This is a genomic window from Mycolicibacterium sp. XJ870, from assembly GCF_053483975.1.
In genome coordinates this window covers 112,503-170,173 of the sequence record NZ_JBEFTI010000012.1, presented here as the reverse complement: position 1 = coordinate 170,173, position 57,671 = coordinate 112,503, and the positions used below count along the sequence as shown (strand labels likewise).

The 57,671-nt window shown below is 65.0% G+C and carries 52 protein-coding genes, 1 pseudogene and 1 riboswitch (2 of these 54 cut by a window edge); of the genes and pseudogenes, 37 read left to right on the top strand and 16 right to left on the bottom strand.

Annotated elements, in window-relative coordinates; all coding sequences use genetic code 11:
* Positions 1–407, top strand: partial view of an SDR family NAD(P)-dependent oxidoreductase gene (locus ABQF30_RS28990; RefSeq protein ID WP_448470409.1) — the end only. 511 nt of this gene lie to the left of the window's left edge; the window shows 407 of its 918 coding nt (coding positions 512–918); its start codon lies off the left edge, out of view; its stop codon occupies positions 405–407.
* Between the two features lie 66 nt (positions 408–473).
* Positions 474–1,682 carry an MFS transporter gene (locus ABQF30_RS28985; RefSeq protein WP_448470407.1) on the top strand — a complete coding sequence of 403 codons (1,209 nt, stop codon included), beginning with the start codon at positions 474–476 and terminating at the stop codon, positions 1,680–1,682.
* On the opposite strand, the gene ABQF30_RS28980 is transcribed toward ABQF30_RS28985, so the two are convergent.
* Together ABQF30_RS28980 and ABQF30_RS28975 are read right to left on the bottom strand one after the other, a co-directional pair.
* A complete protein-coding gene (locus tag ABQF30_RS28980; RefSeq protein ID WP_448470477.1) occupies positions 1,632–1,955 on the bottom strand; it encodes a DMT family transporter in 324 nt (107 codons plus the stop codon). The two genes, ABQF30_RS28985 and ABQF30_RS28980, sit on opposite strands and share 51 nt — an antisense overlap.
* Positions 1,955–2,290: a DMT family transporter gene (locus ABQF30_RS28975; protein WP_448470405.1), complete on the bottom strand. Its 336-nt coding sequence runs from the start codon at positions 2,288–2,290 to the stop codon at positions 1,955–1,957. Before ABQF30_RS28975 ends, ABQF30_RS28980 begins: the two co-directional genes overlap by 1 nt.
* A 135-nt stretch (positions 2,291–2,425) precedes the next feature.
* On the opposite strand from ABQF30_RS28975, the gene ABQF30_RS28970 reads away from it, so the two are divergent.
* From ABQF30_RS28970 to ABQF30_RS28940, 7 genes are all read left to right on the top strand, one after another.
* The gene (locus ABQF30_RS28970; protein WP_448470403.1) at positions 2,426–3,070 is read left to right on the top strand and encodes a VWA domain-containing protein; all 645 of its coding nucleotides are present in this window, start codon (positions 2,426–2,428) and stop codon (positions 3,068–3,070) included.
* Positions 3,067–4,632: a carboxylesterase/lipase family protein gene (locus ABQF30_RS28965; RefSeq protein ID WP_448470401.1), complete on the top strand. Its 1,566-nt coding sequence runs from the start codon at positions 3,067–3,069 to the stop codon at positions 4,630–4,632. Before ABQF30_RS28970 ends, ABQF30_RS28965 begins: the two co-directional genes overlap by 4 nt.
* 76 nt (positions 4,633–4,708) lie before the next feature.
* On the top strand, positions 4,709–5,218 hold the full coding sequence (locus tag ABQF30_RS28960; protein ID WP_448470399.1) for a cation:proton antiporter regulatory subunit: 510 nt from the start codon (positions 4,709–4,711) through the stop codon (positions 5,216–5,218).
* A gap of 3 nt (positions 5,219–5,221) precedes the next feature.
* Positions 5,222–6,367: a cation:proton antiporter gene (locus ABQF30_RS28955; protein WP_448470397.1), complete on the top strand. Its 1,146-nt coding sequence runs from the start codon at positions 5,222–5,224 to the stop codon at positions 6,365–6,367.
* A gap of 55 nt (positions 6,368–6,422) precedes the next feature.
* Positions 6,423–7,829: an NAD(P)/FAD-dependent oxidoreductase gene (locus ABQF30_RS28950; protein WP_448470395.1), complete on the top strand. Its 1,407-nt coding sequence runs from the start codon at positions 6,423–6,425 to the stop codon at positions 7,827–7,829.
* A gap of 109 nt (positions 7,830–7,938) precedes the next feature.
* Entirely contained in the window at positions 7,939–8,562 is a 624-nt protein-coding gene (locus tag ABQF30_RS28945; protein ID WP_448470393.1) for a LysM peptidoglycan-binding domain-containing protein, read from the top strand.
* Between the two features lie 193 nt (positions 8,563–8,755).
* Positions 8,756–9,385: an Rv1815 family serine proteinase gene (locus ABQF30_RS28940; RefSeq protein WP_448470391.1), complete on the top strand. Its 630-nt coding sequence runs from the start codon at positions 8,756–8,758 to the stop codon at positions 9,383–9,385.
* Between the two features lie 50 nt (positions 9,386–9,435).
* Here the strand turns inward: ABQF30_RS28940 and ABQF30_RS28935 are convergent, their stop codons facing one another.
* Entirely contained in the window at positions 9,436–9,876 is a 441-nt protein-coding gene (locus tag ABQF30_RS28935; protein ID WP_448470389.1) for a nitroreductase/quinone reductase family protein, read from the bottom strand.
* Positions 9,877–9,987: 111 nt separating this feature from the next.
* On the opposite strand from ABQF30_RS28935, the gene ABQF30_RS28930 reads away from it, so the two are divergent.
* The 5 genes from ABQF30_RS28930 to ABQF30_RS28910 are packed head-to-tail and all read left to right on the top strand — an operon-like array spanning position 9,988 to position 13,703.
* The gene (locus ABQF30_RS28930) at positions 9,988–10,674 is read left to right on the top strand and encodes a TetR/AcrR family transcriptional regulator (RefSeq protein WP_448470387.1); all 687 of its coding nucleotides are present in this window, start codon (positions 9,988–9,990) and stop codon (positions 10,672–10,674) included.
* 39 nt (positions 10,675–10,713) lie between these two features.
* Positions 10,714–11,061 (top strand): ArsR/SmtB family transcription factor, encoded by a 348-nt coding sequence (locus ABQF30_RS28925; protein ID WP_448470385.1) that lies wholly within the window; start codon positions 10,714–10,716, stop codon positions 11,059–11,061.
* Positions 11,054–11,692, top strand: coding sequence for an SRPBCC family protein (locus ABQF30_RS28920; protein ID WP_448470383.1), 639 nt, complete (start codon positions 11,054–11,056; stop codon positions 11,690–11,692). Before ABQF30_RS28925 ends, ABQF30_RS28920 begins: the two co-directional genes overlap by 8 nt.
* A 44-nt stretch (positions 11,693–11,736) precedes the next feature.
* Positions 11,737–12,231, top strand: a complete 495-nt coding sequence (locus ABQF30_RS28915; protein WP_448470381.1) for a VOC family protein — start codon at positions 11,737–11,739, stop codon at positions 12,229–12,231.
* Positions 12,228–13,703: an FAD-binding protein gene (locus ABQF30_RS28910; protein WP_448470379.1), complete on the top strand. Its 1,476-nt coding sequence runs from the start codon at positions 12,228–12,230 to the stop codon at positions 13,701–13,703. Before ABQF30_RS28915 ends, ABQF30_RS28910 begins: the two co-directional genes overlap by 4 nt.
* A gap of 6 nt (positions 13,704–13,709) precedes the next feature.
* Here ABQF30_RS28910 and ABQF30_RS28905 read toward each other — a convergent pair whose 3' ends face one another.
* Positions 13,710–15,623 carry an ABC transporter ATP-binding protein/permease gene (locus ABQF30_RS28905; RefSeq protein ID WP_448470377.1) on the bottom strand — a complete coding sequence of 638 codons (1,914 nt, stop codon included), beginning with the start codon at positions 15,621–15,623 and terminating at the stop codon, positions 13,710–13,712.
* A 27-nt stretch (positions 15,624–15,650) separates the two neighbouring features.
* The gene (locus ABQF30_RS28900) at positions 15,651–17,597 is read right to left on the bottom strand and encodes an ABC transporter ATP-binding protein/permease (protein ID WP_448470375.1); all 1,947 of its coding nucleotides are present in this window, start codon (positions 17,595–17,597) and stop codon (positions 15,651–15,653) included.
* Between the two features lie 96 nt (positions 17,598–17,693).
* Here ABQF30_RS28900 and secA2 point away from each other — a divergent pair, with 96 nt between their 5' ends.
* The 12 genes from secA2 (at position 17,694) to ABQF30_RS28840 (ending at position 30,563) form a co-directional block, all read left to right on the top strand.
* Positions 17,694–20,045 (top strand): accessory Sec system translocase SecA2, encoded by a 2,352-nt coding sequence (secA2, locus tag ABQF30_RS28895; protein WP_448470373.1) that lies wholly within the window; start codon positions 17,694–17,696, stop codon positions 20,043–20,045.
* 9 nt (positions 20,046–20,054) lie between these two features.
* Positions 20,055–20,651: a CDP-alcohol phosphatidyltransferase family protein gene (locus tag ABQF30_RS28890; RefSeq protein ID WP_448470371.1), complete on the top strand. Its 597-nt coding sequence runs from the start codon at positions 20,055–20,057 to the stop codon at positions 20,649–20,651.
* A gap of 25 nt (positions 20,652–20,676) precedes the next feature.
* Positions 20,677–21,573 carry a DUF881 domain-containing protein gene (locus ABQF30_RS28885; RefSeq protein ID WP_448470369.1) on the top strand — a complete coding sequence of 299 codons (897 nt, stop codon included), beginning with the start codon at positions 20,677–20,679 and terminating at the stop codon, positions 21,571–21,573.
* Positions 21,574–21,602: 29 nt separating this feature from the next.
* Positions 21,603–21,935, top strand: a complete 333-nt coding sequence (locus ABQF30_RS28880; RefSeq protein ID WP_036439818.1) for a small basic family protein — start codon at positions 21,603–21,605, stop codon at positions 21,933–21,935.
* Position 21,936: 1 nt separating this feature from the next.
* Positions 21,937–22,758, top strand: coding sequence for a DUF881 domain-containing protein (locus tag ABQF30_RS28875; protein WP_448470366.1), 822 nt, complete (start codon positions 21,937–21,939; stop codon positions 22,756–22,758).
* A 43-nt stretch (positions 22,759–22,801) separates the two neighbouring features.
* Entirely contained in the window at positions 22,802–23,197 is a 396-nt protein-coding gene (gene gcvH, locus ABQF30_RS28870; protein ID WP_448470364.1) for a glycine cleavage system protein GcvH, read from the top strand.
* 186 nt (positions 23,198–23,383) lie between these two features.
* Positions 23,384–23,866: a glycogen accumulation regulator GarA gene (gene garA / locus ABQF30_RS28865; protein ID WP_448470362.1), complete on the top strand. Its 483-nt coding sequence runs from the start codon at positions 23,384–23,386 to the stop codon at positions 23,864–23,866.
* 3 nt (positions 23,867–23,869) lie between these two features.
* Positions 23,870–24,628: a transcriptional regulator FtsR gene (gene ftsR / locus ABQF30_RS28860; protein ID WP_448470360.1), complete on the top strand. Its 759-nt coding sequence runs from the start codon at positions 23,870–23,872 to the stop codon at positions 24,626–24,628.
* A 96-nt stretch (positions 24,629–24,724) separates the two neighbouring features.
* On the top strand, positions 24,725–25,222 hold the full coding sequence (locus ABQF30_RS28855; RefSeq protein WP_448470358.1) for a bifunctional nuclease family protein: 498 nt from the start codon (positions 24,725–24,727) through the stop codon (positions 25,220–25,222).
* A 234-nt stretch (positions 25,223–25,456) separates the two neighbouring features.
* Positions 25,457–26,077, top strand: a complete 621-nt coding sequence (locus ABQF30_RS28850) for a MerR family transcriptional regulator (protein WP_448470356.1) — start codon at positions 25,457–25,459, stop codon at positions 26,075–26,077.
* A 158-nt stretch (positions 26,078–26,235) separates the two neighbouring features.
* Positions 26,236–26,334, top strand: a riboswitch (glycine riboswitch).
* 149 nt (positions 26,335–26,483) lie between these two features.
* The gene (gene gcvP / locus ABQF30_RS28845; RefSeq protein ID WP_448470354.1) at positions 26,484–29,342 is read left to right on the top strand and encodes an aminomethyl-transferring glycine dehydrogenase; all 2,859 of its coding nucleotides are present in this window, start codon (positions 26,484–26,486) and stop codon (positions 29,340–29,342) included.
* 171 nt (positions 29,343–29,513) lie between these two features.
* Complete coding sequence (locus ABQF30_RS28840; protein WP_448470352.1) at positions 29,514–30,563, top strand: alpha/beta fold hydrolase; 1,050 nt, start codon at positions 29,514–29,516, stop codon at positions 30,561–30,563.
* A 47-nt stretch (positions 30,564–30,610) separates the two neighbouring features.
* Here ABQF30_RS28840 and ABQF30_RS28835 read toward each other — a convergent pair whose 3' ends face one another.
* The 3 genes and pseudogenes from ABQF30_RS28835 to ABQF30_RS28825 form a co-directional block, all read right to left on the bottom strand.
* Positions 30,611–32,956: a substrate-binding domain-containing protein gene (locus tag ABQF30_RS28835; RefSeq protein WP_448470350.1), complete on the bottom strand. Its 2,346-nt coding sequence runs from the start codon at positions 32,954–32,956 to the stop codon at positions 30,611–30,613.
* A 46-nt stretch (positions 32,957–33,002) separates the two neighbouring features.
* Positions 33,003–35,201: a malate synthase G gene (locus tag ABQF30_RS28830; RefSeq protein ID WP_448470348.1), complete on the bottom strand. Its 2,199-nt coding sequence runs from the start codon at positions 35,199–35,201 to the stop codon at positions 33,003–33,005.
* Positions 35,202–35,257: 56 nt separating this feature from the next.
* A pseudogene (locus ABQF30_RS28825) lies at positions 35,258–35,590 on the bottom strand (3-methyladenine DNA glycosylase); the annotation flags it as partial.
* Between the two features lie 1,144 nt (positions 35,591–36,734).
* On the opposite strand from ABQF30_RS28825, the gene ABQF30_RS28820 reads away from it, so the two are divergent.
* From ABQF30_RS28820 to ABQF30_RS28785, 8 genes are all read left to right on the top strand, one after another.
* Complete coding sequence (locus ABQF30_RS28820; RefSeq protein WP_448470346.1) at positions 36,735–37,286, top strand: helix-turn-helix domain-containing protein; 552 nt, start codon at positions 36,735–36,737, stop codon at positions 37,284–37,286.
* Positions 37,283–37,471 (top strand): hypothetical protein, encoded by a 189-nt coding sequence (locus ABQF30_RS28815; RefSeq protein WP_448470344.1) that lies wholly within the window; start codon positions 37,283–37,285, stop codon positions 37,469–37,471. Before ABQF30_RS28820 ends, ABQF30_RS28815 begins: the two co-directional genes overlap by 4 nt.
* Positions 37,472–38,179: 708 nt before the next feature.
* Positions 38,180–38,563 (top strand): HNH endonuclease, encoded by a 384-nt coding sequence (locus tag ABQF30_RS28810; protein ID WP_448470342.1) that lies wholly within the window; start codon positions 38,180–38,182, stop codon positions 38,561–38,563.
* 14 nt (positions 38,564–38,577) lie between these two features.
* Positions 38,578–38,793 carry a hypothetical protein gene (locus ABQF30_RS28805; protein ID WP_448470340.1) on the top strand — a complete coding sequence of 72 codons (216 nt, stop codon included), beginning with the start codon at positions 38,578–38,580 and terminating at the stop codon, positions 38,791–38,793.
* A gap of 1,251 nt (positions 38,794–40,044) precedes the next feature.
* Positions 40,045–41,523 (top strand): terminase large subunit domain-containing protein, encoded by a 1,479-nt coding sequence (locus tag ABQF30_RS28800; RefSeq protein WP_448470338.1) that lies wholly within the window; start codon positions 40,045–40,047, stop codon positions 41,521–41,523.
* Positions 41,524–41,542: 19 nt separating this feature from the next.
* On the top strand, positions 41,543–42,961 hold the full coding sequence (locus tag ABQF30_RS28795) for a phage portal protein (protein WP_448470336.1): 1,419 nt from the start codon (positions 41,543–41,545) through the stop codon (positions 42,959–42,961).
* Positions 42,958–43,407, top strand: a complete 450-nt coding sequence (locus tag ABQF30_RS28790) for a hypothetical protein (RefSeq protein WP_448470334.1) — start codon at positions 42,958–42,960, stop codon at positions 43,405–43,407. Before ABQF30_RS28795 ends, ABQF30_RS28790 begins: the two co-directional genes overlap by 4 nt.
* 98 nt (positions 43,408–43,505) lie before the next feature.
* Positions 43,506–44,333 (top strand): phage major capsid protein, encoded by an 828-nt coding sequence (locus ABQF30_RS28785; RefSeq protein WP_448470332.1) that lies wholly within the window; start codon positions 43,506–43,508, stop codon positions 44,331–44,333.
* A gap of 675 nt (positions 44,334–45,008) precedes the next feature.
* Here ABQF30_RS28785 and ABQF30_RS28780 read toward each other — a convergent pair.
* The 5 genes from ABQF30_RS28780 to ABQF30_RS28760 all read right to left on the bottom strand — a co-directional run bounded on the left by ABQF30_RS28780 (position 45,009) and on the right by ABQF30_RS28760 (position 49,811).
* A complete protein-coding gene (locus ABQF30_RS28780) occupies positions 45,009–45,305 on the bottom strand; it encodes a hypothetical protein (protein ID WP_448470330.1) in 297 nt (98 codons plus the stop codon).
* Between the two features lie 87 nt (positions 45,306–45,392).
* Positions 45,393–46,754, bottom strand: coding sequence for a recombinase family protein (locus tag ABQF30_RS28775; RefSeq protein WP_448470328.1), 1,362 nt, complete (start codon positions 46,752–46,754; stop codon positions 45,393–45,395).
* Positions 46,660–47,409 (bottom strand): hypothetical protein, encoded by a 750-nt coding sequence (locus ABQF30_RS28770; RefSeq protein ID WP_448470326.1) that lies wholly within the window; start codon positions 47,407–47,409, stop codon positions 46,660–46,662. The genes ABQF30_RS28775 and ABQF30_RS28770 overlap by 95 nt, the downstream gene beginning before the upstream one ends.
* Positions 47,402–48,454, bottom strand: a complete 1,053-nt coding sequence (locus ABQF30_RS28765; RefSeq protein WP_448470324.1) for a hemolysin family protein — start codon at positions 48,452–48,454, stop codon at positions 47,402–47,404. Before ABQF30_RS28765 ends, ABQF30_RS28770 begins: the two co-directional genes overlap by 8 nt.
* Positions 48,447–49,811 carry a hemolysin family protein gene (locus tag ABQF30_RS28760; protein WP_448470322.1) on the bottom strand — a complete coding sequence of 455 codons (1,365 nt, stop codon included), beginning with the start codon at positions 49,809–49,811 and terminating at the stop codon, positions 48,447–48,449. The genes ABQF30_RS28765 and ABQF30_RS28760 overlap by 8 nt, the downstream gene beginning before the upstream one ends.
* Positions 49,812–50,173: 362 nt before the next feature.
* Here ABQF30_RS28760 and ABQF30_RS28755 point away from each other — a divergent pair, with 362 nt between their 5' ends.
* Genes ABQF30_RS28755 through ABQF30_RS28745 form a run of 3 tightly spaced genes read left to right on the top strand, consistent with a single transcriptional unit; the run spans position 50,174 to position 53,805 of the window.
* A complete protein-coding gene (locus ABQF30_RS28755) occupies positions 50,174–51,214 on the top strand; it encodes an iron ABC transporter substrate-binding protein (protein WP_448470320.1) in 1,041 nt (346 codons plus the stop codon).
* Positions 51,215–51,218: 4 nt separating this feature from the next.
* A complete protein-coding gene (locus ABQF30_RS28750; protein ID WP_448470318.1) occupies positions 51,219–52,754 on the top strand; it encodes an ABC transporter permease in 1,536 nt (511 codons plus the stop codon).
* A complete protein-coding gene (locus ABQF30_RS28745) occupies positions 52,747–53,805 on the top strand; it encodes an ABC transporter ATP-binding protein (RefSeq protein WP_448470316.1) in 1,059 nt (352 codons plus the stop codon). Before ABQF30_RS28750 ends, ABQF30_RS28745 begins: the two co-directional genes overlap by 8 nt.
* On the opposite strand, the gene ABQF30_RS28740 is transcribed toward ABQF30_RS28745, so the two are convergent.
* From ABQF30_RS28740 to ABQF30_RS28730, 3 genes are all read right to left on the bottom strand, one after another.
* Positions 53,788–55,224, bottom strand: coding sequence for a GuaB1 family IMP dehydrogenase-related protein (locus ABQF30_RS28740; RefSeq protein WP_448470314.1), 1,437 nt, complete (start codon positions 55,222–55,224; stop codon positions 53,788–53,790). The two genes, ABQF30_RS28745 and ABQF30_RS28740, sit on opposite strands and share 18 nt — an antisense overlap.
* Positions 55,225–55,315: 91 nt before the next feature.
* Positions 55,316–56,782: an NADP-dependent phosphogluconate dehydrogenase gene (gndA, locus tag ABQF30_RS28735; protein ID WP_448470312.1), complete on the bottom strand. Its 1,467-nt coding sequence runs from the start codon at positions 56,780–56,782 to the stop codon at positions 55,316–55,318.
* A 42-nt stretch (positions 56,783–56,824) separates the two neighbouring features.
* On the bottom strand, positions 56,825–57,671 hold the 3' portion of the coding sequence (locus tag ABQF30_RS28730; RefSeq protein ID WP_448470310.1) for a M56 family metallopeptidase. 134 nt of this gene lie beyond the right edge of the window; the window shows 847 of its 981 coding nt (coding positions 135–981); the start codon falls outside the window, past its right edge; it ends in the stop codon at positions 56,825–56,827.

Below are 57,671 nucleotides of genomic sequence, written 5' to 3'. Positions count from 1 at the left end.
TGACAGGCGAAGAAGGCCGACGCCGCTACACCACCTCCAAGCTGTGCAACATGTTGTTCAGCTATGAGCTGGACCGGCGCCTGGGACGTGGTGACCGTGGCGTGACGGTGACCGCCTTCGATCCGGGTCTGATGCCGGGCTCGGGCCTGGCCAGGGACTACTCCCGCGGCATGCGGCTGGCGTGGCGTCTTCTCATGCCGGCGCTTCGGTTGCTGCCCAATGTGAACAGCACCCGCCGCTCCGGGACACACCTCGCGGCGCTGGTCGCCGACCCGACACTTGACGGCGTCACCGGTGCCTATTTCGAAGGAGTTCGCCGCATCAGGTCGTCGAAGGATTCCTACGACGAGGGTAAGGCCGCCGACCTGTGGCAGGTCAGCGAACGGTTGGTGTCGGCAGTGCACTGAGCCGCAGCGGCCGGCGGTAGTGTCGCCTCAGTGTCATCCAGTCCAGAATCAGTGCAGCGTGATTCGGTGACAACCCGTCGGGCGCGCATCGCCGTCGCGGCGCTGTTTCTGACCAACGGGGCGATCTTCGCCAATCTGTTGCCGCGCTATCCGGAGATCAAGACGGACCTGCACCTGAGCAACGCGGCGTACGGGGCGGCCATCGCGGCGTTCTCGGGCGGGGCGCTGGTCGCCGGCCTGACCGCCGGGGCACTGATCCGGCGGTTCCGCAGCGCGCGGGTGGCGGTCGTCGGCACGGTCGCCCTCGCGGCGTTCGTGGTGACCGCGGGCCTGGCGCCGACGCCGCTGATGTTGGCCGCCGCGCTTTTCCTCGCCGGGGCGTGCGACTCGGTGGTCGACGTTGCGCAGAACGCGCACGGGCTGCGACTGCAGCGCGACTACGGCCGGTCGATCATCAACTCGCTGCATGCGGTGTGGGCGGTCGGCGCGATCCTCGGCGGGCTCACCGGCGCCGCCACGATCGCACTGGGCATCCCGCGTGGCATGCACCTTTCGGTGATCGCCGTGGTGTTCAGCGCGGTGGCGCTGGTCGCCTACCGCTACCTGCTACCCGGACCAGACCACGATGACCATCCGGCGACGCGGGCCCCGGCCGGCACCAAGGCGGGCCCTCGGGTCTACCTCATCCTGCTTGCCCTGGTGCTGATCGCCATCGCGGGCGCGACCGTTGAGGACGCCGGAAGTTCGTGGGCCACCCTGTATCTGCGGGACACCCTGCATGCGCCACCGGCCATCGCCGCGTTCGGCTACATCGCGCTCGTCGGGTTCATGTTCGTCGGCCGGCTGATCGGTGACCGGATGGTGGATCGGTTCGGTGAGACGGCGGTGGTGCGTGTCGGCGGGTTGATCGCGGCGGTCGGCATGGGAACCGCACTGGCGTTCCCCACCATCGTCGGGACCATTGCGGGGTTCGGCGCAGCGGGTCTCGGCGTCGCCACGTTGGTGCCGGCGGCCATGCACGGAGCCGACCAGTTGCCCGGGCTGCGGCCGGGCACCGGGCTGACCGCGGTGACGTGGCTGATGCGGGTTGGGTTCTTCGGGGCACCGCTGCTTGTCGGTCTCGTCGCCGACGCCGCCGGGTTGCGCGTCGGCCTGCTGGTGGTGCCGCTGGCCGGGGTGTTGGTGATGCTGCTCGCCGGCGTGCTGGGGCGGATCCGGCCGACGTCAGTGCACGGCGCCGGCCATCTCGATCGTGAACACACCCGACACGATTAGTGCGATGCCGAGCATCATCACCGGTGTCAGTGGATCTTTGAACAGAAACTTTGCGATCAACGCGACGAGTGCGACACCGCACGCCGTCCAGATCCCATAGGCGATGCCGACCGGCACCCCCATCGACAGGGCGACCCACAACAGATAGAACGACGTCGTATAGCCGCCAAGCACGGGCACAAGCCAGGCCTTGCGGCGCAGCCCTTCCGACGCGCGCAGGGCAAGCGTCGCGAACACCTCGACCAGTATCGCGCCGGCCAGGGCGAGCCACATCACGGCTGCGCCTCGCGGGGATGCGATCCGAGTTCGACCAGCAGGACGCCCGCGATGATCAGCCCGATTCCGGCGACGATGGGCCAGGTGAACGGATCACCGAACAGGGCCGCCGCCAGCACCGCGGTCGCGGCGGTGCCGAGGGCACCCCAGATGCCGTAGGCCACGCCCACCGCCATTCCGGCCCGCAGCACCAGGGTCAACAAGAGGAAGGACGACACATATCCGGCGACCACAAGTACCAGCCAGCCGGAATGGTCCTGGGACGCGCGCAGCGACAGCGTGGCGGTGACTTCGGTGCCGATGGCCGCGACCAGCAACGCCCACTTCCGCACCGCATCAAGGTAACGGACGCCGGCACAGTGCCGCCGCACGGCCGATGCTGATCGTGAAGCGGAAGAGGGGGTGACGTGTCGGCGCCCGTGGGTACCGTGGGGAAGTTCACGCCCCGAATTCACTCAGGAGCTGCCATGACCGATCCGATGCGTACCCTCCTCGCTGTACTGCTCGACCGGTCCGGCTCGATGGAAGCCATCAAGGGCGACACCGAGGGCGGCTTCAACGCGTTCATCGACCAGCAGCGTTCCGAGCCGGGTGACGTGCGCGTCACCCTCGCACAGTTCGACACCGCCTACGACGTGGTGTTCGCGAACCGGGCGATCGGCGAGGTACCGCGGTTGGCGCTGCAACCCAGGGGCCGTACCGCGCTGTACGACGCGGTGGGCCGGCTCATCACCGACGTCGGCGCCGAACTGGCGGCACTGCCCGAAGCCGAGCGCCCGGGCAAGGTCATCGTGGTCGTGCTCACCGACGGGCACGAGAACGCCAGCAAGGAATGGACGCACGAAGCGGTAAGCGCGGCGATCCGCCGTCAGGAGTCCGAATTTTCCTGGGATTTCCTGTTTCTCGGCGCCAACATGGACGCGGTCGCGATCGGGCAGAGCCTTGGCTTCGCCGCCGACAAGTCGATCACCTATGAGGCCTCCGGTGACGGCGTGTCCGGGGTGTTCGCGGCAGCTGCGGGCTATGTGACGCGCAAGCGCGCCTCGGCACCCGGTGCCGCGGTCGACGGATTCTCCGAAGCCGACAGGGCGGCTGCGAAAGGCACCCGATGACAGCCGGCGCCGGTCCGTCCGACGGGCCGGTGGTCGACACCGAGTACGGGCCGGTTCGCGGAACCGACGACGGAAAGGTCAAGTCCTGGCTGGGAATTCGGTACGCCAAGGCTCCGCTGGGTGAATTGCGGTGGCGCGCACCGGAGCCGCCCACGCGGTCGCTGGAGGTGTCAGACGCCACCGCAGTGGGTCCGGTCTGTCCACAGCCGACCGATCCGAGTATTCCGCTGGACCTCGGTGGTCAGCAGGGCGAGGACAGTCTGGTGCTCAATGTCTGGGCACCGTCCGGCAGCGGGCCCGGGGCCGGTAAACCGGTCATGGTGTGGGCACACGGCGGCGCCTATGTGCTCGGCTCGGCCAATCAGCCGCTGTACCGGGGCCGGGTGCTGGCCTCGGAAGGCGACGTCGTGGTCGTCACCGTCAACTACCGCCTCGGCGCGTTCGGGTTCCTCGATCTGTCCGAGTTCAACGGTTCTGGGGGAATGCGTTTCGACACCAACGTCGGGCTGCGCGACGTGCTGTTCGCGCTGCGTTGGGTGCGCGACAACATCGCCGCATTCGGTGGCGATCCCGACCGGGTCACCCTGTTCGGCGAATCGGCCGGCGGCGGGATCGTGACCACCCTGCTGGCCAGCCCCGCCGCCGAAGGGCTGTTCTCCACGGCGATCGCGCAGAGTTCACCGGCGACGTCGATCTATGACGCGGCCCGCTCTCGCCGCGTCGCCGCAGGGTTGCTCGACAGGCTGAAACTCGGGCGCGATGACATCGGCCGGCTGGCGCATGCCCCGCTGGCAGCGATCCTGGCCGCAACGCAGGAGATTTTCAACGAGATTCCGGCGCAGGCCCCGGGCACGCTGGGCTTCGCACCGATCGTCGACGGCGACGTGGTGCCGGACTATCCGGTCAAACTCGCCCGCGAGGGCCGCACACATCCGGTGCCGTTGATCATCGGCACCAATGAGCACGAAGCGGCCCTGTTCCGGTGGATGAAGTCCCCGCTGATGCCGATCACCCCGGAGGCCATCCGGACGATGTTCGATGGGATCGCATCCGAACAGCCAGGCCTGCGCCTACCCACCGAGGCTGAGATCGTCTCGGCCTATTCGGGTCTGCGCACCAAGGCCATCGGGATGGGGGTGGCGCGCGATGTCGGCTTCCGGATGCCGTCGTTGTGGTTCGCCGAGGGGCACAGCGCCGTCGCTCCGGTGTACCTCTACCGATTCGACTACTCCACGCCGATGCTGCGGTTGTTACGGCTGGGCGCCGCGCACGCCACCGAGCTGCCCTATGTCTGGGGCAATCTCGTTGCCGGGCCCAGAGATCCGACGTTCAAGCTGGGCGGGCTCAAGCATGGCCGGGCGGTGTCGCAGCGGATGCGGCGGCGCTGGACCAACTTCGCGACCACCACCGAGCCGTCCGGTGCGCCGGGAGAACCGGTGTGGCGGAAGTACCGCCGCGACGACCGGGCCACCCTGGTGATCGACAAACAGGACAAGACCGTAGCCGACCTGGACCGCGACCTGCACGCAGCCTGGGGTAGCGAGGTGCTCAACTTCCGGTGACTCGGCACTGCCGCCTGGCCGAGATATCTGCCGAAGTCGCCACCTGATCCATGCCCTCAGACCGCAGTATGGGGGCATGGAAGTCAAAGAGGTAATGCTGCCGGGTGTAGGCCTGCGGTTCGAATTCGAGAACCGTGACGGTGACCGGATCGGCGTCGTGGCCCTGCGCACCGGAGACTTCGAGGTGGTGGTGTACCCCCACGAAGACCCCGATCAGGCGCAGCAGGTGTTCCGGTTGTCCAACGAGGAGGCCGACGCGCTGGCACAGATTCTCGGCGCGCCACGGATCGCCGAGCGGTTCGCCGACCTGACTCGGGAAGTGCCCGGGCTCGACGCCGGGCAGGTGGCCATCAGACCGGGCGGCCCCTTCGTCGACCGGCCGCTCGGCGATACCCGGGCGCGCACCCGCACCGGCGCCTCCATCGTCGCCATCGTGCGCGACGAGGAGGTCCTCGCTTCACCGGGCCCGGCCGAGCTGTTGCACGTCGGAGACGTGCTGGTGGTGATCGGCACCCAGGCCGGCATCGCCGGGGTCGAGCAGATCGTCGCACACGGCGACCCGGCAGGCCCGGCGTCACAGGCCTGACCTGTGCAGGTTTCGGCGGCGCTTCTCCTCGAGCTCGGCATCATCCTCACGGTGCTGACCGTGCTCGGCACGGCCGCGCGCCGGTTCGCGTTGTCACCAATCCCGCTGTATCTGTTGGCCGGATTGGCCCTGGGCGAGGGCGGCATCGCGCCGGTGCCTGCCGCCGGTGAATTCGTCAGCGCAGGCGCGACCATCGGGGTGGTCCTGCTGCTGCTCACGCTGGGACTGGAGTTCTCGATCGGCGAGTTCGCCACCAGCTTGCGCAGACACCTGCCGTCGGCCTGGGTTGACTTGATTCTCAATGCGATTCCAGGGGCGATCGCCGGCTGGCTGCTCGGCCTGCAGGGGGTGGGGATCCTGGCGCTGGCCGGCGTCACCTACATCTCGTCGTCCGGCGTGATCGCCCGATTGCTGGGAGATCTCCGCCGGCTGGGTAACCGGGAAACGCCCGCGGTGCTGTCGGTCCTGGTGCTTGAGGATTTCGCGATGGCGGCCTATCTCCCGTTGCTGGCCGTATTGGCGACCGGTGGCACGCTGCTGCAGGCGTTGTTCGGCATGGCCGTCGCGATCACCGCGTTGGTCACTGCCTTCGTCGTGTCCTACCGCTGGGGCCACCACGTCACCCGGTACGTCGCGCATCCGGACAACGAACAACTGCTGCTGCGGGTGCTGGGCCTCACCTTGATCGTCGCCGCCGTCGCAGAGTTCATCCACGCCTCTGCCGCGGTCGGGGCATTCCTGGTCGGGCTCACCCTCACCGGTGAATCCGCGCACCGGGCGCGGACAGTGCTGAGTCCGCTACGTGACCTGTTCGCGGCGATCTTCTTTCTCGCCATCGGCATTTCGGTGGATCCGGGGGACCTGGTGCCGATGCTGCCCGCCGCACTGGCGCTGGCGGCGGTCACCGCGGGCACCAAGGTACTCACCGGGCAGTTCGCCGCGCGACGGGAGGGAGTCGGCAGGCCGGGCCAACGGCGTGCCGGTACCGCGCTGATCGCCCGCGGTGAATTCTCGCTCGTCATCATCGGTCTGGTGGGAGCCACCTACGAACAGCTCGAGGCGGTCGCGACGCCGTACGTGTTCATCCTGGCCATTGTCGGCCCGGTGCTGACCCGCTACGCAGGCACCAGGCCGGTGATCCGGGGCTGAGCAAATGTCCGGGTGAACACGCGCGGGGCCTGACCGCAGCCCGTAGTGTCGCAGGGTGCAAACCGTTTTCGATACCGACGTCGACCCCGCACTCGTGGACCGTGCGCTTGCCGCGAGCATTTCCGGCTCGGTGTGGCTGGACCTTCCGAGGCCTCATTATCCGGCGCTGACCAATTCGGCCAGCTGTGATCTCGCGGTGATCGGCGCCGGCTACACCGGCTTGTGGACGGCGCTGCATGCCGCCGAACGCCATCCCGACTGGCGGATCGTGCTGATCGACGGAAACCGGGTCGGCTGGGCGGCGTCCGGACGCAACGGAGGGTTTGTCGACGCCAGCCTGACCCATGGCAAGGAGAACGGAAAGTCTCGCTGGCCCAACGAGATCGACACGCTCGAGGCGATGGGTATGGACAATCTCGACGGTATGCAGGCCGACATCGAGCGGCTGGCCCTGGACGTGCAGTGGCAGCGCACCGGAATGCTGACGGTGGCCACCGAGCCGCACCAGGTCGGCCATCTGGCCGAATCCGCGGAAGCAGGCGAGGGCACGCTGCTGAACACCGAGAAGGTCCGTGCACAGGTCCGGTCACCGACTTATCTGGCGGGCCTGTTCGAACCGGACACCTGCGCGATCGTGCACCCCGCCAAGCTGGCGCTCGAACTCGCCCGCGCGTGTGCCGACGCCGGCGTGCACATCCACGAACACACCACCGCCCGCTCGATCAACTCCGGCGGCGCGGTCCTGCGCATCGACACCGGCGAGGCTGTCATCACCGCCCGCCAAGCGGTGCTGGCCACCAATGTCTTCCCAAGCCTGTTGCGGCGCAACAAGTTCCATACCGTTCCAGTTTACGACTACGTGCTCGCCACCGAACCGCTCACCGACGAGCAATTGGACCGGATCGGCTGGCGAGGACGCCAGGGCGTCGGCGATTGCGCCAACCAGTTCCACTACTACCGGCTCACCATGGACAACCGCATCGTGTGGGGCGGGTACGACGCCGTCTACCGTTTCGGCGGCAAGGTCAAGGCCGACTATGAAGACCGGCCCGCGACCTACCGCAAGCTCGCGGCGCACTTCTTCCTGACGTTCCCGCAACTCGACGACGTGTCGTTCAGTCACCGCTGGGCCGGTGCAATCGACACGAACACCCGCTTTTGCGCGCACTGGGGGTTGGCGCGCGAAGGTCGGGTCGCCTATACCAACGGGTTCACCGGGCTGGGCGTCGCGGCAGCCAGGTTCGCCGCCGACGTCTGCCTCGACCTGCTCGCCGGCGCCGGCACGCCGCGCACTCAATTGGAGATGGTGCGCAAGCGGCCACTCCCGTTCCCTCCGGAACCGTTGGCCAGCATAGGAATCCAGGCCACCCGGTGGTCATTGGACCGCGCCGATCATGCGGCAGGAAAGCGTAACCTGCTGCTGCGCACCCTGGACCGGCTCGGGCTGGGCTTCGATTCGTAACCCAAGAGTTCGTTCAGCGTTTGAATTCCACCGAGCCGAACGGCCCACAAGCAAATCGATGATCAGTAAGCTCGTTTGAGTCGGTTGAATGTCGAGAAAGGGGAGCTGAGTGGGAGACACACTTACTGAAGGACAGAAGCTCGAACGAGGGGGGTCGCTCACTTCCAACAACGGCGCTTACACGCTGACGTTGCAGGATGACGGCAACCTTGTGCTGTACGCCCGCGATCAAGCGATCTGGTCGACGTCGACCAATGGCGAGGACGTCCAGCGTGCGGAAGTGCAGTCCGACGGCAACTTCGTGCTGTACACCTCGGACAAGCCGGTCTGGCACACCGACACCAAGGGTAAGAAGGACGTCAAACTCGTTCTGCAGGACGACCGGAACCTGGTGCTCTACTCCAAGGACGGAGTGGCGTGGGCGTCGAAGACCGACACCACCGAACCGCCACCACCTCCGCCTGCAGCCGCCGAGCCCGACGTCGCGCCTGCCGCGGTCGAGGAGCCGGCCGCCGCGCCGGAACCTCCGCCCGCACCGGCCGCGCCGCCGCCACCCCCGCCTCCTCCGCCGCCGCCGGCGCCGCGCACCTACACGGTGGTGTCCGGTGACACGCTGTGGGCGATCGCCGAGCGGTTCTACGGTGACGGCAACAGGTATCAACAGATCGCCGACGCCAGCGGTATCGCCAATCCCGACCTGATCCATCCCGGACAGGTCCTGACGATTCCCTGACCTCACGACAATGAAGGCCCGGACCTCAGCGGTCCGGGCCTTCGTTTCGTCGACCGTAGTGCGTTGCCGGTAATTTCGGCCCGCTAACTCGCCCGCAACCGGCCATCGCCCCGGTACCGTTGAGAACCAACCACGACCGCAGATCGATCGGAGGCCAACCGTGCGCCAGCCGTGGCTTCGCGCGATACGGGCCATGGCGGCGGCTGCTCCGACGGCGGTGCTGCTCCTGGCCTCGGCGCCCGCGCACGCATTGCCGGGCGTCCTGGTGTACCCCGGCATGGAGATCCGCCAGGACACCAACGTGTGCACGCTCGGCTATGTCGATCCGATGAGTCGAGTGGCGTTCACCGCCGGCCATTGTCGGGGCAGTGGGCCGGTGGGGGACAGGGACGGCAATCTCATCGGCAGCCAGACATTGTTCCAGGACAACACTCCCGACGGCATCACCATCGACACCGATCACATGATCTCCGACTGGGAAACGATCCAGCTCGCGGGCGACGTCGCGGTGAACAACATCCTGCCGGGCGGCCGCATGCTGGTGGAGGATCCCGCGGTCGTTCCCGCGCCCGGCTTACCGGTGTGCCATTTCGGCGTGGTCACCGGGGAGAGTTGCGGCACCATCGACGCCGTCAACAACGGCTGGTTCACCATGGCGAACGGAGTGGTCAGTCAAAAGGGAGACTCGGGTGGTCCGGTGTATGTCGTCACTCCCGACGGCCGCGCTGCCATCGTCGGGATGTTCAACAGCACATGGGGCGAGTATCCGGCCGCGGTGTCGTGGCACAGCGCCAGTGGGCAGGCCCGCAACGGCGTGATGTAGACGTCTGGCGCTTGCGGATGCCGGATAGCGAATCACCGTGTCCCACAGCCTTAGTCGAGTAGTTTGAAGACCGGGATCGAGGGTGCGGCGGCGCATAGCTGACCTTCGGACGATTGTGGTGTCAGACCCGCGGCGTGGCCCTTGACCTCCCAGTACCACCGGTCGAGGTAGCGCTTCAGCAGCGGTGGCTTCGCCTCGTCGGCCACTTCGGCGATCCGCGCAGTGCGGCGGCGCCACCGGGGGCCCGTCTCGACAACGCCGGATGCCCGGGCGTTGCGAACCCATTGCGTGTTACCGCGAGGCGCCACCACGTACTTCTCACCGTCCACTGCCATCAGGTTCACCACCACGGTGTGTGGCGCGCCGGTGCGTCGGCCACGTACCCGCAGGGCGGTGGTGCCTGCGATGCTGACCCCGAGTTCGGCGAGCCGGCGGACCAGGTCGTTGCCGGCTCTGGCCACAGGTCCGGGTGCGTCGTATCGCGTTGTCATCAATATCCTTCCGTCACCGTCAGCAATCGAGAGCGGCGCTCTCTAATTCAGAGTGGCACGTCGGTAGTCGAAATGCAAGAGCAGTGTTCTCGAATCTGGCAGACTTGCACGGTGGGTAAACGCCAGCAGGGCCGGGAACGCATCGAGGCGGCGATCATCGAGATCGGTAGGCGACACCTGGTGACCGAGGGGGCGGCCGGCCTCTCGCTGCGGGCGGTCGCGCGGGATCTGGGCATGGTGTCCTCGGCGGTGTACCGGTATGTGGCAAGCCGCGACGACCTGCTGACGCTGTTGGTCGTGGATGCCTACACCGAGCTCGCCGATGCAGTCGATGTCGCCGCGTCGGCCGAATCCACCTGGGAGGAGCGGATTCACGCGATCGCGCGGGCGGCGCGCCGGTGGGCGATCAGCCAGCCGGCCCGCTGGGCATTGCTGTACGGCAGCCCGGTGCCCGGGTATCAGGCACCCGCCGAGCGCACCGTCGGGCCGGGCACCAGGGTGGTCGGCGCGGTGTTCGCCGCGGTCGCCGACGGGATTGCCGCCGGCGACATCGTTGCGACGAATAGCTCTGCGAGCCAACCGCTCTCGGCCGACTTCGACCGGCTGCGCGCCGAGTTCGGTTTTCCGGGTGATGACGGTGCGGTGGCGAAGTGCTTCGTGCTGTGGGCGGGACTCGTCGGTGCGATCAGCCTCGAGGTGTTCGGCCAGTACGGCGCCGACACTCTGACCGAGCCGGGGCAGATCTTCGAGATCCAGATCGGGCTGTTGATCGGCACGCTGACCCACGGCCAGGATTAAGCATTGACTTATATAAGTGGATGCTTCTATCTTTGAGATGTGCATGCCTTCGATGTCCTCGGGGACCCGGTGCGGCGGCGGATACTGGAGCTGCTCGCTGACGGGGAACTCACGGCGGGCGCGATCAGTGCGGCGATCTCCGCCGAGTTCGGCATCAGCCAACCCGCGGTGTCTCAGCATCTGAAGGTGCTGCGGGAAAACGGATTCACCACGGTCCGGGCCGAGGGGCAGCGGCGGATGTACGCGGTAGACAGTGCGCCGCTCTACGACATCGACCAGTGGTTGGACACATTCAGGCGGTTCTGGACACCCCACCTGGACGCCTTGGCGACCGAGATCGCACGCGGCAAGCGGCAACGCAGAAAGGAAGGTACGCAACATGATTGACGTCAACCATCAAGTCAATGCGGTCCGGCGAGCGATCGGAACCCGCGTCCTGGACGCCGGGGAAGCCCACGTCGTCACACTCGGACAGTCCTATCCGACCGATGCCGCAGACCTGTGGGATGCGCTGACCAACATCGAGCGGATCCCGCGATGGTTCCTGCCCGTCACGGGTGAGTTGCGGGTCGGCGGCCAGTATCAACTCGAGGGAAATGCCAACGGCACCGTGTTGAGCTGCGACCCACCCAGCGCATTCACCGCCACATGGGAGTTCGGCGGCAACATCAGTTGGATCGAGGTGCGGGTGGTCGAGGAGGAGCCCAACCGAGCTCGATTCGAGCTCCAGCACATCGCCGAGGTCGACGACGACACCTGGCAGCAGTACGGGCCGGGTGCGGTCGGGATCGGTTGGGACCTCGGCCTGGTGGGGCTGTCGATCCACCTGCAGACGGGCCAGGCGATCGAGCCCGGGTTCGAGGAGCAGTGGTCGGCGAGCGACGAAGGCAGACACTTCGTCAAGGAGTGCGCCGCGCAATGGCACCGCGCGACGGTGGCCAGCGGTGCCGATCCGGAGTGGGCGCGCTCCGTGGCCGACCGCTGTGCGGCGTTCTACCTGGGCGAACCGCAGAACTAGAACACGTTCTAGCCTTCGCGGCCGGTCGGAGATATCCTCATGGCGTGCCGAATCAGACACCTGTCCAGATAGCTTGGGTGACCGGCGACCTGGACGCGACTGAGCAGGCGCTGACCACGCTGCTGGGTGCGCGCCGGTGGGTCCGCATGCCCGCAGTCCATTTCGGTCCGGACACCTGCAGCCACCGTGGCCGTCCCGCCGATTTCGTGGCCGACATCTCGCTCAGCTACGCCGGTGACACCCAGCTCGAGCTCATCGCGCCGGTGCGCGGCGACAGCGTGTACGCCGAGTTCCTGCAAGCCAACGGAGCGGGACTGCACCACATCTGTGTCGAAGCAGCCGACCCCGAGTCGTTCGAGGCCAGGCTGCGTGACGCCGAACTCGCCGGAACCCCCGCCGTATGTCAGGGCGAGATGCCCGGTGGCATGCGATTCGCCTACCTGTCGGCCGCCGGGGCCGGGGTGCCGTATCTGGAAATCGCTTATATCCCGCCCGAGATCCGGGCGTTCTTCGACTATGTGAAACAGGAGCAGCAGTGAACGAGATCCCCGAGGTTGTCAGCGCCGCGGATGTCGAGTCCTGGTCCGACGAGTTCGACGTCGTGGTGGTCGGCTTCGGCATCGCCGGCGGGTGCGCGGCGGTCAGCGCCGCCGCGGCGGGCGCACGGGTCCTGGTCCTGGAGCGCGCCGCTGCCGCCGGTGGCACGACGTCGATGGCGGGCGGGCATTTCTATCTCGGCGGCGGCACCGCGGTGCAGCTGGCCACCGGGCATGACGACAGTCCTGACGAGATGTACAAGTATCTGGTTGAGGTGGCCCGCAACCCCGACCTCGACAAGATCCGCGCGTACTGCGACGGCAGCGTCGAACACTTCAATTGGCTGGAATCGCTTGGGTTTCAGTTCGAGCGAAGCTTCTACCCGGGGAAGGTCGTCGTCCCGCCCGGCACCGAGGGCCTCTCATACACCGGCAACGAAAAGGTGTGGCCGTTCACGGAGAAGGCGAAACCGGCTCCTCGTGGCCACTCGGTACCCGTGCCCGGCGAGTTGGGCGGCGCGGCGATGGTCATCGACCTGCTGCTGAAACGGGCCGAGGAATTGGGCGTCGAGATCCGCTATGAGGTGGGCGTGACCAACCTGGTCATCGAGGACAGCGCAGTGGCCGGCGTGCGCTGGAAGCACTTCAGCGAAACCGGTTCTGTCAAAGCGAAATCCGTCGTCATCGCGGCCGGCGGGTTCGCGATGAACGCCGAGATGGTCGCCGAATACACCCCCGCGCTCGGCCGCAAGCGGCGCACCAAACACCACGGTGAGGTGGAGCCCTACATCCTGGGCAACCCCAACGACGACGGACTCGGTATCCGCATGGGCGTTTCGGTGGGCGGCGTGGCCACGGACATGGATCAACTCTTCATCACCGCCGCGGCGTATCCGCCCGAGATCCTGCTCACCGGCGTCATCGTGAACAATCAGGGGCAGCGCTTCGTCGCCGAGGACTCCTACCACTCCCGAACCTCGGCGTACGTGCTCGAGCAGCCCGACCAGGAGGCCTACCTCATCGTCGACGAGGCGCACATGGAGATGCCTGCCATGCCGCTGATCCAGTTCATCGACGGCTACGAGACGGTCGATGAGATGGAGGCCGCGCTCGGTATTCCGAAGGGGAACCTCGCCGCGACGCTGCAGCGCTACAACGAGAACGCGGCCAACGGTGGCGACCCCGACTTCCACAAACAACCGGAATACGTTGCGGTTCAAGACAACGGGCCGTGGGCGGCGTTCGATCTGTCCCTTGGCCGCGCGATGTACTCGGGCTTCACCATGGGTGGGCTGTCGGTGTCCATCGACGGTGAGGTGCTGCGCGAGGACGGCAGCGTCATCCCCGGCCTGTATGCGGCGGGAGCCTGCGCCTCGAACATCGCGCAGGACGGCAAGGGTTACGCCAGCGGTACCCAGCTTGGCGAGGGGTCGTTCTTCGGCCGCCGTGCCGGAGCCCACGCGGCTGCCCGCTGAGGTCGATCACGTCTGCTCGGCGACGGCGGTGAGTTCCCAGCGGCCGTCGCCGAGGAGTTCCAGCTGCCGGGAGTGATGTCGGTTGACGCTTTCGCGGTGACTGATGCTGACGACGATGGTGTCCGGCAGCGCAGTTCGCAGCCCCGTATACATCGCGAACTCCTGACCGGGGTCGAGGGCCGAGGTCGCCTCGTCGAGGAAGACCGCTCGCGGCTTGGCAAGCAGTACCCGGGTGAACGCGATCCGCTGCTGTTCGCCGGGGGACAGCACCTTCGACCAGTCCGACTCTTCGTCGAGTCGGGATGTCAAATGGCCCAACGTGACTGCGGTGAGTACCGCTCGGATCTCGTCGTCACCGTACGTGCCGGACGGTGATGGATAGCAGACCACTGTGCGCAAATCGCCCAGCGGAGCGTAGGGCAGCTGGGACAAGAACATCACCTCGCCCTGGTCTGGAAAGCGCACTGTGCCCGAGCCGTACGGCCACAGCCGCGCCAGGCTGCGCAACAGTGTCGTCTTGCCGGTGCCCGACGGTCCCGTGATGACCAATGAGTCGCCTGGGGTCAACTGCATGTCGAGGTTGTCCAGGAGTAGTTCGCCCGCCGGGGAACGCACCTGGACATCCTCGAGTTCGACGCCGCCGTTGGCGCTGAAACCGGACGCCAATCTCGGTAGCGCCCTTGCCTGTTCGTTGGCGGTGACGAGCCCCTCAAGACGGATGATGGCGGCGCGGTACCCGGCGAATGCGTCGTAGACGGCGCGGAAGAAACTCAGCGAGCTCTGCACCGAGCTGAACGCACTCGACGACTGTGTGACGTCACCGAGATTGAGCTCGCCGGCGAACAGTCGCGGCGCCTGGACGATCAGGGGCAGCGGCTCGATGATCTGGTTCACCGACCGGTTCCAGCCGAGGAATGCCACGCCGCGGAGCACCCACTTGCGATAGTTCTCGATGATCCGGGCGAACCGCACGGAAAGCGTGCTGCGCTCGGTGTGTTCGCCGCGATAGAAGCCCACCGCCTCGGCGGCGTCACGGATACGCACCAGCGCATAACGGAACGCGGCGTTGGTGAGTTCGTTGCGGAAGGTCAGCCGGATGATCGGCCTGCCGATCCAGAACGCCACCACGGTCGTCATCGCGACCCACAACAACGCCAGCCAGAAAAGTGCCTTGGGGATCGTCACCCCAAGAAGCGTCAGCGGCCCAGCCAGATTCCACAGAATCGGGGTGAATGCCACCACCGAGACGATCGAGTAGACCGACCCGAACAACAGCGTCTGCGACGTTGCCACGTCGGGCGTATTGGTTTGGGGCCCCGTGCCGGTCGTGAAAATGTCGATGTCCTGCTGGATGCGCTGGTCGGGGTTGTCGATCGGCTCACCGCCGAATGAGCCCAGAAACCGTCCGCGGTAGTAGGCCCGGCCATCGAGCCAGTCGCCGGTGAGTCGGTCGGTGAGCCAGACCCGCCACCGAATGATGAAGTACTGCATGAGATACAGATCGAGCAGCGTGCGAGTGATGTCGGCCGTCAACAGCAGCGCGAAGATGATGATCGACTTCCAGAAGCCGTCGATGCCCGACTGCCGGACCGCGTCGTTGTCTGCCCCGACGCCTTCGAAGGCCACCTGCAGTGCGTTGAACTGGTCGTTGGCGTAGTAGCTGAACAGCACGTCCATCCGCACCGACACCATCACCGACAGCAGCAGTACGCCCAACAGCATCCACACTGGAATGCTTTGTCGCCCAGTGAAATAGCCTGCGGTGACGCGCCAGAACTGGCGGCCCCACGTGGTGAAGCGGGCCACCATGGCCAAAACCACGACCATAAGGACCGCGCTGACCGCCCAAGCCTTTGCGACCCAGAACAGTGACGCCAGGATCTCGTTGCCCCAGTCCAGCGACGGGGTGAACATATCCATCCCGGGGAAGTTACCGGCAACTGCCCCTTACGGCTGCTTGATCAGGTCGATCTCGTCCTCGTCGCCTTCCACCCGCCCGAGCCGCCACTCACCGTCGCCGAGCAACTCGAGTTCGTGCGTGTGATGCTGCTCGACGGTGCTGCGGTGGCTGACGCTGACCAGGATGGTTTCCGGCAGCTCCGTGCGCACCAGCTGGTAGAGCATGAATTCGAGGCCTTCATCGAGGGCCGATGTCGACTCGTCGAGGAACACCGCGTTGGGTCTGGTGAGCACGATGCGGGCGAACGCTATCCGCTGTTGTTCGCCGGGGGAGAGCACCTTGGCCCAGTCCTGGACCTCGTCGAGACGGTCGACCAGGTGGGGCAGAGCCACCTTCTCCAGCGTCTGTCGCAGCGTGGCGTCGTCGATCATGCCCTCTTCGCTGGGATAGCTCACCACCGCGCGCAGGTCGCCAAGCGGCACATAGGGCAACTGCGACAGGAACATCGTCTCGTTGGGTCCGCAGGGCCGGGTCAGCGTGCCCGAGGTGAACGGCCACAGCTCGGCAAGGCTCCGCAACAGCGTGGTCTTGCCGCTGCCCGACGGGCCGGTGACCACCAGGGTGTCGCCGACCTCCAGGCGCATGTCGAGCGGCTTGATGAGTTGCTTTCCGTCAGGTGTGCGCACCTCGATGTCGTTGAGCTCCACAGTGCCGTCGACGCACGGCAGCGTCGTCACCTCCGGCAGGGCCCGCCCTTCTTCATTGGCGACCACCAGGCCCTCCAGCCGGATGATCGCGGCACGGTAGCCGGCGAAGAGGTCGTACGCGTTGCGGAAGAACGACAACCCGCTCTCTATCTGGCCGAAGGCCGATGCGGACTGTGACATGGCGCCGAGCATGATCTCGCCGTTGTAGAACCGCGGGAACTGCAGCAGGTAGGGCAGCGGCACGATGGCCTGGCCCATCGACCAGTTCCAGCCGTTGAAACCCAGCGACCTGCCCACATAGCGGGTGTAGTTGGCGACGACCGGCTTGAACAGCTTGCGCAGCCCGGTGCGTTCGGCCACTTCGCCGCGGTAGAAGGCGACGGCCTCGGACGCGTCACGCAGCCGCACCAGCGCGTACCGGAACGCCGCGTTGTACTTCTCGTTGTTGAACGACAACCAGATGATCGGCCTGCCGATCCAGAAGGCGATGACGGACGCGAACAGTACGAAGGCGATACCGATCCAGAACATCGCCCTGGGCAACTCGTAACCGATGAACGGGATCGCCATCGGGCCCGACAGGCTCCACAGAATCGCAGTGAAGGAAATCATCGATGCGACAGCGTCGATCGCGCCGAACAGCAGAGTGTTCTTCGAGTAGTAGTACGGAAGGTTGGGCAGTGGTCCGTTGCCCGCGGTGAAGATGTCGATGTCATTCTGAATGCGCTGATCGGGGTTGTCGATCTTGTCGTCGATGAACCGGGCCCGGTAGTACGCCTTGCCGTCGAGCCAGTCGCCGGTGAGCCGATCTGTCAGCCACGCCCGCCACGCCAGGCAGAACCGCTGCACCAGGTACATGTCCAGCAAGAGCCGGCCGATGTAGGTCGCGGCCAGGATCGCGAAGATCAGCATCGAGAAATAGAAGCCGTCCCTGCCGGACAGCTTCACCGACTCGTCGCCGGCCGCAGCCGCCTCCCGGCCCGCTTCGATGGTCTGGAAACTGTTCATCATGTCGCGGCCCTGATAGCTGAGCAGGACCTCTAATCGGACGCCGGCGATCACCAACAGCAGGATCGCGCCCAGCCACAGCCAGACCTTGAGACTCTCAGGACCGGTGAAATAGGCACCGCTGACCCGCCAGAACTGTCGGCCCCAAACAGTGAAACGGGCGATCAGCACGAGGATCACCATCGTGCAGACGGCGGCGATCGCCCAGCCCTTCGCGATCCAAACCAGAGATGTCCAGAGCTCAGTACCCCAGTCGAGCGTGGGGGTGAACATTTCCATTCCGGCAAGGTACCCCGCAATCCTGGGGCTGGACGGTCGAGCACCTCCGAGACTGTCGCGTCGAACGCGTTGCGCAGCTCCGCGTACCGTGAACATGTGCCGAAGACGTCCAGCGCCAAACCGGGGCGCTTGAGCAGCAAGTTCTGGAAGCTACTGGGTGCCAGCACCGAGCGGAATCAAGCCCGTTCGCTGTCGGAGGTCAAAGGGGCGGCCGGGTTCGAGAAGAAGGCCGCCGACCTCGATGACGAGCAGCTGACCAAAGCCGCTCAACTGCTGCAGCTCGAGGATCTGGCGTCCTCGGCCGACATCCCCCAGTTTCTCGCCGTCGCCAGGGAGGCCGCTGAACGGACGACGGGCCTCCGTCCATTCGACGTACAGCTGCTGGCAGCGCTGCGCATGCTTGCCGGTGACGTCGTCGAGATGGCCACCGGTGAAGGCAAGACCCTGGCCGGAGCGATCGCGGCGGCGGGATACGCCATCGGCGGCCGTCACGTGCACGTCATCACCATCAACGACTACCTGGCCCGGCGTGACGCCGAATGGATGGGCCCGGTCATCGAGGCACTCGGGCTGACCGTCGGTTGGATCACCGCCGATTCCACCGCCGAGCAGCGCCGCGCGGCATATCAGTGTGACGTCACCTACGCCTCGGTCAACGAGATCGGCTTCGACGTCCTGCGCGATCAGCTCGTCACGGACGTCGAGGACCTGGTGTCGCCGAACCCCGATGTGGCGCTCATCGACGAGGCCGACTCGGTACTCGTCGACGAGGCGCTTGTGCCGCTCGTGCTGGCCGGCACCAGCCACCGCGAACAGCCCCGCGTCGAGATCATCCGGATGGTCGGGGAGCTGACACCCGGCACGCACTACGACAAAGATGACGACAGTCGCAATGTGCACCTCACCGACGCCGGCGCCCGCAAACTCGAAGCTCGCCTGGGAAATATCGACCTGTACTCCGAGGAACACGTCGCCACCACGCTCACCGAAGTCAACGTCGCGCTGCACGCGCACGTGCTGCTGCAACGCGACGTGCACTACATCGTGCGGGACAACGCGGTACACCTGATCAACTCGTCGCGCGGACGCATCGCCTCACTGCAACGCTGGCCGGACGGTCTGCAGGCCGCCGTCGAGGCCAAGGAGGGCATCGCGACCACCGAGACGGGAGAGGTGCTCGACACCATCACCGTGCAGGCGCTGATCAATCGCTACCCGACGGTGTGCGGGATGACCGGCACCGCGCTGGCCGCCGGTGAGCAGCTGCGCCAGTTCTACAACCTCGGTGTGTCGCCGATCCCGCCGAACACCCCGAACATCCGCGAGGACGAGACCGACCGGGTGTACATCACGGTGGCGGCCAAGAACGACGCGATCGTCGAACACATCGCCGAGGTCCACGAGACCGGTCAGCCCGTGCTCGTCGGCACTCACGATGTGGCCGAATCCGAGGAACTGCACGAGAAGCTGGTGAAGGCCGGCGTTCCCGCGGTGGTGCTCAACGCCAAGAACGACGCCGAGGAGGCGGCGGTGATCGCCGAGGCGGGCAGCCTGGGCTCGGTCACGGTCTCCACGCAGATGGCCGGCCGCGGCACCGACATTCGGTTGGGCGGCTCCGATGAATCAGACCACGACGCGGTTGCTGAACTCGGCGGCCTGCACGTGGTGGGCACCGGCAGGCACCACACCGAGCGCCTGGACAACCAGTTGCGCGGGCGTGCCGGGCGCCAGGGCGATCCGGGTTCGTCGGTGTTCTTCTCCAGCTGGGAGGACGAGGTGGTGGCCGCCCATCTGGAGCGCAGCAAGCTGCCGACGGAGACCGATGAGAACGGCCGCATCGTCGCGCCCAAGGCGGCGGGCCTGCTCGACCACGCACAGCGGGTGGCCGAGGGCCGGTTGCTCGACGTGCACGCCAACACCTGGCGGTACAACCAACTGACCGCCCAGCAGCGCGCGATCATCGTGGACCGCCGCGACACCCTGCTGCGCACGTCGACCGCGCGTGACGAGCTCAAGCAGCTGTCGCCGGAGCGGTTTGAGAAGCTCGCCGAGGACTTGCGGACGCGAGGAGCAGAGGGAGACGACGTCGACGACCGGCTGGAGAAGATCTGCCGGTTGATCATGCTGTACCACCTGGACCGCGGCTGGTGCGATCACCTGGCGTACCTGGCCGACATTCGGGAGAGCATCCACCTACGGGCACTGGGCAGGCAGAATCCGCTCGACGAGTTCCACCGGATGGCTGTGGACGCGTTCGCATCCCTGGCCGCCGACGCGATCGAGGCCGCCCAGCAGACCTTCGAAACGGCCGACGTGCTGGACGACGAGCCGGGCATCGACCTGTCCAAGCTGGCCCGGCCGACCTCGACGTGGACCTACATGGTCCACGACAATCCGCTCGCCGACGACACCATGTCCGCGCTGAGCCTGCCTGGAGTTTTCCGATAGGTTTAGCCCATGACGGGCACTTCGGGGGACGTGCGTGATCGGGTACTGACGGTGCCCAATGCGCTCAGTCTGCTGCGCCTGGTGCTGGTGCCGGTATTCCTGTACCTGCTGTTGGTGGCACACGCGCAGGCCTGGGCCGTGGCGGTGCTGATGTTCAGCGGGTTCTCCGATTGGGCCGATGGCAAGATCGCCCGGCTGGTGTCCAACCAGTCCTCGCGGCTCGGGGAACTGCTCGATCCCCTGGTGGACCGGATCTACATGGTGACGATCCCCATCTCCCTCGCGATCTACGGCGCGGTGCCCTGGTGGATCGTGGCGACCTTGCTCGGCCGCGATGTGGTGCTGGCCGCCACGCTGCCGCTGTTGCGCCGGCGGGGCCTGGCCGCGCTGCCGGTCACCTATCTCGGCAAGGCCGCGACGTTCGCACTGATGTCGGGGTTGCCGCTGATCCTGCTCGGACAGTGGGATGCGTTGTGGAGCCGGGTGATTCTGGCTTGTGGGTGGGCGTTTCTGATCTGGGGTCTGGCGCTGTACCTGTGGTCGGCTGTGCTGTATCTGATCCAGGTGGTGTTGGTGGTGCGGCGAATGCCTGTCCTCCGCCGATGAGCCGCTTGCGCGAAGAGAGACAGCTATGAGCATGCTGGGCGGCTACGACACCGAAGCCGGGCTCAACGTCCATGAGGCCGACGCGCCCAAGCGAATCCCGGTGCCGTCGCTGTTGCGGTCGCTGTTGTCCGAGCATCTGGATCCGGGGTACGCGGCCGCCGCTGCCGCCCGCGAGTCCGGCGCCGCGCCGAGGCGGCGGGTGCCGTGGCTCTGGGACGTGTTGGCGGCGCTGGCGGTCGCCGCCGTGTTTGCGGTGGCCGCTGCGCAGGCGCAGACCGCAGCCCCGGCCGCCAGGGAAGCACAGCACGCACTGGCGGCGCGGGTGCGCACCGCGGAAGCCGGCGCCGAGCAGGCCAGCGCCCAGCGCAACGCGCTGGGCGATCAGGTGGACGCCGAGCGGCGCAGCAGGCTCGGTATGGATGAGGACGGTCAGCAGTTGCTCAGCGGCCTGGACACGGCGAACATCGCCGCGGCCGCGGTCCCGATGATCGGTCCGGGACTGACCGTGATGGTCACCGAACCCGGCGGCTCCAGAGACCTCAGCGATGTGTCCAAACAGCGGGTGGCCGGCAGTCAGCAGATCATCCTCGACAGAGACCTGCAGTTGGTGGTCAATTCGCTGTGGGGCAGCGGTGCCGAGGCCGTCGCGGTGGGCGGTGTGCGCGTCGGCCCAGGAGTCACCATTCGGCAGGCAGGCGGTGGGATTCTGGTCGACAATCAACCCATCACCAGTCCGTATGCCATCGTGGCCATCGGTCCGCCGAAAGGTATGGCCGACGCATTCGACCGCAGTTCCGGCCTGCAACGCCTGCGGTTGTTGGAGACCTCCTATGGGGTGGGGGTGAGCGTGAGCGCTGGGGACGGCCTCGGCGTGCCGGCGGTGGGAGTACGAGATGTCAACTTCGCCAAGCAGATTGGATAGCAGTGGGTAGCACAGGATTGGCGGGCTAGATGATCGGGATCGCCGCACTTGTCGTCGGAATCGTGCTGGGGCTGGTGTTTCACCCGAGCGTGCCGGAGTTCGTGGAACCCTACTTGCCGATCGCTGTGGTGGCAGCCCTGGACGCGGTGTTCGGCGGTCTGCGAGCCTATCTGGAACGAATTTTCGATTCCAAGGTGTTCGTGGTGTCGTTCGTGTTCAACGTCCTGGTGGCCGCGCTGATCGTGTACGTGGGGGACCAGCTCGGTGTCGGCACGCAGTTGTCGACCGCGATCATCGTGGTGCTCGGTATCCGGATCTTCGGCAACGCCGCCGCATTGCGGCGCAGGCTGTTCGGCGCCTGAGATGACCGGAACCGACCCCACCCAGCCTGCCGAGCCTGCCGGGCCCGCGGAACACCATGGCCGTCACGAGATGCCCGACGATGTTTCACCCCGGCGGTTCAGAAATCTGCGCATCGTCCGGCGCGGGCGCTCGCAATTGATCTTCGGTGCGCTCGGAGTCTTGCTGTGTGTGTTGCTGGGGGCGGCGATCGTGACGCAGGTGCGGCAGAACGAGTCCGGTGATTCGCTGGAGACCGCGCGTCCTGCCGATCTGCTGGTTCTGCTGGATTCGCTGCAGCAGCGCGAGGCCTCGCTCAACTCGGAGATCGCCGATCTGCAACGGACCCTGCAGCAGCTGCAGGCCTCGGGCAGCAGCGATCAGGCCGCGATCGAGAACGCGCAGGACAGGTTGGCGGCGTTGTCGATCCAGATCGGCACTGTCGCTGCGACCGGGCCGGGAGTGACGCTGCGGATCGAGGACACCGGCCCGGGTGTGGCGGCCGAGACCATGCTCGATGTGATCAACGAGCTGCGGGCGGCAGGCGCCGAAGCCATGGAGATCCGCGGCGGCGATCAGCAAACCGCGGTGCGGGTAGGCGTCGACACCTGGGTGATCGGTGCCCCCGGAGAGTTGGTGGTCGACAACGTGCCGGTGCGGCCACCGTATTCGGTTCTCGCCATTGGTGATCCACCCACGCTTGCCGCCGCGATGAACATTCCCGGCGGGGCGATGGACAGCGTCAAGCGGGTTGGCGGCACGATGGTGGTAGAACAGGCCGAGCGCGTCGACGTGACGGCCTTGCGGCAACCGAAACCGCGCCAATACGCTCAGCCCGTCAAGTGACACCGATGGATCTGACCACAGACCCGGACCAGCAAGGAGCACCGTGAGCGAGATTCCCGCCGACCTGTACTACACCTCCGAACACGAGTGGGTGTTGCGCACCGGTGACGACACGGTCCGCGTCGGGATCACCGACTACGCCCAGTCGGCTCTGGGCGATGTGGTGTTCGTGCAGTTGCCCGATGTCGGTGCCGAGCTGGCCGCAGGCGATGCGTTCGGAGAGGTGGAGTCCACCAAGTCGGTGTCGGACCTCTACGCCCCGGTCTCCGCGAAAGTCGTTGCGGTCAATGGTGATCTGGAAGGCAGCCCGCAGCTGGTCAATTCCGACCCCTACGGTGAGGGCTGGCTCGTCGATCTGCGCCTGGTGGGCGACACCTCAGACGGTGCCCTCTCCGGTTTGCTCGACGCGGACGGCTACCGCGCGGCAGTGACCGAGTGAGGAGTTGTTAGGGTTTCGGGGCCGGTTCGATGACCGGTTCGACCGTGCCGGGCGCGCAGATTTCTACCCCATCGGATCCGGCGGTGGTGGTCACAATGATGCCAGTTGCGCGGTACGGTCGACGTGAGACCGACGACGGCTGAGGCCCCGCCGGGCAACGCCACAGCAGCCAGTGAGGAGCAGCGGGTGACGGACAAAGACAGCAATTTGGGGGCTGACCAGACGTCGGAAGATGTAACGGTGGAGACCACGTCGGTCTTCCGCGCGGACTTCCTCAACGAACTGGATGCGCCCGCCGCGGCCGGAGCCGAAGGCGCCGTTTCCGGCGTCGAGGGTCTGCCTTCGGGTTCGGCTTTGCTTGTCGTCAAGCGCGGCCCGAATGCGGGTTCGCGTTTCCTGCTCGACCAGCCGACCACGTCGGCGGGGCGGCACCCGGACAGCGATATCTTCCTCGACGACGTCACGGTCAGTCGCCGCCACGCCGAGTTCCGGTTGGAAGGCGGTGAGTTCCAGGTGGTCGACGTGGGCAGCCTCAACGGCACTTACGTCAATCGGGAACCGGTCGACTCGGCCGTGCTGGCCAACGGCGACGAGGTGCAGATAGGCAAGTTCCGGCTGGTGTTTCTCACCGGTCCGCGCTCTGACGACGACAGCGGCTCGACCAGCTAGCTCATGACTGCCCCCGACAGACCTGCACTGGCCGGGATGTCGATCGGCGCGGTTCTTGACCTGCTCCGGGGCGACTTCCCGGATGTCACCATCTCCAAGATCCGGTTCCTGGAAGCCGAGGGGTTGGTCACGCCGGAACGGACCGCGTCGGGATACCGGCGGTTCACCGCTTACGACTGTGCCCGCCTGCGGTTCATCCTCACCGCTCAGCGCGATCAGTACTTGCCGCTGAAGGTGATCAAGGCGCAGTTGGACGCCCAGCCCGACGGTGAGCTGCCGCAGGCCGGATCTGCTTACGGGGTACCGCGTTTGGTGCCGGTGGGCGGTCAGACGGGCGACGAGCCGGGGAATCGTGACGGTGCGGCGGTTGTCTCCGGGGTGGCGCCGACGCAGGTGCGGTTGTCCCGCGAGGACCTGTTGGCACGCTCGGGAATCGACGAGGAGTTGCTGGGTGCGCTGGTCAAGAACGGTGTCATCACCACGGGCCAGGCAGGCTTCTTCGACGAGCATTCGGTGGTGATCGCGCAGTGCGCCAGGGCGCTCGCCGATTACGGTGTGGAGCCCAGGCATCTGCGGGCATTCCGGTCGGCTGCCGACAGGCAGTCGGATCTGATCGCACAGATCGCCGGTCCTGTGGTCAAGGCGGACAAAGCCGGCGCCAGGGACCGGGCCGACGATTTGGCCCGTGAGGTTGCGGCGCTGGCGATCACGCTGCACACGTCACTGATCAAGTCGGCCGTACGCGACGTTCTGGATCGCTGAGGATTAGACTCGTTTTGACGGCTAGATCGTCAATGTCAGGTCCGCTTCGGATGAATCACGGACGAAACAGCACAGCGGTGCGGAGGGTAGGCACAGATGGCTGAGGTTCGGGTGGTCGGCATTCGCGTGGAGCAGCCGCAGAACCAGCCTGTGCTGCTACTGCGCGAGTCCAACGGTGACCGTTACCTACCGATCTGGATCGGGCAGTCCGAGGCCGCCGCGATCGCGCTGGAACAGCAGGGCGTCGAGCCTGCGCGGCCGCTGACCCATGACCTGATCCGAGATCTCATTGCTGCTCTTGGGCATTCGCTCAAAGAGGTCCGCATCGTCGACCTGCAGGAAGGCACCTTCTACGCCGACCTGATCTTCGATCGTGACATCAAGGTCTCGGCTCGGCCGTCGGACTCGGTGGCCATCGCCCTGAGGGTCGGCGTGCCCATCTACGTGGAGGAAGCCGTGCTGGCCGAGGCCGGGCTGCTGATTCCTGACGAGAACGATTCCGATGGCGGCGAGGGCGGAGTGCCCGAGGACGAGGTCGAGAAGTTCAAAGAGTTCCTGGACAGCGTGTCGCCGGACGATTTCAAAGCCACATGAGCACCGCCCGCGCCGGGTTTGTCACGGATGCGTCTCAACTGGCCGGATCGGTGTCGACACGCGGCGCGGGTGTCATCGAAGTCCGAATTGGGCAGCCATACTTTGAGGGCGACGAGCAGTCAGGGCTCGGCGAGAAGCGTATGCTCGACACATTCGGGCTCGCAGCAAGCACACTGCAGTGCAGGTCACGGGTGGTGCAGAGGCTAGCGGGTTCGATCGGCGAGAGGATTCACAGTGGGTGACACGCCACGGCAGGAAGAGCTGGATCTGACCTCCGGAAGCGGGGCGGATGTTCCTCTCAGGCCAGCCAGCGAACCCGTTCAGGCGGGGCTGTTCCCCGACGACTCCGTACCCGACGAACTGGTCGGCTACCGCGGCCCGAGCGCCTGCCAGATCGCAGGCATCACGTACCGGCAGCTCGACTACTGGGCCCGCACGTCGCTGGTGGTGCCCTCCATCAGGGGTGCGGCCGGTTCGGGCAGCCAGCGGCTGTACTCGTTCAAGGACATCCTGGTTCTCAAGATCGTCAAGAGATTGCTGGACACCGGCATATCACTGCACAACATCCGCGTCGCCGTCGACCATTTGCGGCAGCGCGGCGTGCAGAACCTGGCCAACATCACCTTGTTCTCCGACGGAACCACCGTCTATGAGTGCACGTCCGCCGAAGAGGTTGTCGACCTGCTGCAGGGCGGTCAGGGCGTGTTCGGTATCGCGGTATCGGGTGCCATGCGCGAGCTGACCGGTGCCATCGCCGACTTCCCGGGCGAGCGTGCCGACGGGGGTGAATCGATTGCGACGCCCGAGGATGAACTGGCGTCGCGTCGCAAAAGTCGCGACCGCAAGATCGGCTGACGTCTTCTCCCACTAGTCCAGTTCACCGGCCCCGAGTGTGCGGCTTAATCCGCGCGCATCGGCGAGCCGCGTATGAAACCGCACATCGACACAGTTTCATCCTCCACGGATAGCTGTTCGCCGGTGTTGGTGACCGGCCGGTAGAATCAGCGGCGCATCGCCCTTGTGCGGGAGAGTTTCGTGATCGCCAGTCACGGACGCCGAAGGAGCAACACCTCTCCGTCAACCTCTCAGGCACCCAGGACCGCGCAAGGCCCCGATGCCTCTGGAAAGTGGTGCCCTGGTGGGCGCCCGCCCATGGGGAAAGGCCCGCATTGCGGGCCGAATCTCTCAGGCGCCCGGACCGGGTCGACGACAGAGGGAGAGGGCCAGCCGGTTCTGCCCTATTCGTCGGGAGATATCGCCAGTGTCCGATCACACCCAGCCAGTTTTCGCTGACCGCCACATCGGTCCGGACGCTTCGGCCGTCGCCACCATGCTGGAAGTGATCGGCGTGCCTTCCCTCGAGGAGCTGGCCGTCAAGGCCCTGCCTGCCGGCATTCTCGATGCGCCTGATGACGACGGGCGGGCACCGGGGCTGGCGCAGCTGCCCCCCGCGGCCACCGAGGAACAGGCGCTGGCCGAGCTGCGGGCGCTGGCCGACTCCAACACCGTCGCGGTCTCGATGATCGGCCAGGGCTACTTCGACACGCTCACACCGCCGGTGTTGCGGCGCAACATTCTTGAGAACCCGGCCTGGTACACCGCCTACACCCCGTACCAGCCGGAGATCAGCCAGGGCCGGCTGGAGGCCCTGCTCAATTTTCAGACCATGGTGTGCGACCTGACCGGACTCGAGGTGGCCAATGCCTCGATGCTCGACGAGGGCACCGCCGCGGCCGAGGCCATGACGTTGCTGCACCGCGCCGCCAAGGGATCGTCGAACCGACTGGCCGTGGACGCCGACGTTTATGCCCAGACGGCAGCCGTGCTCGCCACCCGCGCGCAACCCCTCGGCATCGAGATCGTCACCGCCGATCTGCGCCAGGGACTGCCCGATGGAGCGTTCTTCGGGGTGATCGTCCAGTTGCCCGGTGCCAGCGGATGTGTGACGGACTGGGCGCAGCTGGTCACCGAAGCCCATGAGCGCGGTGCGCTGGTCGCGGTGGGCGCAGATCTGCTGGCGCTGACGCTGATCACCCCACCCGGTGAATTCGGCGCCGACGTCGCCTTCGGTACCAGCCAAAGATTCGGTGTGCCAATGGGATTCGGTGGACCACACGCCGGCTACCTGGCCGTGCACGCCAAGCATGCCCGGCAGTTGCCGGGCAGGCTGGTCGGCGTCTCCGTGGACGGAGACGGGTCAGTGGCGTACAGACTGGCGCTGCAGACCCGCGAGCAGCACATCCGCCGGGACAAGGCGACCAGCAACATCTGCACAGCGCAGGTGCTGTTGGCGGTGATGGCCGCGATGTACGCCAGCTATCACGGGGCCGACGGCCTGACTGGCATCGCTCGCCGCGTGCACGGCCACGCCGAGACGATCGCAGCGGCGCTGGGCGATGCGTTGGTGCACGACAAGTACTTCGACACCGTGCTGGCGCGCGTGCCCGGGCGTGCCGACGAGATCATCGCGGCAGCGAAGGCTGCGGGGATCAACCTCTGGCGCGTCGACGACGACCACGTATCGGTGTCGTGCGACGAGGCCACCACCGACGCGCACGTCGCCGCGGTGATCGAGGCGTTCGGGTTCGCACCTGCCGAGCCGCGCTGTGCCGGAATCGTCGCGAGATCTTCGGACTTCCTCACCCATCCCGCATTCACCAAGTACCGCACCGAGACTGAGATGATGCGGTATCTGCGGTCGTTGGCGGACAAAGACATCGCCTTGGACCGCAGCATGATTCCACTGGGCTCGTGCACCATGAAGCTCAACGCGGCAGCCGAGATGGAGCCCATCACGTGGCCCGAGTTCGCCCGCCAACACCCTTTCGCGCCGGCGTCGGACACTCCCGGGCTGCGCAAGCTCATCGCCGACCTGCAGGCCTGGTTGACGGGGATCACCGGCTACGACGAGGTGTCGCTGCAGCCGAACGCCGGCTCGCAGGGGGAGTACGCCGGGCTGCTGGCGATCAAGGCCTACCACGATGCCCGCGCACGCGAAGGCCAAGACGGCAGAGGCGGTGACAGCGGCCGCGACATCTGCCTGATCCCGTCCAGCGCGCACGGCACCAATGCGGCCTCGGCGGCGCTGGCCGGCATGCGCGTCGTGGTGGTGGCCTGCCGCGAGAACGGCGACGTCGATCTCGACGACCTGCGGACCAAGATCGCCGACCATGCGGATCGCATTGCGGCACTGATGATCACCTATCCGTCCACTCACGGGGTGTACGAGCACGACGTCGCAGACATCTGTGCGGCGGTACACGACGTCGGCGGTCAGGTTTACGTCGACGGGGCCAACCTCAACGCGCTCGTGGGCCTGGCGCGGCCGGGCCGATTCGGTGGCGACGTCAGCCATCTGAACCTGCACAAGACGTTCTGCATCCCGCACGGCGGCGGCGGGCCCGGTGTCGGGCCGGTTGCGGTGCGTTCACATCTGGCGCCCTACCTGCCCGGCCATCCGCTTGCCGACGAGTTGCCGGACGACCACACGGTTTCGTCCGCACCGTACGGGTCGGCGTCCATCCTGCCGATCACCTGGGCCTACATCCGGATGATGGGCGCCGACGGACTGCGCGCGGCAACGCTCACCGCGATCGCATCGGCCAACTATGTCGCACGGCGTCTCGATGAGTACTACCCCGTGCTCTACACCGGTGAGAACGGCATGGTTGCCCACGAGTGCATCCTGGATCTGCGGGCCATCACCAAGGCCACCGGTGTCACTGTCGACGACGTGGCAAAACGGCTGGCGGACTATGGTTTTCACGCCCCGACCATGAGCTTCCCGGTGGCCGGGACGCTCATGGTCGAGCCGACCGAGAGCGAGAGCCTGGCCGAGGTCGACGCGTTCTGCGAGGCGATGATCGCCATTCGCGCCGAGATCGACCGGGTCGGCTCAGGGGAGTGGCCGGTGGAGGACAATCCGCTGCGGGGCGCGCCGCACACAGCGGAATGCCTACTCGTGTCGGACTGGGATCACCCGTACACCCGCGAGCAGGCGGCATACCCGCTGGGCAAGGGGTTCCGGCCAAAGGTGTGGCCGCCGGTGCGGCGCATCGACGGGGCCTACGGCGACCGCAATCTGGTGTGCTCCTGCCCGCCGGTGGAGGCGTTCGCGTAGTCGGGCGATCAGGCACTTCTCGAAGTTCTGCTGGACGCGCCCACTCGAGGGTCGCCTGTACGGCGTCATCGATGCGCCGAATTCCGTTGCAACACTCTGTGTTCCGTCGGTGAATCAGCGCATGACTCTCAAACGTATTAGCCTGCCACCAAGAACAGATAAGGAACCCTCATGCCTGCACCCAGCGATGCCGAGCACTTCGACCTCGGTGACTTCACACTCCAAAGCGGTTTCACGCTGCGAGGCGCGACACTGGCCTACAAGACATACGGGACGCTGAACGCCGCCAAATCCAACGTCATTGTTTACCCCACGTGGTACTCGGGCTGGCACACAGACAACGAATGGCTGATCGGCACCGACAAAGCACTCAATCCCGACGAGTGGTTCATCATCGTCCCCAACATGATCGGCAACGGACTCTCCTCGTCGCCATCGAATACCCCGCCGCCCTACGACCGGGCGCGCTTTCCCGCCGTGACGTTCTATGACCAGGTACAGGCCCAGCACAAACTCGTCACCGAGAAGTTCGGCATTTCCACCATCGCACTGGTGACGGGGTGGTCGATGGGTGCCGGCCAGACCTATCAGTGGGCCGTGAGTCACCCTGAGATGGTGCAACGCGCGGCGCCGTTCTGCGGGTCGAGTATCACCGCGCCACACAACAAGGTGTTCCTCGAGTCGTTGATCGCCGCCCTCACCGCCGATGCTGCGTGGGCCGACGGTGACTACACACCGAATGCGCTTCCCATCAAGGGATTACGGGCATTTGCCCGGGTCTACGCAGGATGGGGCTACTCACAGGCGTTCTACTGGGAGGAGGCGTGGCGTGAGCTCGGCTTCACCTCGTTCGACGACTTCCTCTACGGATTCTGGGAGAACTTCTTTCGCGACGGGCGCGACCCAAACAACCTGATCGCCATGCTCCGTACATGGCACAGCGGAAATGTCGGCAACACACCGGGATTCGACGGCGACGTGAAGAAGGCGCTGGCCGCGATCCGGTGTCCGCTACTGGCAATGCCGGCTGAGAAAGACCTCTACTTCCCGCCCGAGGACGAGCACTGGGCAACGCAGTTCATCGCACACGGTGAAGTGCGGGTCATTCCCGGCATCTGGGGCCACTTCGCGGGCGGCGGAGTGAACGCCGTCGACACGGCATTCATCGATGCCGGTATTCGGGACTTGCTTGCCAAACCGGGTTACTCACCCCAGACCTGATCACCGGAGGCCGGGCTCGGCACCGCGTCAGACTCCCGGCGGCCGGCTCAGCTCAGCAGGGTGGTGATCGCTGTGGTCAGCTCGGGGGACGCTGAGCTCGACACGTTCTGGTAGCTTCCGCCGCTGGCCTGCGCGACGGCTTCCCACGTGGCGCGGTCGGAATCGCCGCCGAAATCGATCACATTGACCGCGACCGGACGCGCCGCATCGAATTCGTCGCGAACGAACTCCCGCAATCCCGCGCCGTCCAGGCTCCTGTCGGTGTGCGGTCCGGTGGTGATCACCAGGATCGAATTCGCGCTGCCTTCTTTGTAGTTGTCCATCGCCTCGGTGTAGACCAACCGGAGCGTGGTGAACGACACCGCGCCGCCGTCCGAGGCGGACTGCTCCTCGAGAGTCGAGTTGAGTAGCTCGGAGCGGGCCCGTCCGCTGACGGGTTCGGCCAGCGGCCCCAAGGCGACCTCAGAGCGCCCTTCGGTGCCATCGAATGTCCACAGTCCGACTTCGGATGTCACCGGTAGTGCCTTGATTCGACTGTTGAGCGCGGCCACCACATTGGCCAGCCGGGACTTCCCTCCTTCTTCGGTGGTCATCGACTGGTCGAGCATGATTGTCACCGTGGGGCTCTTCACCGGAGCTGTCGTCGCGTTCGCCAGGGTGACCCGCATCGAGTTCTCCACCGACAGCGGTGTGCCGACAGGGCCGAACTCGGTGACGTCGCTGGCCGGCGGGTTGGCGCCCTCGGCCCGGAAACCGGCTTTCGCGAACTCGCTGAGCTGTTCGGGCTTGCGCAGATAACGAGCGAACTCGCTGGCCGCGGTCACCTGCTCCTGTTCCAGCCAGTCACCGGCCAGCAGCACCGCGGGATAGTCCGCGACAGCCGTCGGCCCTTGCGGCAGCCAGCCTGCGAGCGAATCTTTGGCGTCGCTGAGCGCTGCGGCGCGCTGAAAGAGCTGCTGTTCGGTGGTGGCCACCGCATGCACGGGCGCATCCGCCGGTTTGGAGGCATTGAGCAGCGCGTCCAGCGCCGTGCCGAGCTCGCTGTCGTCGAGCTTGGGCTGCCCGCCGAGCAGAGTGTTCACCCCGCTCATGCCGGCTGTCGCGGGTGCTCCGGACGGGGCCGACGCAGCGGCGACGGCCTCGGCCGCCAGGTAGGCCGAGTCGCCGTTGTTGCGGGTGGGCAGGGCCAGCTTCAACGTTCCCCAGCCTGGCAATCTCAGACCGTTCATCCCGGCGGGATTGCTCTGCAGCTCCGGAAGCTTTGACCAGTTCTGCTGCCCCAACGCATCTTTGAGCTGCGGGCTGACCGCAAGCAGCACCGGTGAGGTGACCAGCGAACGGCTGTCGCTGACAGTCTCGGCGCCCGCGGTGGCTTCGAGTCGAGCCGCGCCGATGCCACTGGACGGGATCCAAAGTGCGGGCCGATCACCGAGCTCGTCGGGCCAGGTGTTGGCGAAACCGCTGACCACCCGGTCGGATTCAGCCGACTGCACGCGTACCTTGACGCACCGGTCGCCGACCGGACTCGCTGATTCGTTGTACGTGTTGGCCAGCGCCTCGATATGAGAGGAAATGGTCGGGTCGGCGATGACCGCGACCCCGAGTTCGCCGTCGACACACCGGGCCGCGGCGGCGTCGCTGCGATCAGAGAGCACGTTGCCGAAGAACTGCCACATGATCACCCCGGCTACCACCACCACAACGGTGACCAAGGCGACGATCACTCCGACGCTGACACCCCGCCGCCCGGAAGCCACCGCGCGGTGGCTGCCGGTCCACTCTCCGCCGTCCCACTCACCGCCGTGTTGCCGACGAGGCCCGCTCGCCGGTGGTGGCGGCGGGCCCGCGGCGCTGAACTGTGCCGTCGGCAGGTCGGGGTCATCATCGGAATACTCGTCGGCGTAATCGTCGGAATATTCGCCCGAGTACTCGTCGGCGTAGTCATCGGTGTAGTCCGAGTCGGAGTAGTCCGGGTAGTCGGACTCACCGCTCGCGTCGAGGTAGCCGCCGCCGTCGTCGTCATCGATGTACCGGTGCGAGCGATACCCGGCATCGGGCTGTGGCCCCGGCCCGCGCTGGTATCCCGGCTCCGGTTGGTAGCCGCCCCGCTCGGCCGGGTAGCCCCGATCGGCCGGGTAGCCCCGTTCGGCCGGGTAGCCGGGATCTCCCTGATACCCGGGTGCGCGTGGGTAGCCCTGTTCCCGTTGGTACCCCGGCCGTTCGTCGAAGTCGTCGGTGTAGTCCGACCGTCGATCTGAACGTCCGTAGCCCGGCTGCTCGTAGCCCTCGTGCTCAGCCTGCTCCTGCTCCGGCTCGTACCCGGATTCGCCAACGTGCCCGTATTCGGGCTCGTCGGCGGAGTCTTCGGGGTCGGGAATGCTGTGCCTGCCCATTCCTAACCCCTTGACTCGTCGCTCATCCGGACCCGCCGAATTCTAATCACCGGCCAGCGGTGCTGGCTTTGAACTCGCGCCGGCGGCGGTGCAGGATCGGCTCGGTGTATCCGTTGGGCTGTTGCGTGCCGGACAGGATCAGCTCCTGCGCAGCCGCGAACGCGATACTGGCATCCGGGTTTGGCGCCATCGGAAGGTAGTCGGGATCTTTCGCGTTCTGCTCGTCGACCACCGCTGCCATCCGGCGAAGGCTGGTCGTGACGTCCTCGGCGGTGATCACACCGTGGCGTAGCCAGTTGGCGAGCAGTTGGCTGGAGATGCGCAGCGTGGCGCGGTCCTCCATCAACGCGACATTGTGGATGTCGGGCACCTTCGAGCAGCCGACACCCGCGTCGATCCAGCGCACCACGTAGCCCAGGATCGACTGACAGTTGTTATCGACCTCTTCGTGGATCTCCTCCGGAGACCACGTGAGCGAGGAGTCGGCGAGCGGGATCGTCAGCAGTTCTTCGATGGTGCTGCGTGTCTTGCCGGCCAGTTCCTTCTGCACGGCCTCGACGTCCACCTGGTGGTAGTGCATCGCGTGCAGGGTGGCCGCGGTCGGCGACGGCACCCACGCTGTGGTGGCGCCGGCCTTCGGCTGGCCGATCTTCTGCTCGACCATGTCGGCCATGAGTTCGGTCATCGCCCACATGCCCTTGCCGATCTGCGCCTTGCCCGACAGCCCGGTGGCGAGGCCGACGTCGACGTTGTTGTCCTCGTACGCCTTGATCCACGGTTGGGTCTTCATGCCGCCCTTGCGGACCATCGGGCCGGCTTCCATCGATGTGTGGATCTCATCGCCGGTGCGGTCCAGGAAGCCGGTGTTGATGAACACCACGCGGTCAGCGGCCGCCTTGATGCAGGCCTTGAGATTGACCGTGGTGCGGCGTTCCTCGTCCATGATGCCGACCTTGAGGGTGGCTTCGGGCAGGCCGAGCACATCCTCGACACGGCTGAACAGCTCGCAGGTGAAGGCCACTTCGTCGGGCCCGTGCATCTTGGGCTTCACGATGTAGACCGAACCGGTCCGGCTGTTGACCAGCGGGCCGTTCTCCTCGCCGGTCTTGAGACCGTGCATGGCGATCAGGCCGGTGAACAACGCGTCCTGGATGCCCTCGGGAATCTCGTTGCCCTCGGAGTCGAGGATCGCGTCGTTGGTCATCAGGTGCCCGACATTGCGGACGAACAGCAGGCTGCGGCCGGGCAGCGTGAGCTCACCCTCGCCGTCCGGGGTCGTGAACGTGCGGTCCTCGTTGAGGACGCGGGTGAACGTCTTGTCGCCTTTGCTGACCTCTTCGGCCAGATCGCCCTTGTTCAGGCCCAGCCAGTTGCGGTAGCCGAGCACCTTGTCGTCGGCGTCGACCGCGGCCACCGAATCCTCGAAATCCATGATCGTGGTGATCGCGGACTCCAGCACCACGTCCTTGATGCCGGCCTTGTCGGTGGCGCCGACGGGGGAGTCGGGGTCGATCAGGATCTCGATGTGCAGGCCGTGGTTGACCAGCAACACGGACCATTGGGGCTTGCCGAGCTCGCCGGTGTAGCCGACGAACTGCTCGGGTGCGGCCAAACTAGCCGACTTGTCGTCACCGAAGGTGACCAGCAGTTGGCCTTCGTCGATCTTGAGTCCCGTGACGTCACTCCACGAATCGTCCGCCAGCGGGACCACCTCGTCGAGGAAGGCCCGGGCGTAGGCGATCACCTTGTCGCCGCGGATCCGGTTGTAGCCGGTGCCCTTCTCGGCGCCGTCGTCCTCACTGATGACATCGGTGCCGTAGAGCGCGTCGTACAGCGAGCCCCACCGCGCGTTGGCGGCGTTGAGTGCGAAGCGGGCGTTGAGGATCGGCACCACCAGCTGCGGGCCGGCGGTGGTGGTGATCTCGTCGTCGACGTTGGCTGTGGTGATCGTGAAATCGTCGGGCTCGGGCAACAGGTAGCCGATCTCGCCGAGGAACTGCTTGTAGGCCGGCAGGTCGATCGGTTCGAGGACGTGGGCGCGATGCCACTTGTCGATCTGGGCCTGCAGTTCGTCCCGACGGGCCAGCAGGTCCTGGTTTTTCGGGGTGAGGTCGGCGACCACTTTGTCTACGCCCGACCAGAAGCTATCCGGGTCGAGGCCGGTACCTGGCAGCGCCTCGTTGGTGATGAAGTCGTGCAGCACCTGTGCCACGCGCAGGCTTCCGACCGTCACGCGATCAGTCATGGGCGTCTTTCCTCCCTCGGCTCCAGACGCCGCGTGGCGTCTGCCGTTTATCCAGCTTACCCATCGGTAACGTCGGCGTTTCGGCCGTCCGCCGCGATGAGCAACAGCTCACATCTGTTTGCCAGAGTGGCCCGTAACGGCGCCGCCCGCTCGGCGATCTGCTGTTGGGCCCGGACGTAGGTGGCACGCCCGGCCGGCGTTTCGATGTGGATCGGTCCGAAACCATAGCTTCTCAGGTCGTACGGGCTCGCGCGCATATCCACCGCCCGCGCGTCGGCCGCGAGTTCGAGGGCGTCGATCACGAGACCGGAATCCACCAGTGGACCCAGCTTGTAGGCCCACTTGTACAAGTCCATGCACATGCTTGCCAGACGCATAAGACACGCCGGGGTCGCGGTCACTGGTAAGCGAACGTCTGTCGGTAGTGTCGGCGTCAACGCGGCAGGCAGCGGCAGCCGGTCCGCGCCGAGGAATCCGCTCACCCTTCGGGCGGCCTGGGGAAGTGTCGCGGGGGTACCAGTGGATGGCATCGCAGTACAGGTTTTCACAGCTCGTTGAGCAAGCAGTGGCCGACGCGCCACCTTTGACGCCGGAACAATTGGACGCGCTTACGGTCCTGTTCGCGGTGCCCGATTCTGGGGATAACGCACATCATGGGGAGCGGCCAATGATCGCCGCGTAAGCAACTAACCGCCCGTTTCTGCAAGTTCGGGAACCGTAGGGAACTTCGGTGATTCCTAAACTGAAAGTAGGAACTCAAAAGAACGGGGGGTTATGACTCAAATCGTGGACAATACTGGCGCGTCACTAGCGACCGGGCTAACCGTAAAGACGCTGCTTAACATGCGGAGTAAGGGCACCGGCCCGCCATCATTCAAGCGGAATGGTCGCGTCGTTTACCGGGTGCCTGAACTTAAGCAATGGATGACCGACCGGGAGGCGGCTACATTGCGCGGGGGCAATGCGTAATGAGTGCATTTCCGCAGGAAAGCGATAATGTATACTTAGAAGTAGAGGGTAAAGAATGGCAGCCCGTTCCGGGAATCACGCCAACTATCGACGCGCACCGCGAGGGCATCATTCGCCCGGAATTCGGTCCGGTCAATCTCCGATATAACCCACAATACGGTCTGTATGCGCCTGTAACCGATCCTGCCGGGCCTGGGCATGTCCTTATGCCGGTTCACCTATTGGTTGCGTCAGCGTGGCTGCCAGACCCTAATTTGTCGTGGTTTGAAATTGTCGCGTACATGCATCGGCTGGTTGTCCACCAGGACGGCAACGTTGTGAACAATGCGGTGGAAAATCTCGCGTGGAATGAATCGCCGGGTGAAGACGGGGAACCATCCGGGTTTTATGAATGGTTGATGCGTGAGGCTAGGTGGGCTACGCGTCCGCTGGGTGTTAGTCCGGCTACGTCGCCTAAGTGGCGCGGCGAGTAAAGCGCTTAGGGCTAAGCACGCTTTAAGTGATGGCCCGCGATATGCGGGAGCGTAAGGGCACGCATATGCCCGACAGTGAAGGACAACCGCAATGGAGGTTATCGACAGGTTCGAGTACCTGAGGTTAGCGACGAACCACAGCCAAGGTGAGAGCCGCTCCGGCCTTAAGCCGAATGAAATAGGCGTGTTGGTAGCCGTCTGGAATTATGCAGACTGGAACACCGCTGAGGCATACCCGAGCATTAAGCGGCTGGCCGCTGAGCTCAACATTGATAAGAGCACCGTTTCACGGACCCTCGATAAGCTCTGCGCTAAGGGATGGCTACGCGAGAAATCGAAGGGCAACAGTTCGGGTGTCGCGGCGGTTTATGTGCTGACTATTCCAAGGGGTTGCACTGATGCAACCCGCACAGACCAAGGGGTTGCACCTACGCAACCCAGGGGTTGCACTGATGCAACAGGGGGTTGCACTGATGCAAACCAACTAAACCAAGAACTAAACCAAGAAACGAAACCAATAGAACGTCACGTAAGTAACGCACGCATGGAGGCCGATCCGTGGGCACCCATTCCAGGCGAAAAAGTCTACGTAGACGGCAAGCTAGTCATTTGGGGACAGGACACCGGAGGTCGGGTTGCATGAAGATCAATAGCAGTCGAGGGAAAGCCCATATCAGCGTGAATCCGCGCGGCACAGGTGCCGGAGTCGTGATCCAACAGGGTCAGCAGCGGGTGTTGCTTTCTCCGGAGGAATGGCAGGAATTGCGGGAAGCCACCGACGCGCTCATTGAGGCACAGAAGCCACGCAAGCGTTACCGCATGATCTAATGCGCGCCAGAATCAAACCTAACGAACGCAACGCCCGACCTACGGTAAATCCCCTAGGTGTCGGGCGTTCGTCATTTCTACGGCCACCTAGCGGCCTCTACGGGGGAATTAAATGAATATCAACGTGACACGCCTAAGCGACGGTTCACTGGTCACACTCGAAAGTGATTACGGAAGCCGTACCGCTTTCTTCCTGAGCGACGACGAGGCGGCGCAGCTCCGGGCGGAACTAAGCCCTAAGCTCATGCGCTACCCACAAGCAGTGACACCAGCTAAGGCAATGAACCGTATGCGTGGCCGGTGAAGCGTCAGCGCCGCGTCTCAGCCACCCACAACCTCACCTGCACAATCACCAGAAACGCAGATGGCCGGGTATTCATCAACCAAGTATCCGTGAGTGGACGGACACATACGATACGAATTGATCCCGGCAACATTCCCGCTATCTGCAATGAATTGATAGACCTAATAGAACAGGACACAACTAAACATGGACACTGACCGCACTATCGAACCTGCTTACTTTGAGTTCGCCACCAACGGCCAGGGCGGCGATATTGCTACCGCTACGCACGTTGCGCTCATCACCGTTGAGGCTGACGGCACCCGCACCACTACGGCGCTGGCTATGCCTGACGCGCTAGTGGTCGGCAAGCTGCTTGTCGGACACGCTGACGCTGCGGCTGGTCGTCCCCCGCGTGACTGGTAATGCAACGACCGTGCCTAGGGTGCTCGCGGCTGATACCGAGCGGAAGCCGCTGCACCGACTGCCGACCTAAGCGACCAGCAACACCAGGCCGCAAAGGACGCACCGCGACCGACTGGCGCTGGCGCAAGCTAAGCCAGAGGCTAAGGCGGCTAAGCCCGTTCTGTGAAAGATGCAGTAGAACAACAGATCTCACTGTTGATCACATAATCCCGCCAACGGAGCGGCCAGACCTCACCTATACCGAACTCAACCTTAGGGTTTGGTGCCGTAGCTGTAACGGGTCACGCGGCGACCGGGTGACCGACACCGAACGGCAACAGGTGCTCGATGCCATCACGGCACGCACAACTCGACGGCAGCGCTACTACCAATCAATCAACTAAAAGGGGGAAACCAAATGACAGAACAGACCGAAGCCAAGTTCGGAACCGAACCGCAGCGTGAACTAGGCATCGCCTACCGGATCAGCGAAGACCTGATCACCGCCGCAAAGGACAGTCCGAATACCCGCTACGCGCTGGTCGAACTGATGCAGGAACGCATTAAGCATGACGTGCTGATCGCCACCGCCCCGGAGGAACCCAACGAGGGCCAGCCAAGCGACTCCAAATGAACCAACACGCTGACCAGCACTCAGGCCGTAGTTAACAGCACAAGCCGCTGACCAGCGGCTAAGCAGCGCTAAGCATGTGACTAAGCGAACTAAGCGTTAAGGGTGTCCGCACTGTGGATATCCCCCACTGACCTGCGGAAACGCTAAGGGTGGGGGGTGACCCCTAAGCCGCGCGTTCCTCCCCTCGTACGGCCAACACAGAGCGTATTTATTTACCGCTTAGCTCACCGCTGCGACCTGCGGACTTACAAATTGACCTGCGGTTTTATGGAGAGATTTAGTGTTCAATTTTGCTACTTTCTACCACTATGTGGATAATGATTTAGACACGTTGGTAGCAATCATTGAGTCAGGTGCGTTGTTGCCGAACTCAAATGCCGACATACATCAGTGTGAATGGGAAGCTCGGCGAGCGTGTAGGCCGGACAGTCCTTATTGGCGGCGTGCCGGTTTATCGAAACACTTAGGTTGTGGTCATACGCATCCGTATGTGCCTAACGTGTTGTGGTTAACGACAGACGGCAATTGGCAAGCCATTCTTCGGCACAATCGCCGGTACCGGTTCACTGTCCGCGTACCTCAGGTGAAAGTTCAGCTATGGGGCGACTACGCGTTAAGGCATGGCGCTGATCCTGACTGGGTTCGCGCGAAGCTCAAGGGCGACGGCAAGGATATATGGGAATGGGTCTCGTGGACTCCGATTGACCGGGACCAATGGGTTGAGGTCCGAGATATGCACACGGGGAATTTGATTACGTTTTGATTGGGGTCGGCGTGTTTGGTCAGTCGGTGGTTCTGTATCACTTCGCGGACCGTGAAAGTTTGGAGTCCATCCTTAAGGATAGTGAGTTATCGCCCAATTCTCGCGGTGAGTTGCATATTTGTTGTGCGGAGGGTAACCGGCGACGGTATTTGTGCAGTGGGCATGGTTGGGTGCCGCGCGTGTTGTGGCTGACGCCATATGCGGATTGGCGGGTTAAAACCTCAGGGCGTTCGCGTCCGGTTCGGTTCACGGTTCGGGTTCCGAAGTGGTCGGTTCAGCATTGGGCTACGTGGGCTTTATCGCGTGGCGGCGATCCCGATTGGATCAAGTACAAGCAGGGGCAGCCAGGAACAGTTTGGCGTGAATACGTCAGTGAGCGAGCTATTGCGCGTGAACACTGGACGCGAATTGTCGATATGGAAACAGGGCGTTCCCTGCCGTTGTAGATAACTGAATTTGAAAACAACTAAATATTGGGGGGTGACTCTATGCAGCGCGGACCTAAGGGTAAAGGCGACGTAGACGAGTCACCATTGCCATTCCGCACGCGCGGCAAGACGGGTGCTGAGCGTTTCGCGAAATTCGTGTCCGAATACCTGATCGTTCCCAAGGGCAACGGCGTGAATAAGCCCATGCGGTTGCGGAACTGGCAGGTGGAGATGATGCGCCCGTTTCTAGACCCTGATCCGCGCCCAGTTATCGGGGCAATTATGGGGCCGCGCGGTCTAGGTAAGACTGGTCTATTCGCGGCGCTCGGCCTCTATGAGTTGTTCTGTGGGCCGGATGGTAATGAGATTCCGATTGTCGGCGTGGACGAAAGCATGGCGGGCCGATTGCTACAGCCCGCGAAAGACATGGTGCTGCTCAATGAGGAATTGGCATCCCGTGCGAATGTGTACCGCGATTACATCGAGCTTCCAGGCAAGCGGTCGAAATTGACCGCATTACCGGCTGAGGCTAAGCGTATTGAGGGCTTGGGCACCTGGACGCTGGCGCTGGCTGACGAGCTTGGAGAGATTGATCCGAACACATGGTCAACACTGCTCTTAGGTGCCGGGAAACTCCCCAACGCTATGGCGCTGGGAATTGGCACACCGCCGAATAAGGAAACTTCGGTGCTGATCGAGCTGCGGAACCGTTTCCGTGCCGATCCCACGGACGACACTTTGGCGTTTGTCGAGTACAGCGCCGAGGGGTTCGAGCATCACCCGCTGGAATGCCCGCATTGCTTAGAGCTGGCCAACCCGCAACTCGATGACTTGCTGAGTAGGCGCGTGGCGTTGGCGATGCTCAAGGAGGGTGAAGGCGAGTACCGCCGTAAGCGGCTCTGTCAGGTCGTGGTGACCAATGAGTCACCGTTTCTGAGCGCTGAACAGTGGGACGCGCTGGCGACCGGTGCCGGTGTCCCGGACGGTGCCGAGGTGGTGCTCGGTGTGGACGCCAGCCGTAACAATGACTCAACGGCGATTGTCGTCGGCACGGTGGCCGCGCGCCCGCACTTCGACACGGTTGCGCTGTGGGAGAAGCCGAAGGGTGTCAATAGCTGGCAGGTGCCGATTCTCGACGTTGAACAGGCCGTCAGGGATGCGGCGAAGCGGTGGCGGGTTCGTGAGATTGCGTATGACCCGAGGTTCTTCGAGCGGTCGGCTGCGGTTCTCGCGGGTGAGGGCTTGCCGATGGTCGTGTGGGACCAGACGCCAAGGCGGCAGACTCCGGCAACTAAGGACTTGCAGACCGGCGCACTCCAAAGGCTTTACACGCATTCCGGCGACGACGACCTGAGGCGGCACGTCCTGGCGTCCACCGTCAAAGAATCAGATCGGGGTATCAAGCTCGATAAGACTTCGCGGTCGCGACACGCTCCGAAGATTGATCTTTGCGTGGCACTGATGATGTGCCACAGCAGAGCGACATTCCTTGCAGCACAACAGAAACCACGACGCAAGGCACGGTCCTTCGCGGCGTAGAAAGAACCCACAACTGAATATGTCTGAACAGAATCAGCTAACAGAGCTGCTAAAGGCGCTCGACGCGCCACAGGGAGCGATCCTGCGGCTTAACAACTACTACCGGGGTGATCGTGAGCTGACCTTTGTGGCCCCGGAGCTTCAATCGGCGCTCGGTGAGCGCTTCCCACGTGTGGCCGTGAACTACATCCGGCTGGCGATCAACTCGATTGCCGAACGGCTCAGGCTGACCGGGTTTAGCGGCGCTGACGTGTGGCCGCTGTGGCTAGCCAATGACCTTGACCAGCGCAGCGCGCTTGTTCACCGCGAAGCGCTGCTAACAGGTGCGGGCTATGTGTCAGTGTGGTCGAACCCGGACGGCAGCCCGCGTATCGTCGTCGAGTCATGCCGTGAGGTCGCTACGCAGATTGATCCCGGTAGCCGGGAAACCGTTGCGGCGGTTAAGCGTTGGGTCGACACCGTTAGGAAAGAAACTCACGCGGTTCTGTACCTGCCCGACCGGATCGAGCGTTATCGGGCACAGCAGGCAGGCGCGGCAGCGTCGGCGCTGGCACTTGTGGAGACGCTGGACAATCCGTTGGGTCAGGTGCCCATCGTGGCGTTCCGCAACGCGGACCTGCCGCTAGATGACGGAGTGTCGGAGGTTGCCGACCTGACGGGTTTGGTCGACATGCTGAGCAAGTTGACTGCTGACCTCATGGTGGCGTCAGAGTATGGCGCGAGGCCCAGGCGATACGCCGCTGGCATTGACCTGATCGAGGTACCTCGATTTAACGAAGACGGCACTCCGGTGCTCGACGTAGACGGCGAACCTGTGATTGACACAGAGAATCCGTTCCCGGAGACCGACCGAATGATGGTCAGTGAGAATGACCAAGCGAAATTTGGCCAGCTTCCCGGTGCGTCGTTGGACGGGTACCGCAACGCGGTCGACGTGATCCTGTCTGAGATTGCCGCGATATCGAGTCTGCCGCCGCACTACCTGGGCGCATTCAATCACGGAAACCCGACCAGCGCCGACGCGCTTAGGGCGTCGGAGGCTGGATTAACGGCTAAGGCATCCGCTAAGCAATCAGCATTCGGGCAGTCATGGGAGCAAGTCATGCGGCTTGCCGTGGCTATCCGTGACGGTATCGACCCGGCTGACGTGAATGTGCGTGCCCGCTGGAATGACCCGGCAACCCGGTCTGTCTCGCAGGAATCCGACGCAGCTCAGAAGTTGTTCGGTGGCGGTCAGCTATTCAGTCGAACCGCAATTCTGCGCCGTATGGGCCTGTCCGAGGATGAGATCGCAGAGAACGTCAAAGAGTTGTTTGACGAACAGCAGAAAGAAGCTTACGCCAAGGCTGATCCTGGCCTTATGGAATACAACTCGCAGTTTTCAACTACTGCGCAGTTCCGCAAAGCGGTCAATGAAATTACAGAGGAAGCAGCATGAGTGACGTTGATACGGGCCAGGTGCCCACAGAATCGACGGAGACGGACGAAACTAGCGCGGATAGCGCGACGGATGCGGAAGCTGGCCCAGGTGGCACAGAAACGCAACCAGACACCTTTACGCGCGAATACGTAGAAGGCTTGCGTAAAGAGAATGCTGACCACCGAACCAAGGCCAAAGCCGCAGAGGAACGCGCCGACGCGCTAGCTCACCGGTTACACGCGGCACTTGTCCGGGCTACCGGCAAGCTGGTCGACCCGGACGCGCTGCCGTTCAACGCCGACCACCTCGACGACGACGAAAAGCTAAGCGCGGCAATCGAAGTGCTAACCAATGCTAAGCCGTACCTTAAGGCACGTAAGGCGACTGGTGACGCTGGTCAGGGTCCGCGCGGTGGCGGCAACCAAGCCGCTCCGAGCTGGGCTGATTTGTTTAACGGCGCTTGACGCGCCACAAACCTTTTTGCGCCAGGTGCGCGAAACCTAACCCGTCCCGGTGACGGGCTATAACTGAATACTTCAAAATTGAATAAGGAAAACTAAATATGGCTATGCAGCATTCAAATATTGCTGACACTTTTACCCCGGCTGCATTCGGTGAACTGCTGAACAAGGCGATTCAGGCTAAGAGCACTGCGTTCTTGGCGACCACGTTGCATACGACCGACAAGGTAAAGGTTCAGTTCCCACTATGGGTTAGCGATCCGGCGGTAAGTTGGCTGGCTGAACTTGAGGAAATCGTCCCCACGGATGGCTCTACCGGTGAAGTGATTTGCACGCCAAGCAAGGTAGGCGGCATTACTACCATCTCGAATGAATCCGCCGAGGATACCGACCCGGCTATTGCTGATCAGATCGCCAGCGGCATTGCTAATCAGATTGCCACGAGTGTTGACGTTGCATTCTTGGGCGACGGTTCAGGCAACGCTAAGGTGCCTGATGGCCTTCTAAGCACGGCTTATCAGACGGTTGATACCGGCGCGAGCATTACGAACCTTGACCCGTTCATCGCGGCTATTTTCAAGGCTAAGAGCGTCGGCGCGAACATTGATCACTGGATTATGAACCCGACCGTTGCCGAGACGCTGAGCAAGATTAAGAAGCAGACCGGCAGCAACGAGACGCTTCTACAGCTTGTCGCGGACGGCTTGCAGGTTGCGGGTATTCCGGTGCTGACTGATCCGAATGTGGACGCGGCGACGTTCGCGTGGGGTATCGACTCGACGCGCACCACGACGGTTTTGCGTAAGGGCACCGAGGTTAAGCGGTTCGACGTGCCGCGCCAGGATGGGCAGGACGTGCGTGGTATCGCCCGCGTCGGGTTTGCGTTCCGGCACCCGGAGGCCAACGTGCGGCTGTTCGACGCGGCCTAATCGTGGCAGCGCCGACAGCAAGTGATCTGACGACGTTCGTCGGCAAAGCGGTCCCAGAGGATGAGGCCGAAGCATTCGCGGCGCACGCCGAGGCAGTCATTTCGATTGTCTCGGCGCACGCTAAGGGCTACACCCGTGGTCGCGGTTGGGACACGGAGGGGAACCCGTACGACGACGTTCGGGCCGTGATCCTTACCGCGTCCGCGCGGCTGCTTACGAACACGACGCAGATCACGTCAGATAGACAAATGGGACCGTTCAGCGTGTCCTACCGGCCTAACGACAGCTGGTCGACAATGGAGCTTTACGTCCTAAACAGGTACCGGGAACGCGCCCGGTAAACAGATTTGCACCCGGCTTGCTACGGGTGCGGTCGCGCAGCTTAGGAACTGCGCGGCAGTGGCAAAGGGCAACCTTGTGTGCTGCGCTTGGGGTTGTACCTGCCACAACTTGCCGGGACAGGTTTTGTCTCGGCAGGTCCAATAACGATGTGACACAAGGCGACTTGAGGATCAAGGGGTTATTGGACGTTGAACGGACGGAACGAAACTGGCTTAACGAAAATGTTGGCCGCGTGTCGGGTTTTTACTTCTTTTACCCCGGCGTCTTCTTACGCGGCTTAAGGTTCGGCCCGGTGAGACCTTAGGAAAGCTCACCGGGCCGACCGCGCCACCTTTAGCCGTCTAACTCGTCAAGAGTGTCAGCAGCGTTCAGGCACTCAGCGGCCAACTGGCGAAGCTGAGCAGCCGAGAACGCGCCCGTACCGGCCACGTACGCGTACCGGCGCAACACGTCGCCGGTCTGGACCTGTTCGCCGCGCACGGATACGTCGATGTGGTCGCCGTCGTCCATGCCGGAAACGGTGTGTTTGTCGGTAGACATGAACTGTCGCCGCCAATCGTTGTCGTCGTATCGCACCCAACCGTCTACGTGGATGGCATCGGCAGGAGCGGGCACCAGGGCAAGGGTCACAGCGGCAGAAGATACCGCCACTGTGACGCATACGTCAACAGCTAGATCTGTTGCGCCACAACGATTTTAAAGTACACCTGGTGTACGTTACGGGGCACCTTTGAACTTGATAACGACCTTCTTAGGGTCGAACACCTTGCCCTTACCAGCAGGAAAAACAGTCACAGTCATAAGCCGGTCAATCACCGCGCGCTTACGGGGGAGCGGCAACGCGTCGAACAGTTCGCGCGGCTTATCCGCACCGATCAAACCGTCGAAAACGTGGTAGGCGTCAGCGTCGAACATCTGCCGTTCCACGTCTGCCAGCTTCGCCTTAACCCGTTCCGTCGCTATACGGACCTGTGAGGGCGTCAAAACACCGTCTGCGAACTCCGCGGCCAGGTCGTCAAGCCGGGAGCGCAGCGTGGCAGCTTCGCCCCGTAGGGCGTCCACGTCGGGCCGATCCTTATTCACCAGAACATTCAGCGCGTCGGGTTGCGACAGTCGCGCTACGGCGTGCTCAGTGACCCATTCGTCCACTTCATCCATGCGGCGGCTGACGTGAAACGACTCCTTGCACAGATAGACCGGATATTTCGTGCTCGACGCAAAACCGGACTTCAAAGGCTGCTCACACACACCGCAGATAGCGATACCGGACAGCACGAACTTTCGCCCCCGCGTCGGGCCGGAGCGCCGCTCCGGGTTTTCGAGGATCGCCACAACGGACCGCCAAGTGTCAACGTCCACGATGGCGGGCCAACTTCCTTCGCCAACGTCCACGCCGTCATAGAACCGACGCGCACAGTTACGCGGATTGATCAGCAATTGCCGCACCTGAGCGCCGCGCCACTGGTTGCCCTTAGGCGTAGTGATTCCGTTGCTGTTCCATTCCTTCGCAATCGCGTTCAGGGAGCCGCCGAGCTGCATAAACCTGTAGGCGTTGCGCACTAGCTCAGATTCTTCCGGGTGAAGCGCCGTGCCTTTGGTGTCCGTGTACCCGAACGGGCGCGATGACCACCAGGCCGCGCCAGTCTTAGCGCGTTGGGCGGCAGCGGCCTTTTGGCGGGCCGACTTGCGTTCGACTTCCGCGCGGGCAACGGCACCTTTGATCCGTGCGAACAGCCGTCCGTTGTCGGTGCTCAGGTCCGCGTCACCGCCAACCGTGGCAAGAGCTAGACGCTTCTCGTCGGCAAGGGTGATGAAGTGCTCAAGCTCGACGGGGCGACGGTGCAGCCGGTCCAAGTCCCAAACCACGACGGCACCGATTGATCCGTTGCGAATGTCGGCAAGCATCCGTTCGTACTGCGGACGCCTGCCAACGCTGGCGCTAGTGTCGTTGTCGCAGTATTCGACCGGCGTCCATCCGCGCTGGTCACACAGCTTTAGGCAGTCCTCGCGCTGGCGGGCGACGGCCAGCCCTTCGCCGGTGCGGTCGAGTGATTGACGGAGGTAAACGGCGGCTTTCATACCTGCATGTTAGGTGAATGTAGAGGTCCATCGCGGCGTGGATGCAGCCCGGCTGCTCGGTGCCGATCTGCTCTCGGCGACTGAGCTGGCGGTCGTTGCGGGTGACGGCCGGTTCGGTGAAGAAGCGGAACGCGTCGAAGTGGCTGCACCGCAACGGCATCGATTCGACTACGGCGTCGGTGCCGGACGCGCCGAGGCGCAGCGGCACCTGGGCGTGGCGCACCACGTCGGACTGGTACACCATCGCCCACTCGTGCAGTCCGAAGCAGTTCAGCCGCGGCGGACGGTTTTCGGTTGCGCGCAACAGCGCGGCGACGAACCTCACCGTGTCGACCCGTGAGACGAGATGGTCATGGGTGACCGTGACGCCGTCGCGGCACGGGCCGTATCCGCTCGCGTTCAGGTAGCGACGGGCGGACTCGCCGCCGAGCACGACGCCGAAACCGGGATGCCAGCGGCGCAACTGCCGTGGCCGGAGGCTGTAGTAGGTGAACAGGAAATCCCACACCGGATGTGGCTCACCGCGTTCCTGGCGGCGCAGATGCGGGGCCAGGAAGCTCTCGACGCGGGCACGGTGGTGTCGCTCGGCGGCGGTCCAGTCCGACTCGGCGAGGAACTGGTCAGCCGCCTGCCTGGCATACGCCAGCTCAGACACGGTGCGTCCCGTCGCGCACAGTGCCGACGAGGTCCTCGACCAGATCTTCCAGCGCGACCATCGCGGTCACCGCGCCGTCTGGCGAGGTGACGAGCGCCAGATGACTGTTGCTGCGCCGCAGCCGCGACAGTGCATCGGGCAGCGGGAGGGAGGCGGCCAGCTGCGGAAGCGGCCGCACCATCGCCCGGTCCAGCACCGCGCCGGGGTCATTCACCTGTGGCAACACATCTTTGATGTGCAAGTACCCGATGAAGTTTCCCGACGTGTCCGCCACCGGGAACCGGGAGTAGCCGGTCTCGGTGAGGGCCTGCTCGACAGCGCCGACGGTCGGCCCGGTGCCCGCGGTGGCGACCGGAATCGCGTGGATCTCGTTAAGCGGTATCGCGACGTCGGCGACGGTGCGGGACCGCGTTTGCAGGGCGCGGGTCAGCCTTCCATGCTCCTCGGTGTCCAACAGGCCGACGGACACCGACTCGGCGATCATCTCGGACAACTCGACGCTCGACACCGCCGATGCGAGTTCGTCCCGCGGCTCCACCCGGAACGCCCGCAAAGTCGTGTTGGCGCACCAGTTGTAAAACGCGATGAACGGCCGCGCGGCGCGGATGTAGACCAGATACGGCGGGATGAGCAACATCGCCGCGGACTCCGGGCCTGCGATCGCGATGTTCTTCGGCACCATTTCGCCGAGCAACACATGCAGGATCACCACGATCGCAAGGGCCACAAAGAACGACACCGTGTGCAGAACGGCCTCGGACACGCCGAACAATGCGAACGGCTTTTCCAGCAGATGCGCGACAGCGGGTTCGCCGACGCGGCCCAGCAGGATCGAGCAGATGGTGATGCCCAGCTGAGCACCGGCCAGCATCAGCGACAGGTTCTCGCCGGCCCGGATGACGGTCACCGCGCTCTTCTTGCCCTGTTCGGCAAGCGCCTGGAGTCGGTCGCGGCGAGCCGAGATGAGGGCGAACTCCGCTGCCACGAAGAACGCGTTGGCCCCGAGGAGCAGCACGGTCAAGAGCACCCCGAGCACATCACCCATTGCCGCCACCTCCGTGGTCCGTGTCGTTGTCCACCCTGGTCAACTCGAGCAGGTCGATGCGGCGACCGTCCATTCGGACCACGGTGGCCAGCCATTGCGCCGGCTCGTCGGCGCTGTCCGGATCGAACGCGGTGAGTTCGACTGTCTCGCCGGTCTCCGGGATGTGGCCCAGCTCTTGCAGCACCAGACCGCCGATGGTCTCGTACTCCCCTTCAGGTGCGCGGAATCCGGTCTGGGCCGCGACCTCGTCGATGCGCAGGAGTCCCGATACCTGCCAGCCTTTGCCTGCGGGCACCACGTCGGGGGTGGCGTCGTCATGTTCGTCGCGGACATCGCCGACGATCTCTTCGATCAGGTCTTCGACGGTGACCATGCCCGCGGTGCCGCCGTACTCGTCGACGACGAGTGCGGTCTGCAAGCCGTTGGCTCGAATCTGCGTCATCACCGCGTCACCGTCCAACGTGGACGGCACCGTCGCGACGGGCAACGCCAGGCTTGCCAGCCGGGTGCGGCCGCGGTCGTCAAGCGGCACCGCGAACACCTGCTTGACGTGCACCACGCCGATCGTCTGGTCGAGGTCGCCCTCGATGATCGGGAATCGCGAATAGCCGGTCTTGATCGCGACGGCCAGGAGGTCGGTGACCGTGTCGTCGGCCTCGAGCGCTTCGATCTTCGATCGCGGTGTCATCAGCTCCTCGGCGGTGCGCTCACCGAATTGCAACGAACGGTCCACCAGCAAGGCCGTGGTCGGATCCAGTGACCCGCTGCGTGCCGAGTTTCGCACCAGAGAGGCCAGTTCCTGCGCGGAGCGTGCGGACCGCAGTTCCTCGGCCGGCTCGATGCCGAGTCGCCGCAGGATCCAGTTGGCGGTTCCGTTGGTCAGCCGGATGACCGGCGTGAACAGCAGCGAGAACAGCAACTGGAGCGGCGCCGCAGCGCGCGCCGTCGGCACCGGAAGCGCCACCGCCAGGTTCTTCGGCACCAGCTCGCCGAACACCATCGACAGCGAGGTCGCGATCAGCACGGCCAGAAACAGGGAAATGCCGCCGGCGATGTTGGCGGGCAGGCCGAGCGCGTCCAGGCCAGGTTTCATCAGCCGGCCGAGCACCGGCTCGGCGAGGTAGCCGGTGGCCAGGGTAGTGATCGAGATACCCACCTGCGCGCCCGACAGCTGGAAAGACAGTGTGCGGTGGGCACGGCGGACCAATTGATCGCGGCGATCACCGTCGCGCGCGTTGGCCTCGACCGTGCTGCGCTCCAGTGCGGTCAGCGAGAACTCGGCAGCGACGAATACCGCGGTGCCGACAGTCAGGAGAATGACCGCCAAGATCGACAGCAGTGAAAACCAGACGGTCATCGGGACCTCGGCAGGGGGGCGCCGGGCACGGGGCCCGGCCACCTAGAAGAGGGGTCGTCAGCGTCGGCGTTCAGGAGTGACTGCTGCTCCGCCCGGAAGGCCGGTTCAGAACCGGAGGCGTCAGTCGGTGCCTGCGGCACGTGAACCCTTTCGTTCGCGCCGGCATAGTGGATCTGGCCGACGATGGATGCAGTGAAGCTCAATACTATCGCCAACGCAGGCGGCCACCGGGCCCAACCACCGCGTCGCGCCCGCCAAACAGAGCTTCGTCCTGAGGTTTACGCAGCCTAACCATAGTTGCGCGGTGTAGGTTCATCCCATCCCGTCGGGCAGCCGAAGACAGGTCCTCCATGACGCCTCGCATGACTCAGTCGCACCCGTTTTCCCGCCTCGCCGCTGTGCTCGGCGCCGTCGCGGCGCTGCTCATGACGAGCGCCTGCGGATCGCAGTCATCGGAGTCGGACGAGCCGTCCGACAAGATCACGGTGTATTCGGGCCGCAGTGAGGAACTGGTCGCGCCGTTGATCGAACAGTTCACCACCGATACCGGGATCGAGGTCGAAACCCGATACGCCGGATCGGGGGAACTGGCCGCCCAACTGATCACCGAGGGCGACAAGTCACCGGCTGATGTGTTCCTGTCCCAGGACGCGGGAGCGTTGGGCGCGGTGAGCCAGGCCGGTCTCTTCGCGCCGATCGACGCCGAGACACTCGAGGCGGTGCCCTCGAAGTTCTCGGCAGCCGACGGCACCTGGGTCGGGGTTTCGGGCCGAGCCCGGGTGGTGGTGTACAACCCGAGCCTGGCGCCGAACCCGCCCGACACCATCGACGGTCTGCTCGCCCCGGAGTGGAAGGGCAAGATCGGATTCGCCCCCAGCAATGCGTCGTGGCAGTCGTTCGTCACCGGACTGCGGGTGATCCGTGGCGAAGACGGCGCCCGGCAATGGCTGCAGGCGTTCAAAGCCCAGGAGCCCAAATCCTTCGAGAACAATGTCGCGGTGCGCGATGCGGTGGATTCGGGCCAGCTTCCGTTGGGCGTGGTCAATCACTACTACCTGTACGAGTTGATGCACGCCAAGGGCGAACAGGCGGTTACCGCGCGGAACAAGTACATGGCCGCCGGTGATCCGGGCGGGCTGATCAACGTCGCAGGTGTCGGGGTGCTGAAGTCCGCGCCGAATCCGCAAGGGGCCCAAGAGTTCGCGTCGTATCTGCTTGGCAAGTCGGCACAGGAGTACTTCGCGGGCGAGACGATGGAATACCCGTTGATCGCCGGCGTGGCGCCCTCGGGACAGATGCCGCCGCTCAGTGAGTTGCAGCCGCCGGCGGTGGACCTGTCGGCGCTGTCGGATCTGGAGGCGACGCAGGAACTGCTTGTGGAAACCGGCCTGCTGACCAACTGACTCGATGAGCGAAAGTGGCCGACGTGCCCCGGCGCCGCTGGTGGGCGCGGCGGCACTGGTCGTACTCGCCACCCTGGTGCCGTTGGTGTATCTGGGCGAGCGTGCCGTCGAGCGCGGTTGGGCTTTCGTGGTCGACGAACTCTGGCAGGCACGTACGGCTGCACTGGTCGGGCGGTCGCTGACGCTGGTCGTCGTGGTCACCGCGATCTGTGTGGTGCTCGGGGTGGGGCTTGCGGTCCTGGTGTGCCGAACGAACCTGCGCGGCAGGCGCGGCCTTGCCGTGGTGCTGACCCTGCCGCTCGCGATGCCCAGTTATCTCCTTGCCTACCTGTGGGTTTCGGCCTTTCCGGCGGTGGCCGGATTCTGGGGCGCGTGCCTGGCCCTCGTGCTGGTGAGCTACCCGCTGGTGTTCCTCACCACCATGGCGGCGCTCTCGCGCGTCGACCCGGCGCTGGAAGAGGTGGCCCGCTCGCTGGGGCACGGCGGCTTCTCGGTGCTTTTCCGAGTGACCCTGCGGCAGGCCAGGGGAGCGATCACTGCCGGTGCGCTGCTGGTGGCGCTGTACGTGCTCAGTGATTTCGGTGCCGTTGCCGCAATGCGCTACGAGGCGTTCACCTGGGTGATCTACGGCGCCTACCGCTCGGGTTTCAACCCGTCCCGTGCGGCGGTGCTGTCACTGGTGCTGTTGGTGTTGGCCCTGCTGTTGGTCCTAGCCGAGGCGCGCGCCCGTGGGATCGCCGCCGCTCGGATCGGCGGCGGCACACCACGGCCCGCGCCGGTCAACCGGTTAGGGCTGTGGTGGCCCGCGGCGCTGATCGTCCCGGCCGTTGTCGTGATCGCCGCGATCGGGGTGCCAACGGTTGCGTTGATGCGCTGGCTGCTGACCGCGGGGACCCGATGGGACAGCGGGGAATGGCTGGCCGCATTGGGCGCCACTGTGTGGCTGTCGATCATCGCCGCACTGGTGTGCACCGTCGCCGCGCTGCCACTCGGCGTGCTCGCGGCCCGCTACCGCGACCGCGCCACTCGCGCACTGGAAGGCGCCAGTTATGTGGCCCATGGACTGCCTGCGATCGTCATCGGCATCTCGATGGTGTCGTTGGGGGTGCTGTTGCTGCGTCCGATCTATCAGCGTGCGCCACTGTTGATTCTGGCCTACGCGGTGCTGCTGGTGCCGCTGGCGGTGGGCTCGGTCCGGGCGGCCGTCGAGACGACGCCGGTGCGGCTCGAGGAGGTCGCGCGATCGCTCGGACGCAGTCCGTTGCGGGCGTTCGGCGCGGTGACCGCGCGAATGTCGGTGCCGGGTATCGGCGCGGGGGCAGCGCTGATCCTGTTGACCTGTATGAAGGAACTGCCGGTGACCTTGCTGCTGCATCCGACCGGTACCGACACCTTGGCGACCCGGTTGTGGGGTTACAGCTCGGTCAGCGACTACGCCGCGGCAGCACCGTACGCGGCGGCGCTTCTGGTGTTCGCCGCCGTCCCGACCGCCGCACTCGGGTTGTTCGGTGCCGGTCGCACCGGAGTTCGTAGTGACTGAGCCGGCGGGAGGTGTTGCCGCACAAGGGATCCACAAGTCCTATGGTCAGTTGCGGGTGCTTGCCGGTGCCGACCTCGAAGTGCCGGCGGGAACGATCACCGCCGTTCTCGGGCCGTCCGGATGTGGAAAGACCACGCTGCTTCGCATCCTGGCCGGCTTCGACGACCCGGACGCCGGGACTGTGCGCATCGCCGGCGAGCCGATGGTGGGCGGTGGTGTGGTGGTGCCGGCGCACCGCCGGCGAGTGGGCCTGATGCCGCAGGAAGGCGCCCTGTTCCCGCATCTGAGCGTCGGCGGAAACGTGGCGTTCGGACTCGTGTCCCGAAACGGGGCGGCGTCCGAGGTCGCGCGCTGGCTCGAGGTGGTCGGCCTGCCCGGCCTGGAGGGCGCCCGCCCGCACGAATTGTCGGGCGGTCAACAGCAGCGGGTCGCACTGGCCCGTGCACTTGCCGCGCGGCCCCGCGTGCTGCTGCTCGATGAGCCGTTCGCGGCGCTGGACGCTGGACTGCGGGTGCGGGTGCGGGAGGACATCGCCGAGATCCTGCGCGCGGCAGGCACCACCGCGGTGCTGGTGACCCACGATCAAACCGAGGCGTTGTCGCTGGCGGACTCGGTGGCGTTGCTGATCGACGGATCGGTCGCCCAACACGCCGCTCCCGTCGATCTGTACGGACGGCCCGCCAACTTGCAGGCCGCCCGATTCGTCGGCGCAACAGTCGAATTGGCCGGAACATGTCGCGCCGGTGTGGCGCACACGGCGCTGGGCGCCCATCCTGTGCGCATCGCGGTGACCGATGGGCCGGCAGTCGTGGTGTTGCGGCCCGAGCAGTTGCGGATGGGTGGGCCAGACGATGTCGACCGGAGCGAGAACACTGCGCGTGTGCGCTCTTGCCGGTTCTACGGAGCCGACACGGTGGTGCACGTCGCGCTGCGCGACGGAACTGCGTTGCGCATGCGGACGCCCGGCGACGCGCGAGTCGCAGCAGGCAGCACGGTCAACGTCGAGGCGGTCGGCGACGTGTTGGCTTACCCGTCACCACCCGGTGGGTAGGGGGTGGCCTTCGGCGAAACCGGCCGCGGACTGCACGCCGAGCACCACCTTCTCGTGCAGTTCGGTCAGGTTGGTCGCGCCAACATAGGTGCACGTACTGCGCACGCCCGAGGTGATGTGGTCGAGCAGATCCTCGACGCCGCCCCGCGACGGGTCAATGCCCATGCGAGAGGTTGAAATGCCTTCCTCGAAAAGAGCTTTGCGAGCACGGTCGAACATGCTGTCACCGGCGGTGCGGGCGGCCACCGCACGCTTGGAGGCCATGCCGTAGCTCTCCTTGAACGGCCGGTCCTCACGGTCACGCAGCAGATCACCCGGCGACTCGTAGGTACCGGCGAACCACGAGCCGATCATCACGTTGGCTGCTCCCGCGGCCAGCGCCAGCGCCACGTCACGCGGGTGCCGAACCCCGCCATCGGCCCATACGTGCGCTCCGAGTTCTTTTGCCGCAGCGGCACATTCGACGACCGCCGAGAACTGCGGGCGGCCGACCCCGGTCATCATCCTTGTGGTGCACATCGCACCGGGCCCGACCCCGACCTTCACGATCGAGGCGCCCGCGCTGATCAGATCCCTGGTGCCCGCTGCCGACACCACGTTGCCCGCTGCCAGCGGCAGACCGAGATCGAGCGATGCAACGGCCTTGATCGCGTCGAGCATCTTCAGTTGGTGGCCGTGGGCGGTGTCGATCACCAGCAGGTCGACACCGGCCTCGGCCAGTGCCCGGGCCTTGGCTGCAACGTCGCCGTTGATGCCGACGGCCGCGGCGATGCGAAGCCGTCCGCCGTCATCGACTGCCGGCGTGTAGATGCCGGTCCGGATCGTGGCGGTGCGGGTGAGCACCCCGGCCAGGGCGCCGTCGGGTCTGGTCATCACCGCGACGTCGATGGGGGCGTGCTCGAGGAGGTCGAAAACCTCCCGCGGGTCGGTGCCCACCGGCGCCGTCACGAAATCGGACGACGCGACGTCGCGGACCCGGGCGAACCGGTCCACTCCGGCGCAGCCGGCCTCGGTCACCAGGCCGATCGGCCTGCCCTCGAACACGACCACGGCGGCACCATGCGCACGCTTGTGCAGCAGCGCGGTGGCATCCGACACCGAGTCGTCCGGACTCAACGTCACCGGAGTGTCGACCACCAGATCGCGGCTCTTGACGAAGTCGACGGTGTCCTTGACCACTGTGACCGGCAGATCCTGCGGCAGGACGACGATGCCACCCCGGCGCGCCACGGTCTCGGCCATCCGCCTGCCCGCCACCGCCGTCATATTCGCCACGACCACGGGGATCGTGGTGCCCGACCCGTCGATCGTCGAGAGGTCGACGTCAAAGCGCGATGCCACATCCGACCTGCCGGGGACGACGAACACGTCGTTGTAGGTCAGGTCGTAGGGCGGGGCATGCCCATCAAGGAATCTCATCGCCCTCGATTCTAGTTTCCCGCCGAGCAGACGCAGAATCGCACAGTTTGCCGCTTCGGCGATGCGAGTCCGCGTCTGCTGGGCCGGGGAACTAGGCAGGAACCTCGCTGCGGTCACCGCTCCACAGGGTGTGGAACTTCTGGTCCGGCTCGGCGTCGGTGCGGCCGTAGGTGTGTGCACCGAAGAAGTCGCGCAGCCCCTGCGTCAGCGCCGCGGGCAGCCGCTCGGTGCGCAGCGCGTCGTAGTAGGAAAGTGCCGAGGAGAAGCCCGGGATCGGAATGCCAAGCTGCGTAGCGGTCACCACGACGCGGCGCCAGCTGTCGATCGCAGATTCGACCGCGCTGCGGAAATACGGCGCTGCCAGCAGGGTTGCCAGGTCCGGCTCGACATCGTAGGCCTCCTTGATCCGGTTGAGGAACTTCGCCCGAATGATGCAACCGCCGCGCCAGATCGTCGCCAGATCGCCGGGCGTGAGGTTCCAGTCGTACTCTGCGCTGCCGGCCTGGATCTGGTTGAAGCCCTGGGCATAGGCGACGATCTTGGATGCGTACAGCGCTTGCCGCACGTCCTCGGTGAACTGCGCCGCATCGGCAGGCGCCGAACCGAGGCCGCCCGACGCCAGACCCACGGTGGCCTTGCGCTGGGGCACCGAACCCGACAGTGCCCTGGCGAAAACCGCCTCGGCGATTCCGGTGACCGGCACCCCCAGGTCCAGTGCCGATTTCACGGTCCACCGACCGGTGCCCTTCTGCTCGGCCTCATCGACGATCACGTCGACCAGCGGCCGGCCGGTCTTGGCGTCGACCTGACGCAGCACCTTGGCGGTGATCTCCACCAGGAAGCTGTCCAGGTCACCTTTGTTCCACTCGTCGAAGACGTCGGCGATCTCGGATGCGGACCTACCGAGCCCGTCGCGCAGCAGCTGGTAGGCCTCGCCGATCAGCTGCATGTCGGAGTACTCGATGCCGTTGTGCACCATCTTGACGAAGTGACCGGCGCCGTCCGGGCCGATGTGCGTGCAGCACGGGACGCCGTCGACGTGTGCCGAGATCTCCTCGAGTAGCGGCCCGAGGCTCTTGTAGGACTCCGCCGGCCCACCCGGCATGATCGACGGGCCGTTGAGTGCGCCCTCCTCGCCGCCGGAGATGCCGGCGCCGACGAAGTGCAGGCCACGCTCACGCATCGCGGCTTCGCGGCGGATGGTGTCGGTGTAGAGCGCATTCCCGCCGTCGATGATGATGTCGCCGTCATCCATGGCGTCGGCGAGCTCGTTGATGACGGCATCGGTGGCCTCGCCGGCCTTGACCATGATCAGGACCCGACGCGGTTTCTCCAGTGCGTCAAGGAATTCGGCGATGGTCTCGCTGCGGACGAACTTTCCTTCCGAACCGTGTTCGGCGAGCAGGGCATCGGTTTTGGCGATGGACCGGTTGTGCAACGCGACGGTGTAGCCGTGCCGGGCGAAGTTGCGGGCGATGTTCGAACCCATCACCGCGAGGCCGGTAACCCCGATCTGCGCCGTAGCTGTGGAGCTCGACGGTGTGCTCGACGAAGTCATGCAGGAGCCTTTCGTTGTTTTGTTGTAGATGAACGTAGGGCTCTATCCCAAGCCGGAGAACAAGCGGTGCAGCTCGGTAAGCCAGGGGACCGCTACCGCGACGGTGGGGAAGACGAGTACGGCCACCGCGGCGAGATAGGCGACGACGGCCAGGATGAGACTGTTCGGCTTGCCGCCCAGGCGGCGCACCCGGACCACTGTGGTCGGCCCGCCTGCAGCCAGTGCCCCCGATGGGGTACGCCCGGCCGCGCAGGCGACCAGCGCGCGGGCCAGGGGCGTGGGTCCGGTGGTGCGGACCGCGGCGTCGTCGGCGAGCAGTTCGATCAACAGCCGGACCGCGTCCAGCGCGCTGGCGCTGCGGACGAATCGGGGGAATGCGGCATGAACCGCGGTGAACATCTCCAGGACAAGGTCGTGGCGAGCCCGCAGATGTGCCCGCTCGTGGGTGAGGATCGCGGCAATCTCGGAATCAGAGAGCGTCGTCAGAGTGCCCTCGCTGACGACAACCCGGCTGCGGACGCCCGGCAGGCAGTAGGCCAGTGGCTGGGCTACGTCGAGGATTCGCAGACCACCCCGCGCGAGCGGGAGATGTCCCCGAGTTGCGGTACAGAGATGCGTTGGCACCGCTTCGCGCGACTTGCTCAGCAGGTCGACCATCGTGCGATGGTGCGCCCGGCGGCGCCGGGTGGCGACGGCCACCTGGATCACCGCGACGCACAAGCGGGCGCCGATGAACAGGGTGAGGGTGAACACTACGACGTAGAGCAGCCACAGCGGCCAGCCCAGAACCGCGATCTCGCTGGTGATGGTCGCGGTCGGCCTGCCGTCCGGGCCCGGCACGAAAAGGCGGCTGGCGATGGCGATTCCGGCGGAGAACGCCGAGAGGACT

Coding starts and splice junctions, on each gene's coding strand:
- ABQF30_RS28980 (WP_448470477.1), bottom strand. CDS start 1,955: ATGTGGCTCGCCCTGGCCGGCGCGATACTGGTCGAGGTGTTCGCGACG.
- ABQF30_RS28970 (WP_448470403.1), top strand. CDS start 2,426: ATGACCGATCCGATGCGTACCCTCCTCGCTGTACTGCTCGACCGGTCC.
- ABQF30_RS28965 (WP_448470401.1), top strand. CDS start 3,067: ATGACAGCCGGCGCCGGTCCGTCCGACGGGCCGGTGGTCGACACCGAG.
- ABQF30_RS28960 (WP_448470399.1), top strand. CDS start 4,709: ATGGAAGTCAAAGAGGTAATGCTGCCGGGTGTAGGCCTGCGGTTCGAA.
- ABQF30_RS28940 (WP_448470391.1), top strand. CDS start 8,756: ATGGCGGCGGCTGCTCCGACGGCGGTGCTGCTCCTGGCCTCGGCGCCC.
- ABQF30_RS28935 (WP_448470389.1), bottom strand. CDS start 9,876: ATGACAACGCGATACGACGCACCCGGACCTGTGGCCAGAGCCGGCAAC.
- ABQF30_RS28920 (WP_448470383.1), top strand. CDS start 11,054: ATGATTGACGTCAACCATCAAGTCAATGCGGTCCGGCGAGCGATCGGA.
- ABQF30_RS28905 (WP_448470377.1), bottom strand. CDS start 15,623: ATGGATATGTTCACCCCGTCGCTGGACTGGGGCAACGAGATCCTGGCG.
- ABQF30_RS28900 (WP_448470375.1), bottom strand. CDS start 17,597: ATGGAAATGTTCACCCCCACGCTCGACTGGGGTACTGAGCTCTGGACA.
- ABQF30_RS28890 (WP_448470371.1), top strand. CDS start 20,055: ATGACGGGCACTTCGGGGGACGTGCGTGATCGGGTACTGACGGTGCCC.
- ABQF30_RS28885 (WP_448470369.1), top strand. CDS start 20,677: ATGAGCATGCTGGGCGGCTACGACACCGAAGCCGGGCTCAACGTCCAT.
- ABQF30_RS28880 (WP_036439818.1), top strand. CDS start 21,603: ATGATCGGGATCGCCGCACTTGTCGTCGGAATCGTGCTGGGGCTGGTG.
- ABQF30_RS28875 (WP_448470366.1), top strand. CDS start 21,937: ATGACCGGAACCGACCCCACCCAGCCTGCCGAGCCTGCCGGGCCCGCG.
- ftsR (WP_448470360.1), top strand. CDS start 23,870: ATGACTGCCCCCGACAGACCTGCACTGGCCGGGATGTCGATCGGCGCG.
- ABQF30_RS28855 (WP_448470358.1), top strand. CDS start 24,725: ATGGCTGAGGTTCGGGTGGTCGGCATTCGCGTGGAGCAGCCGCAGAAC.
- ABQF30_RS28840 (WP_448470352.1), top strand. CDS start 29,514: ATGCCTGCACCCAGCGATGCCGAGCACTTCGACCTCGGTGACTTCACA.
- ABQF30_RS28835 (WP_448470350.1), bottom strand. CDS start 32,956: ATGGGCAGGCACAGCATTCCCGACCCCGAAGACTCCGCCGACGAGCCC.
- ABQF30_RS28830 (WP_448470348.1), bottom strand. CDS start 35,201: ATGACTGATCGCGTGACGGTCGGAAGCCTGCGCGTGGCACAGGTGCTG.
- ABQF30_RS28820 (WP_448470346.1), top strand. CDS start 36,735: ATGGAGGTTATCGACAGGTTCGAGTACCTGAGGTTAGCGACGAACCAC.
- ABQF30_RS28815 (WP_448470344.1), top strand. CDS start 37,283: ATGAAGATCAATAGCAGTCGAGGGAAAGCCCATATCAGCGTGAATCCG.
- ABQF30_RS28810 (WP_448470342.1), top strand. CDS start 38,180: ATGCAACGACCGTGCCTAGGGTGCTCGCGGCTGATACCGAGCGGAAGC.
- ABQF30_RS28805 (WP_448470340.1), top strand. CDS start 38,578: ATGACAGAACAGACCGAAGCCAAGTTCGGAACCGAACCGCAGCGTGAA.
- ABQF30_RS28800 (WP_448470338.1), top strand. CDS start 40,045: ATGCAGCGCGGACCTAAGGGTAAAGGCGACGTAGACGAGTCACCATTG.
- ABQF30_RS28795 (WP_448470336.1), top strand. CDS start 41,543: ATGTCTGAACAGAATCAGCTAACAGAGCTGCTAAAGGCGCTCGACGCG.
- ABQF30_RS28790 (WP_448470334.1), top strand. CDS start 42,958: ATGAGTGACGTTGATACGGGCCAGGTGCCCACAGAATCGACGGAGACG.
- ABQF30_RS28785 (WP_448470332.1), top strand. CDS start 43,506: ATGGCTATGCAGCATTCAAATATTGCTGACACTTTTACCCCGGCTGCA.
- ABQF30_RS28775 (WP_448470328.1), bottom strand. CDS start 46,754: ATGAAAGCCGCCGTTTACCTCCGTCAATCACTCGACCGCACCGGCGAA.
- ABQF30_RS28765 (WP_448470324.1), bottom strand. CDS start 48,454: ATGGGTGATGTGCTCGGGGTGCTCTTGACCGTGCTGCTCCTCGGGGCC.
- ABQF30_RS28760 (WP_448470322.1), bottom strand. CDS start 49,811: ATGACCGTCTGGTTTTCACTGCTGTCGATCTTGGCGGTCATTCTCCTG.
- ABQF30_RS28755 (WP_448470320.1), top strand. CDS start 50,174: ATGACTCAGTCGCACCCGTTTTCCCGCCTCGCCGCTGTGCTCGGCGCC.
- ABQF30_RS28750 (WP_448470318.1), top strand. CDS start 51,219: ATGAGCGAAAGTGGCCGACGTGCCCCGGCGCCGCTGGTGGGCGCGGCG.
- ABQF30_RS28740 (WP_448470314.1), bottom strand. CDS start 55,224: ATGAGATTCCTTGATGGGCATGCCCCGCCCTACGACCTGACCTACAAC.
- gndA (WP_448470312.1), bottom strand. CDS start 56,782: ATGACTTCGTCGAGCACACCGTCGAGCTCCACAGCTACGGCGCAGATC.